At 61.7% G+C, this 51,189-nt stretch carries 46 protein-coding genes; 25 read left to right on the forward strand and 21 right to left on the reverse strand.

Going from position 1 to position 51,189, the window contains the following annotated elements; genetic code table 11:
* Positions 1–191: 191 nt before the first annotated feature.
* On the reverse strand, positions 192–1,055 hold the full coding sequence (locus B0W55_RS13970; RefSeq protein WP_077046563.1) for a universal stress protein: 864 nt from the start codon (positions 1,053–1,055) through the stop codon (positions 192–194).
* Between the two features lie 163 nt (positions 1,056–1,218).
* On the opposite strand from B0W55_RS13970, the gene B0W55_RS13975 reads away from it, so the two are divergent.
* Positions 1,219–1,827, forward strand: a complete 609-nt coding sequence (locus tag B0W55_RS13975; protein WP_077046564.1) for a tRNA-(ms[2]io[6]A)-hydroxylase — start codon at positions 1,219–1,221, stop codon at positions 1,825–1,827.
* Positions 1,828–1,929: 102 nt separating this feature from the next.
* Here the strand turns inward: B0W55_RS13975 and B0W55_RS13980 are convergent, their stop codons facing one another.
* The 4 genes from B0W55_RS13980 to B0W55_RS13995 form a co-directional block, all read right to left on the reverse strand.
* Positions 1,930–2,418: a GFA family protein gene (locus B0W55_RS13980; protein WP_077046565.1), complete on the reverse strand. Its 489-nt coding sequence runs from the start codon at positions 2,416–2,418 to the stop codon at positions 1,930–1,932.
* 259 nt (positions 2,419–2,677) lie between these two features.
* Positions 2,678–3,295 carry a DNA-3-methyladenine glycosylase gene (locus B0W55_RS13985; protein WP_077046566.1) on the reverse strand — a complete coding sequence of 206 codons (618 nt, stop codon included), beginning with the start codon at positions 3,293–3,295 and terminating at the stop codon, positions 2,678–2,680.
* Between the two features lie 18 nt (positions 3,296–3,313).
* Positions 3,314–4,396: a bifunctional transcriptional activator/DNA repair enzyme AdaA gene (locus tag B0W55_RS13990; protein ID WP_077046567.1), complete on the reverse strand. Its 1,083-nt coding sequence runs from the start codon at positions 4,394–4,396 to the stop codon at positions 3,314–3,316.
* A gap of 168 nt (positions 4,397–4,564) precedes the next feature.
* Positions 4,565–5,461 carry a DMT family transporter gene (locus B0W55_RS13995; RefSeq protein ID WP_077046568.1) on the reverse strand — a complete coding sequence of 299 codons (897 nt, stop codon included), beginning with the start codon at positions 5,459–5,461 and terminating at the stop codon, positions 4,565–4,567.
* An 89-nt stretch (positions 5,462–5,550) separates the two neighbouring features.
* Between B0W55_RS13995 and B0W55_RS14000 the strand changes: the two genes are divergently transcribed.
* Together B0W55_RS14000 and B0W55_RS14005 are read left to right on the forward strand one after the other, a co-directional pair.
* A complete protein-coding gene (locus B0W55_RS14000; RefSeq protein WP_077046569.1) occupies positions 5,551–6,882 on the forward strand; it encodes a PLP-dependent aminotransferase family protein in 1,332 nt (443 codons plus the stop codon).
* Positions 6,883–6,964: 82 nt separating this feature from the next.
* The gene (locus tag B0W55_RS14005) at positions 6,965–7,558 is read left to right on the forward strand and encodes a LysE family translocator (RefSeq protein ID WP_077046570.1); all 594 of its coding nucleotides are present in this window, start codon (positions 6,965–6,967) and stop codon (positions 7,556–7,558) included.
* A 169-nt stretch (positions 7,559–7,727) separates the two neighbouring features.
* Here B0W55_RS14005 and B0W55_RS14010 read toward each other — a convergent pair whose 3' ends face one another.
* Entirely contained in the window at positions 7,728–8,561 is an 834-nt protein-coding gene (locus B0W55_RS14010; RefSeq protein ID WP_077046571.1) for an AraC family transcriptional regulator, read from the reverse strand.
* A 33-nt stretch (positions 8,562–8,594) separates the two neighbouring features.
* Positions 8,595–9,098: a VOC family protein gene (locus tag B0W55_RS14015; RefSeq protein WP_077046572.1), complete on the reverse strand. Its 504-nt coding sequence runs from the start codon at positions 9,096–9,098 to the stop codon at positions 8,595–8,597.
* Between the two features lie 321 nt (positions 9,099–9,419).
* Here B0W55_RS14015 and B0W55_RS14020 point away from each other — a divergent pair, with 321 nt between their 5' ends.
* The 6 genes from B0W55_RS14020 to B0W55_RS14045 all read left to right on the forward strand — a co-directional run bounded on the left by B0W55_RS14020 (position 9,420) and on the right by B0W55_RS14045 (position 14,822).
* Positions 9,420–9,668 carry a transmembrane sensor/regulator PpyR gene (locus tag B0W55_RS14020; protein WP_077046573.1) on the forward strand — a complete coding sequence of 83 codons (249 nt, stop codon included), beginning with the start codon at positions 9,420–9,422 and terminating at the stop codon, positions 9,666–9,668.
* Positions 9,668–10,828, forward strand: a complete 1,161-nt coding sequence (locus tag B0W55_RS14025; RefSeq protein ID WP_077046574.1) for an NnrS family protein — start codon at positions 9,668–9,670, stop codon at positions 10,826–10,828. Before B0W55_RS14020 ends, B0W55_RS14025 begins: the two co-directional genes overlap by 1 nt.
* A gap of 134 nt (positions 10,829–10,962) precedes the next feature.
* Positions 10,963–11,418 (forward strand): (2Fe-2S)-binding protein, encoded by a 456-nt coding sequence (locus B0W55_RS14030; RefSeq protein WP_077046575.1) that lies wholly within the window; start codon positions 10,963–10,965, stop codon positions 11,416–11,418.
* A gap of 5 nt (positions 11,419–11,423) precedes the next feature.
* The gene (locus tag B0W55_RS14035; protein WP_077046608.1) at positions 11,424–13,592 is read left to right on the forward strand and encodes a xanthine dehydrogenase family protein molybdopterin-binding subunit; all 2,169 of its coding nucleotides are present in this window, start codon (positions 11,424–11,426) and stop codon (positions 13,590–13,592) included.
* A gap of 1 nt (position 13,593) precedes the next feature.
* Positions 13,594–14,175 (forward strand): hypothetical protein, encoded by a 582-nt coding sequence (locus B0W55_RS14040; RefSeq protein WP_077046576.1) that lies wholly within the window; start codon positions 13,594–13,596, stop codon positions 14,173–14,175.
* A gap of 74 nt (positions 14,176–14,249) precedes the next feature.
* The gene (locus tag B0W55_RS14045) at positions 14,250–14,822 is read left to right on the forward strand and encodes a GGDEF domain-containing protein (protein ID WP_077046577.1); all 573 of its coding nucleotides are present in this window, start codon (positions 14,250–14,252) and stop codon (positions 14,820–14,822) included.
* 130 nt (positions 14,823–14,952) lie between these two features.
* Here the strand turns inward: B0W55_RS14045 and B0W55_RS14050 are convergent, their stop codons facing one another.
* The 9 genes from B0W55_RS14050 to gloB all read right to left on the reverse strand — a co-directional run bounded on the left by B0W55_RS14050 (position 14,953) and on the right by gloB (position 26,323).
* On the reverse strand, positions 14,953–15,378 hold the full coding sequence (locus tag B0W55_RS14050; protein WP_077046578.1) for a VOC family protein: 426 nt from the start codon (positions 15,376–15,378) through the stop codon (positions 14,953–14,955).
* A gap of 130 nt (positions 15,379–15,508) precedes the next feature.
* On the reverse strand, positions 15,509–16,303 hold the full coding sequence (gene fabI, locus B0W55_RS14055) for an enoyl-ACP reductase FabI (protein WP_077046579.1): 795 nt from the start codon (positions 16,301–16,303) through the stop codon (positions 15,509–15,511).
* A 19-nt stretch (positions 16,304–16,322) separates the two neighbouring features.
* Complete coding sequence (locus tag B0W55_RS14060; RefSeq protein WP_077046580.1) at positions 16,323–17,933, reverse strand: ABC transporter ATP-binding protein; 1,611 nt, start codon at positions 17,931–17,933, stop codon at positions 16,323–16,325.
* Between the two features lies 1 nt (position 17,934).
* The gene (locus tag B0W55_RS14065; protein ID WP_077046581.1) at positions 17,935–18,954 is read right to left on the reverse strand and encodes an ABC transporter permease; all 1,020 of its coding nucleotides are present in this window, start codon (positions 18,952–18,954) and stop codon (positions 17,935–17,937) included.
* Between the two features lies 1 nt (position 18,955).
* Positions 18,956–20,029 carry a microcin C ABC transporter permease YejB gene (locus tag B0W55_RS14070; protein ID WP_077046582.1) on the reverse strand — a complete coding sequence of 358 codons (1,074 nt, stop codon included), beginning with the start codon at positions 20,027–20,029 and terminating at the stop codon, positions 18,956–18,958.
* Positions 20,030–20,033: 4 nt separating this feature from the next.
* A complete protein-coding gene (locus B0W55_RS14075; protein ID WP_077046583.1) occupies positions 20,034–21,875 on the reverse strand; it encodes an extracellular solute-binding protein in 1,842 nt (613 codons plus the stop codon).
* Complete coding sequence (locus B0W55_RS14080; RefSeq protein ID WP_371807269.1) at positions 21,872–23,680, reverse strand: extracellular solute-binding protein; 1,809 nt, start codon at positions 23,678–23,680, stop codon at positions 21,872–21,874. The genes B0W55_RS14075 and B0W55_RS14080 overlap by 4 nt, the downstream gene beginning before the upstream one ends.
* Positions 23,681–24,007: 327 nt before the next feature.
* On the reverse strand, positions 24,008–25,456 hold the full coding sequence (locus tag B0W55_RS14085) for a transglycosylase SLT domain-containing protein (RefSeq protein ID WP_077046585.1): 1,449 nt from the start codon (positions 25,454–25,456) through the stop codon (positions 24,008–24,010).
* Positions 25,457–25,555: 99 nt separating this feature from the next.
* Positions 25,556–26,323, reverse strand: coding sequence for a hydroxyacylglutathione hydrolase (gene gloB, locus B0W55_RS14090; protein ID WP_077046586.1), 768 nt, complete (start codon positions 26,321–26,323; stop codon positions 25,556–25,558).
* A 65-nt stretch (positions 26,324–26,388) separates the two neighbouring features.
* Between gloB and B0W55_RS14095 the strand changes: the two genes are divergently transcribed.
* The 5 genes from B0W55_RS14095 to B0W55_RS14115 all read left to right on the forward strand — a co-directional run bounded on the left by B0W55_RS14095 (position 26,389) and on the right by B0W55_RS14115 (position 31,702).
* Entirely contained in the window at positions 26,389–27,147 is a 759-nt protein-coding gene (locus B0W55_RS14095; RefSeq protein WP_077046587.1) for a methyltransferase domain-containing protein, read from the forward strand.
* Positions 27,148–27,239: 92 nt separating this feature from the next.
* A complete protein-coding gene (gene rnhA, locus B0W55_RS14100; protein WP_077046588.1) occupies positions 27,240–27,692 on the forward strand; it encodes a ribonuclease HI in 453 nt (150 codons plus the stop codon).
* Between the two features lie 65 nt (positions 27,693–27,757).
* Entirely contained in the window at positions 27,758–28,528 is a 771-nt protein-coding gene (dnaQ, locus tag B0W55_RS14105) for a DNA polymerase III subunit epsilon (RefSeq protein ID WP_077046589.1), read from the forward strand.
* Positions 28,529–28,817: 289 nt separating this feature from the next.
* Entirely contained in the window at positions 28,818–31,073 is a 2,256-nt protein-coding gene (locus tag B0W55_RS14110) for an Orn/Lys/Arg decarboxylase N-terminal domain-containing protein (RefSeq protein ID WP_077046590.1), read from the forward strand.
* Between the two features lie 14 nt (positions 31,074–31,087).
* The gene (locus B0W55_RS14115) at positions 31,088–31,702 is read left to right on the forward strand and encodes a GNAT family N-acetyltransferase (RefSeq protein WP_077046591.1); all 615 of its coding nucleotides are present in this window, start codon (positions 31,088–31,090) and stop codon (positions 31,700–31,702) included.
* On the opposite strand, the gene B0W55_RS14120 is transcribed toward B0W55_RS14115, so the two are convergent.
* Both B0W55_RS14120 and B0W55_RS14125 read right to left on the reverse strand, forming a co-directional pair.
* A complete protein-coding gene (locus tag B0W55_RS14120) occupies positions 31,668–32,561 on the reverse strand; it encodes a LysR substrate-binding domain-containing protein (RefSeq protein ID WP_077046592.1) in 894 nt (297 codons plus the stop codon). The two genes, B0W55_RS14115 and B0W55_RS14120, sit on opposite strands and share 35 nt — an antisense overlap.
* Positions 32,562–32,649: 88 nt before the next feature.
* Complete coding sequence (locus B0W55_RS14125) at positions 32,650–32,874, reverse strand: hypothetical protein (protein ID WP_077046593.1); 225 nt, start codon at positions 32,872–32,874, stop codon at positions 32,650–32,652.
* Between the two features lie 184 nt (positions 32,875–33,058).
* Here B0W55_RS14125 and B0W55_RS14130 point away from each other — a divergent pair, with 184 nt between their 5' ends.
* Positions 33,059–33,619, forward strand: coding sequence for an NADPH-dependent FMN reductase (locus tag B0W55_RS14130; protein WP_077046594.1), 561 nt, complete (start codon positions 33,059–33,061; stop codon positions 33,617–33,619).
* Between the two features lie 148 nt (positions 33,620–33,767).
* Positions 33,768–35,051 carry an arsenic transporter gene (locus tag B0W55_RS14135; RefSeq protein WP_077046595.1) on the forward strand — a complete coding sequence of 428 codons (1,284 nt, stop codon included), beginning with the start codon at positions 33,768–33,770 and terminating at the stop codon, positions 35,049–35,051.
* A 242-nt stretch (positions 35,052–35,293) separates the two neighbouring features.
* Here the strand turns inward: B0W55_RS14135 and B0W55_RS14140 are convergent, their stop codons facing one another.
* Positions 35,294–36,244, reverse strand: a complete 951-nt coding sequence (locus B0W55_RS14140) for a DUF1853 family protein (RefSeq protein WP_077046596.1) — start codon at positions 36,242–36,244, stop codon at positions 35,294–35,296.
* A 112-nt stretch (positions 36,245–36,356) separates the two neighbouring features.
* On the opposite strand from B0W55_RS14140, the gene B0W55_RS14145 reads away from it, so the two are divergent.
* From B0W55_RS14145 to B0W55_RS14180, 8 genes are all read left to right on the forward strand, one after another.
* Positions 36,357–37,247 (forward strand): NAD(+) kinase, encoded by an 891-nt coding sequence (locus tag B0W55_RS14145; protein ID WP_077046597.1) that lies wholly within the window; start codon positions 36,357–36,359, stop codon positions 37,245–37,247.
* Entirely contained in the window at positions 37,247–38,218 is a 972-nt protein-coding gene (locus tag B0W55_RS14150; RefSeq protein ID WP_077046598.1) for a metallophosphoesterase, read from the forward strand. The genes B0W55_RS14145 and B0W55_RS14150 overlap by 1 nt, the downstream gene beginning before the upstream one ends.
* Positions 38,215–39,084, forward strand: a complete 870-nt coding sequence (locus tag B0W55_RS14155; protein ID WP_077046599.1) for a rhomboid family intramembrane serine protease — start codon at positions 38,215–38,217, stop codon at positions 39,082–39,084. The genes B0W55_RS14150 and B0W55_RS14155 overlap by 4 nt, the downstream gene beginning before the upstream one ends.
* A 32-nt stretch (positions 39,085–39,116) precedes the next feature.
* Positions 39,117–39,377, forward strand: a complete 261-nt coding sequence (locus B0W55_RS14160; protein WP_077046600.1) for a YeaC family protein — start codon at positions 39,117–39,119, stop codon at positions 39,375–39,377.
* Positions 39,374–40,204, forward strand: coding sequence for a DUF2797 domain-containing protein (locus B0W55_RS14165; RefSeq protein WP_077046601.1), 831 nt, complete (start codon positions 39,374–39,376; stop codon positions 40,202–40,204). Before B0W55_RS14160 ends, B0W55_RS14165 begins: the two co-directional genes overlap by 4 nt.
* Before the next feature lie 10 nt (positions 40,205–40,214).
* The gene (gene pepN, locus B0W55_RS14170) at positions 40,215–42,872 is read left to right on the forward strand and encodes an aminopeptidase N (protein ID WP_077046602.1); all 2,658 of its coding nucleotides are present in this window, start codon (positions 40,215–40,217) and stop codon (positions 42,870–42,872) included.
* Between the two features lie 466 nt (positions 42,873–43,338).
* Positions 43,339–44,391: a YCF48-related protein gene (locus B0W55_RS14175; RefSeq protein ID WP_077046603.1), complete on the forward strand. Its 1,053-nt coding sequence runs from the start codon at positions 43,339–43,341 to the stop codon at positions 44,389–44,391.
* A 28-nt stretch (positions 44,392–44,419) separates the two neighbouring features.
* Complete coding sequence (locus B0W55_RS14180) at positions 44,420–46,804, forward strand: RND family transporter (protein WP_077046604.1); 2,385 nt, start codon at positions 44,420–44,422, stop codon at positions 46,802–46,804.
* A gap of 179 nt (positions 46,805–46,983) precedes the next feature.
* Here the strand turns inward: B0W55_RS14180 and B0W55_RS14185 are convergent, their stop codons facing one another.
* Entirely contained in the window at positions 46,984–47,703 is a 720-nt protein-coding gene (locus tag B0W55_RS14185; protein WP_175645507.1) for a FadR/GntR family transcriptional regulator, read from the reverse strand.
* Between the two features lie 182 nt (positions 47,704–47,885).
* A complete protein-coding gene (locus tag B0W55_RS14190; RefSeq protein WP_077046606.1) occupies positions 47,886–49,622 on the reverse strand; it encodes an IlvD/Edd family dehydratase in 1,737 nt (578 codons plus the stop codon).
* 193 nt (positions 49,623–49,815) lie between these two features.
* Here B0W55_RS14190 and B0W55_RS14195 point away from each other — a divergent pair, with 193 nt between their 5' ends.
* Complete coding sequence (locus B0W55_RS14195) at positions 49,816–51,138, forward strand: MFS transporter (protein ID WP_077046607.1); 1,323 nt, start codon at positions 49,816–49,818, stop codon at positions 51,136–51,138.
* Positions 51,139–51,189 lie beyond the last annotated feature (51 nt).

Here is a 51,189-nt window from a genome sequence, read left to right on the forward strand (position 1 = left end):
AGCTGCCTTGCCACAGCAAGCTGCCTTGCCACAGCAAGCTGCCTTGTCACAGCAAGCTGCCTTGTCACAGCAAGCTGTCTTGCCAAAACAAGCTGCCTTGCCACAGCAAGCTGCCTTGCCACAGCAAGCTGCCTTGCCACAGCAAGCTGCCTTGCCACAGCAAGCTCCCTCGCCACAAAGAGCAGGCCGGTTCAATGCTTGCCGGCAATCTCCTCCAGGTGATCCTCGATCTCCTGCGGCTTGAGCACCAGCACATCGCTCTCTACCGCATCGAGCACCACCTCCGCCGTATTGCCGATCAACGTCCCTGAAAACCCGCTGCGCGCCACGGTGCCGATCACCGTCACGGCCGCTTGCAGCTTGTGCACCATGAACGGGATCAACACATCCGCCGGGCCTTCTTCGATGTGCAGGTGCGCGTCGTCGATGTCGAACTCCGCCTGGAACGCCCTGCATTGCTCGCGATAGCGCGCCTCGATGGTTTCCTTGAGCTGGAAGGTCGGGTCCGCCGAGGACAGCATCGGCGAAGGGTGGGCGCTGATCACATGCAAATGCCCTTTGGCCAGGCTGGCGATGTCATAGCCGTGATCGATGATGGTGTTATGCAGGTGGCGGTGTTCAGGGTCGGTATTGCCGACATCGACGGCCGCCAGAATGACTTTGTCCTTCCAGGAGCCGGCGGTTTTCACCAGCAGGACCGGGGTAGGGCAGTGGCGCAGCAGCTTCCAGTCCGCCGGGGTCAGCAAGGCCTTCTTCAACGCGCTGTCGGGAAAGTGCTGCTTGACCACCAGGCCACAGCCTTCGGCCTGCTGCACATCGACGATGGTTTCGTGCAGGCTCTGATTCCACGCCTGTTCGGTGGTGACGCTGTAACCGTCCTCCAGCAAGGCGGCCTTGAGCACGCCCAGCATGGCGCTGTGATCATGCTTGGGGTCGCACACCAGCAGGTGCAGATGCGCCTGGGTCACCCGTGCAATCACCTTGGCCCGTTTCAGCGCCAGGCTTTCCGAGTGTTCGGGCTCGATGACCACCAGAATGCTGCGAATGGCTTGCATGATCGGGATCTCCTGAAAATGAAAAAAGCATGGCGTTGCACAACTATAGTTGCTGCCCGCCGGCAGGGGCGTTGATGCATATCAATGCACGGCGACTGGTGGTCTGCCGGCAGGCCGGTATAATCGGCGCCCTTCGTTTTGAACCTTTTATTCCGTGGGCCCCATGATCCTTCCCGAAATTCACGAATTCCTTGGCTGTCGCACCCCCGACGGCTGGGTCCAGGCCGCGCTGGCCGATCAGGAAACCCTGCTGATCGACCACAAGAACTGCGAATTCAAGGCCGCCAGCACCGCGCTGAGCCTGATTGCCAAATATCACGCCCACGTTGACCTGATCAACATGATGTCGCGCCTGGCCCGGGAAGAGCTGGTGCATCACGAACAGGTCATGCGCCTGATGAAAAAACGCAAGGTCGAACTGCGTCAGTTGTCCGCCGGACGCTACGCCTCGGGGTTGCGCAAAGTGGTGCGCAGTCACGAGCCAGTGAAACTGGTGGATACCCTGGTGGTCGGCGCGTTCATCGAGGCCCGCAGTTGCGAGCGTTTCGAGGCGCTGGTGCCGCATCTGGACGAGGAACTGGGCAAGTTCTACTTCGGCCTGCTCAAGAGCGAGGCCCGGCATTTCCAGGGTTATCTGAAACTGGCTTACCAGTACGGTGACGCCAAGGACATCGCCCAGGTGATCGACAAAGTCCGCGCCGCCGAGCAGGAACTGATCGAGTCGCCGGATGTTGAATTTCGCTTCCACAGCGGCGTTCCCGCCACCGCCTGACCACTTCTGTAGGAGCGAGCATGCTCGCGATGGTCGTCAACGATAACGCTGGCTGTCTGACACCCCGCAGTGTCCGTGAATGCCTCGCGAGCAAGCTCGCTCCTACAAGCTCAATCCCAGCCGCTCATGCCAATCGGCAATGGATTCCTCGGGATAGACATCGAACTGCTTGTCGCCCGGCTTGATCTCCACCTCTACCCACGGCGCCTTGGAATCGAGCAGCAAATGGGTGTGCTCCGGCGGCACCGGCAGCGGGGTGTCGATGGCCGAGGCGAACGGGTGGATCAGTTCCGGCCATTCCGGGCTGAACAACCACAAACCTGACCCACACACCGAACAGAAATGCCGCTCGGCACTGCTGCGATGAGCTCGCGCTTCACCGTCGCCCTTGAGCAGCGCATGGTAGATCGCGACGTTCTTGCGCCCGCGGACCCGCAGGCTGTCGGCATCCCCGGCAATATTGATCGAATAACCGCCCCCGCCCTGGGTCTTGCGGCAGATCGAGCAATAGCACCGTTGATACGGATAGGGATGCTCACTGGTGAGGCTGAACGAAACGGCGCCGCAATGGCAGGAGCCTTCGAGATGCATGGTGGTCTCCGTTGCAATCGGGATGATCCCATCAGCCTAGACCGGCACCAGAATCGCGTCGCCGGCGGCCACTGGTTTCAAAGTAACCTGTTTGCTGCAGCCTGGTGGGCAAGCGTGCGGAGATCTTCGGCGGCCCCTTCGCGAGCAAGCCCGCTCCCACATTTGGACTGCATTCCCTCTGCAGAAGCTGACGCGCTTCCAGATATGGAATGCATTCCCCTGTGGGAGCGGGCTTGCTCGCGAAGAACGATAACGCGGTCTACCGGGCCGGCACCCGCCACAAATACCACGCAGCCACCGTCCGATACGGGCTCCACGCCTGCCCAATCTCAATCATCTGTTTGCGCGTGGGCTGCACCGCCAATCCCTTCCAACGCCGATACCCCTCACGCACGCCAAAATCATCCGCGGGCAAGATATCCGGCCGCTCCAGGCTGTAGATCAACAGCATCTCCACCGTCCAGCGGCCCACGCCGCGCAGGGTGACCAGTCGTTCGATCAACGCTTCGTCGTCCATGGCCAAGGCGCTGGCGTAGTCCGGCACCACACCGTCCAGGGTCGCTTGAGCAATACCCTGGATAGTGGCGATCTTGCTCGCGGAAAAGCCGCAGCTGCGCAGTTGATCGAAGTCGCTGGCGACAATTTGTTCGGGCCTGGGGAACGTGACCTGCGGAAATAGCGCAAGCAGTCGTCCGACGATGGCATCACCGGCCCGGGCGTGCAGTTGCTGGTAGGCAATCGCCCGCACCAGCGACTCGTAGGGATCGCGGGCAGGGTGGGGTTGATGCAGGCAGGGGCCGATGGCGTCGATGTGCCGACGCCAGTCGTCATCCAGGGATGCCAGCCAGTGCATGGCGGGCAGGTAAGGGTCAGGCATGGAGCGTCCTGCTTGTGTTCAAAGGGCCAGTTGCTCGGTGAGCTGCACCGCGGCATTTTCCAGCCGCAACAGAAACGCCTTGCGTGGCTGGCCTCCAGCGTAGCCGGTCAGCGAGCCGTCGGCGCCGATCACGCGATGGCAGGGCACCACGATCGAAAGGCGGTTGTGACCGTTGGCCAGACCCACGGCGCGGCTGGCGCCGGGTTTGCCCAGCAGGCGTGCGATGGCGCCGTAGGTGGTGGTATGGCCGTAAGGAATGTTGGCCAGTTCGGCCCAGACCCGGCGCGAGAACTCGCTGCCAGGCATGTGCAGGGTAACGCTGAATTCACTGCGTTGGCCAGCAAAGTACTCGGCCAGTTGCTGTTCGATGTGCTGCAAATGCGCGTTATGCCCCGGTGCGACGGCGTAGCCGAAGCGGTGTTGCAGGGATTCGACTTGCCGGGTCAGGGATGGCTGGTCAAGAAATTCCAGCAGCACCAGGCCGCGCCGTTCGGCCATGGCGATCATCGGTCCCAGGGGCGTGGTCAGGCGAGTGAACAGCAAGGGTTCGCTGTTGGCGGCGCGGCCCGGGGTGATGTGGAAGGACTTCTGGAACGCGTCGCGAAAACCGCTCAGGGATTCGTAACCGGAGTCGAAGGCCGCGCTGTCGATGGAATCGCCTTGCTTGATGCCGCCCAACGCCATGCCCAGGCGCCGGGTGCGCAGCCAGGCATGGAAAGTCATGCCGAAATGCTGCTTGAACCAGCGACGCAATTTCAGCGGCTCGATGCCTTCGGCCTGCAACTGGGCGTCGCTCCAGCGCTGCTCGGGGTCGCCGTCCACCAGGGTCAGCAAGCGCTGTACCCATGGCGGCGCAATCGCCGCAGCGTCCATGGGTTTGCAGCGCAGGCACGCTCGATAGCCCGCCGCCAAGCACTCATCGGCGTGACCGAAGAACTCGACGTTCTCCGGTTTCGGGCTGCGCGCGGTGCAACCGGGGCGGCAGAAAATTCCGGTGGTCTTGACCGCGGTAAAGAACACCCCCTCATAGGAAGTGTCTCGTTCGAGCATGGCGCGAACCATCTCGGCGCGGGGTGGAAGGAGCGTGTTTTGTAAGTTCATGGGCGCAGCATAGAACGGGGCGACAGGCGCCTCCACCGGAAAATCGACAGGGAATTTCTTCAGCTACGCCGTGCCATCAGCAACACCGAGGCGGCCGCCGACAGCAGCCTTCACGCCACTCGGGTGAATCGCCCCATAGAGTCAGGTCGCCAGTTGCCGGAGCAGTGCCTAGCGAGCGAACTTCTTCGCCCCGGCCACACAGGCAATCACCGCGACAGTCACACCCAGCATGCCGATGCTTACGTGCTCATGCAGCAGGGTCGCCGCCAGTGCCAGGCCGAAAAACGGTTGCAGCAGTTGCAACTGCCCGACGGCGGCAATCCCGCCCTGGGCCAGGCCCCGATACCAGAACACGAAGCCGATCAGCATGCTGAACAGCGACACATACCCCAGGCTGAACCAGGCGGGTGTGCTGATGGTGCTGAACGACGCCGGCATGCGCCACCAGGTCAGGGCCGCCATGACCGGCAGCGCCAGCACCAAGGCCCAGCAGATCACCTGCCAGCCGCCCAAGGTGCGGGACAATTTCGCGCCTTCGGCATACCCCAGGCCACAGGCCAGGATCGCCAGCAGCATCAGGATGTCGCCCTGAGGCGAGGCGCTCAGGCCCTGGGCGAGGGCAAAGCCGACCACCAGCAGGCTGCCCAGTATCGAAAAGAACCAGAACACCGGCCGAGGCCGTTCACCACCGCGTACTACCCCAAATACCGCAGTGGCCAGAGGCAGCAGGCCGACGAAGACGATGGAGTGCGCGGACGTCACGTACTGCAGTGCCAGGGCGGTCAGCAGCGGAAAGCCGAGCACCACGCCCAATGCCACGATGGCCAACGGCAGCAGTTGCTGACGCGCCGGGCGCTTTTCCCGGAACAACAGCAGCAGGCCGACCGCCAGAAGCGCCGCAATGGTCGCGCGGGCGACCGTAAGAAACACCGGGTCGAATTCTGCCACCGCCACCCGCGTCGCGGGCAATGAGCCGCTGAAGATCACCACGCCGATCAAGCCATTGATCCAGCCGCTGACGCCGTTTTCCAGTACCCGGTTTTGCAAGTTCGAAGTCCGTTCCATGTCGCTCACACTCATTGATGGGTTGCATGAAACCCATGCTATGGCTGAGTATCGATACAATCAAAAAATTGTCATGGATACATCTCGACATGCCACGCTCGCGCTATAAATCCCTGGTCGATGCCTTTGCCGCTGACATCCGTTCAGGCCAATTGCCCCCCGGCACACGGCTGCCCACCCATCGGCAATTGGCGTTGGAGCATGGTCTGGCGCTGGTCACGGCGAGCCGGGTCTACGCGGAACTGGAGGGCATGGGCCTGATCAGCGGCGAAACCGGACGCGGGACCTTTGTCCGGGAGACGTCGCTGCCGCCCGGTCAGGGGATCTCGCAGTCGGTGGTGGCGGCGGGGATGATCGACCTCAACTTTAACTATCCGTCGCTGCCCGGCCAGGCGGATTTGTTGCGCACGGCGCTGCGTCAGCTTGCGTTGTCCGGCGACCTGGAAGCGCTGCTGCGTTATCAGCCCCACGCCGGCCGCCTGCACGAACGCGCCTCGGTAGCGCGGCATCTGGTCGAGCGCGGCCTCAAGGTGTCGGCCGAACAGGTGCTGATCGTCAGCGGCGCCCAGCATGGCCTGGCGGTGGTGATGATGACGCTGCTCAAGCCCGGCGATGTGATCGTCGCCGATGCCTTGACCTATCCAGGGTTCAAGACCCTGGCCGAAACCCTGCACCTCGAAGTACTGCCCATTCCCGTCACCGACCTGGGGCCGGATCTGCCGGCCCTGGAAAAGCTCTGTCGCAATCGCCCGGTACGGGCCATCTACTCGATGCCGACCCTGCAAAATCCACTGGGATGGGTGCTGAGCGCCGATCAGCGCGAACGGTTGGTGGCGATTGCGCGCCAGCATGACCTGACGATCATCGAGGATGCCGCCTACGCGTTCCTGGCCGAGAATCCGCCGCCACCCCTGGTGGAAATGGCGCCGGAGCGCACGGTGTATGTCAGCGGTTTATCGAAAAACATCGCCACCGGTTTGCGCGTCGGCTTTATCGCCGCGCCCGCGCGCTGGATCGCGGGATTCGAACGCACGATCATGGCCACCACCTGGAACACGCCTGGCGTAATGACGGCCATCGCCACTGCCTGGCTGGACGATGGCACCGTGGTCAAGTTGGAGGCGCAAAAGCGTGCAGACGCACGGGCCCGCCAAGCAATGGCCCGTGAGCAGTTGGCGGGGCTGCGGATCATCAGTCACCCGTCCTCGTACTTCATCTGGCTGCCGTTGACCGAGGATGCCCGCGCCGACCGGATCGCCATGGCCTTGATGCGGGAACAGGTATCGGTTTCGCCGGCCGAACCCTTCGCGATCACCAGCCATGTGCCCCACGCCATTCGCCTGGCTTTAGGGTCGGTGGACGTGGAGTCGCTGCGTCAGGCGCTGGTGAAAGTGAAGCGGGTGGTGGGCTATTACCAGTAGCGCAGGGCAGTTTTGTTCAATACGCGCCGTGTCGCGCTCTTTACCTTGAGGCCTGGTTCAACTGACAGGAAGAAGGTGTGCGATGAGTCTGATGATGTCCATGGCGGCGTTTGCGCTGGCCGCTTCGATCACCCCGGGGCCGGTGAATATCGTGGCCTTGAGTTCCGGCGCCCGTTTCGGCTTTCGCGCCAGCCAGCGGCACGTGGCCGGGGCGACCCTGGGGTTCGTGTTACTGCTGGTGCTGATGGGCCTGGGGTTGCATGAGTTGTTGCGGCTCTGGCCGGCCCTGACCCAGGTGGTGCAGTGGGCCGGGGTGGCATTTTTGTTGTACATGGCATTCAAGCTGGCGGCGGACAACGGCCAGCTTGAAGCCAAAGACGCAAGTCGCGCGCCGTCGATGCTGTACGGCGCGGTGATGCAATGGCTCAACCCGAAAGCCTGGCTGGCCTGCGTGGCCGGCATGGGAGCGTTCGTCGCCGATGGTGAAGCGCGGTTGGTGTGGCAGTTTGCGGCGGTGTACCTGGTGATCTGTTATCTGTCGGTGGGCTGCTGGGCTTATGCCGGGACGTTTTTGCGCGGGTACTTGAACAATCCGGCGGGGATGCGGTTGTTCAATCGGCTGATGGCGATGATGTTGGCGGTGAGTGCGGTTTACCTGGTACTGCCCGGCAGCTGACCTGATGCTGCCCGGCAGTTGACCTGTGGCGAGGGAGCTTGCTCCCGTCCGGCGGCGAAGCCGTCGCGAAACCTGAATGCATGGTGTGCCTGAAGAATCGCCGGGGGCCGCTTCGCAGCCCAGCGGGAGCATGCTCCCTCGCCACAATGAATATGCCGAGGGCTGATGCTCACCCCCGATACTGCCCCGGCGTCGCCGCCAGGTGCTGCTTGAACGCCCGCTGGAAATGCGCCTGATCGGCAAACCCCGCTTCCAGCGCGACATCGGCAATCAACCGGCCATTGCGCAGTTGATCCCGGGCGAACTGGATGCGCTGGTTGACCACGAAGGCGTGGGGCGTCATGCCGTAGTGTTGCCTGAAGGCGCGGATCAGGTAAGAGGGCGACAATTGCGCCGCTTCGCAAATGTCTTCGAGCTTGAGCATCTGCGTGCAGTGTTCGCGGATGAAGTCGGCGGCGCGTTCCAGTTTGAAATTGGGTTCGCGCAGCACCTGTTCGATCGGGTTCAGCCGCAGTTGCACCTCGGTAAAAAACTCCACCGCCGCGCTATGCTTGCCCAGCACGTCCTGCTGCGGATCCAACAGCACCTCATACAGCGTCTTCAGCCCGGCGAACAACCCGGCGTCCGTCGTGTGGGTGACCGCAAAGCGCCTGAACGCCAGGTCGTCGCTGAACCCCAGTTGATGCTGCAGGTCGGTCAGCCACGGGGTGTCGACATACAGCATCAGGTAGGACCAGGGCTGATCATCGATGGGGTTGCAGGCATGGACGTCAGCGGGGTTCATTAGCACCACGGTGCCGGCGCTGACCTCGAACCGGGATTGTTCGTGGACATAGGTGCTGCGCCCGGCCGTGATCGCGCCGATGGAAAAGTGTTCGTGGGCATGCCGCGTGTAGCACACCTCGCGCCCGTCGGCGATGGCCCGCGCCTCGATGAAGGGCAGGGCGTCGTCGCGCCAGAAACGCGGGGCCTTGTCAGTGTCCTTGAGTGTCGAGCGCTTCATGTTCAGTCCTTGGCCGGTCAGCCTCGGAGTGTATTAGCTCTCGCCATTGAAGGCTCGTTGCAGTGCGGCGATATCGAGTTTTTTCATCTGCATCATCGCCGCCATCGCGCGCTGGGATTTGTGGGTGTCGGGGTCTTTGAGCATGTCCATCATCGCCACCGGCACGATCTGCCACGACACACCGAACTTGTCCTTGAGCCATCCGCACTGCTGCGCCTCCACGGGCCCGCCGGCGGACAGCCGGCCCCAGAAGTGATCGACTTCTTCCTGGGTCTGGCAATTGACCTGAAACGAAATCGCCTCGCTGAAGGTGAAATTCGGACCGCCGTTAAGGCCGGTGAATGTCTGGCCGTCCAGTTCGAAGCTGACCGTCAGCACCGAGCCTTCCGGATGCCCGTGGACCTCCTGGCCGGCCTTGCCGTAGTGCGTGATGGCAGTGATTTTTGAATGATCGAAGATCGCGCAATAGAACTTGGCAGCCTCTTCGGCCTGGCCGTCGAACCACAGGCAAGGCGTGAGTTTTTGAACATGGAGCATGGTGGGTCTCCCTGGCAGTTTTTGCAGGCTGGACTATCAGCGTAGTCAGCGTGGGGGAGTCTTGTGGGGCCGTAGATCGCCAAGCCATGAAATTGCGGGTTGTCTGGTTTCCAGCGTTATCGTTCGCGTCCATCGCGAGCGAGCTCGCTCCTACAGGGGTGGGTGTGGTCATTATGACTTTGAGGTGTGTCAAGTTGACTCGGTTTCGATGGAGTCTTTTTGACATGGATGGGATCAAGTTGTTGATTTTTATGGGGTAAATTTCTGACACGAGACTTGATATAGCCAACGTACAACTGAACTGCTACAGGAGTACGGAAAATGTTCCATTTCTTCAGCAATCCTCAGAACGTTCTGCACCTTTCCAGCCGTGTCCTCGGCCTTGGCCTGGCGATGTTGCTGGCCGGCATCTACGGCGCTTACCTCTACGACGGTCACCTGTCGATCGTGGCCCTGGTGGCGATGCACGCGATGACCATTGTCGGGCCGACGCTGTTGAAAATCGGCTACGTCATGCGTCTGCTGTCCCAGCACCGCCTGAGCAACCCCCTGGCCGTGGCGCTGGCCTGATGCGCAAGCGGTTGGCGGCACCCGTGTGGAGCATCGGTTTTCGCCCGTTCTTTCTGGCCGGTGCCGCGTTTGCCGTGTCGGCGGTGGCGATTTGGGCGCTGTGGTTGTACGGCCGCTTGCCCGGGGCACACCCAGTGGGCGGCATGCTCGCCTGGCATCGGCACGAAATGCCATTCGGTTTCACAGTGGCGATCATCGCCGGGTTTCTACTGACGGCAGTGCCCAACTGGACCGGGCGGCCAGCACTCAAGGGCTGGCCGTTGGTCGGCCTGTTACTGGTCTGGCTGCTGGCGCGACTGGCCTGGCTGGTGCCAATTCCTCCTGCGCTGCTGCTGATACTGCAACTGCCTTTTCTGCCGCTGCTGGCTGTCGTCCTCGGTCTTGATCTGATAGCGGCCGGCAAGCGTGACCACTATCCGATCCTGTTGATGGTGTTGCTGTTGGCCGGCTGTCAGGCCATGACCCTCTGGGGCTTTTTTACCGATGATGTCGGGGTGCAACGCCGCGGGATGCTGACGGCGTTGTGGCTGGTGGGCGCGCTGATGAGTGTGATCGGCGGGCGCGTGATCCCTTTCTTCATTCAGCGCGGATTGAATCGCAAGGCCATGCCGGCGGCCAACCCTTTGCCGACGCGGGTTCTGATGGTGTGCGGTTTTCTGGTCGCCCTGACCTTCGCCGCCGGCATGAACGAGGCGCCAAGGCTGTGGCTGGCAGTGCTGTTTGTGCTGATGGGGCTGCTGCATCTTCAGCGCCTGTGGCGCTGGCACGATCGCGGTATGTGGCGTGTGCCGTTGCTGTGGTCGCTGTACCTGTCCTACGTCTGGCTGGTGGCGGCGGTGTGTGCCATGGCGTTGTGGCATGCCGGGTGGATGCCGCAGCAGAGCCTGGCCACTCATTCCCTGGCGGTGGGTGGGGCAGGTGGCTTGATATTGGCGATGATCGCCCGGGTCAGCCTGGGTCATACCGGGCGCCCCTTGCTGGCGTCGAAGGCGATTGTCCTGGGGTTTGTCCTGGTGCTGGTGGCCGGTTTGACGCGGGTGGTGCTGGTGCCGTTTTCCGCATGGGGGTTGGCGGTGACGGCGTTGCTCTGGTGTACGGCGTTCGGGCTGTTCTTGTGGCGTTACACCGGTATTTTGCTCAAGCCCAGACACGCCGATTGACGACCGGTGGTCGATACACATCGGTCTGGCGGGCAAATTGCGCTTAGCTGAAGGGATAACCCCAGGCGTGCGCAGGTGCTTGATTGCCACAGCGGCGCGCGCTTCAGAACACCGTGAGTCTGAGGACCTTCGCAATGCTGACCCTCAATATCAATGGCCAGGACCAGGAACTGGACGTCCCCGCGGACATGCCGCTGTTGTGGGTCCTGCGCGATGTCGCGCACCTGACCGGGACCAAGTTCGGTTGCGGCATGGCCCAGTGCGGCGCCTGTACGGTCCACGTCGACGGCGCACCGCTGCGCTCATGCATCACGCCTGCCACCGCCGTGGCCCATGGCCAGAAAATCCTCACCATCGAAGGCCTGTCCCTGGACGGTTCGCACCCGGTGCAGCAGGCCTGGGCCGAGCTCGATGTGGTGCAGTGCGGTTATTGTCAGTCGGGGCAGATCATGTCGGCGGCGGCGCTGCTGGCGAAGATCCCGCAGCCGACCGACAGTGATATCGACCAGGCGCTGTCGGGCAACATTTGCCGTTGCGGCACCTATCCAAGAATCCGCGCGGCGGTCAAGCGCGCGGCGCAATTGGGTTGATGGCCATGAACAGCCTCAATCCGCTGTCACGCCGTGGTTTTCTCAAGGGCAGTGCCGTGCTGGGTGGCGGGCTGGTGGTGGCGTTTGTCATCCCAGGCAGCCATCGCTTTGCCGTGGGCGCCGAGAACCAGGGCAATGTGTTCGCACCCAACGCCTTCCTGCGCATCGGCAATGACAACAGTGTCACGGTATTGCTGGGCCACGCGGAAATGGGTCAGGGCATCTGGACCGGCCTGACCATGCTGATTGCTGAAGAGTTGGACGCCGACTGGTCGAAAATCCGCGTCGAACATTCCCCGGCCTCTGCCAAGGATTACGGCATGGCCGGTTTTGGCGGCATGCAGATCACCGGCGGCTCGACCTCGACCTGGATGGAGTTCGACCGCTATCGCCAGGCCGGAGCGGCGGCGCGGTTGATGCTGATCGAAGCGGCGGCCAAGCGTTTCAAGGTGGCGCCGTCGGCCATTCGTACCCAGTCGGGCGTGGTGATTGCCGGCGATCAGCAGGCCACCTACGGTGAACTGGCCGACGACGCCGGCCAGCTGCCGGTGCCGGACCCGGCATCGCTCAAGCTCAAGGAGGCGAAGGACTGGACGATCATCGGCAAGCCCACCCAGCGCCTGGACACACCGGAGAAAATCACCGGCCGCGCCAAATTCGGCATGGACGTGCAGTTCGACGGCCTGATGACGGCGATGGTCGCCCGTTCGCCGGTGTTCGGCGGCAGCGTCAAATCCTTTGAAGGCGCTCAAGCGCTGGCCATTCCCGGCGTGCATAAAGTGGTGCAGGTGCCGACCGGCGTGGCGGTGATCGCCGATCATTACTGGGCAGCGAAGCTGGGCCGCGATGCCCTGAAAGTTGAGTGGAATCTGGGCCCGCACAGCGGTCTGGACAGCCAGAAACTGCTGGAGACTTTTCGTAAACTCGCCGCCACACCGGGCCTGCCGGCCAGTCAGGCCGGCGACGCCAAGGCCGCGCTGGCCAAGGCGAGCAAGACCCTCGACGTCGAATACAACGTGCCCTACCTGGCCCACGCGCCAATGGAGCCGCTCAATTGCACGGTCAAGATCAGCAAGGACAAATGCGAGATTTGGACCGGCACGCAGTTCCAGACCCTGGACCAGATGATTGCCGGGAAAATCACCGGGCTGAAACCCGAGCAGGTCGAAATTCACACGGAGTTCCTCGGCGGCGGCTTCGGCCGGCGGGCCAATCCGACCTCGGACTTCGTCGCCGAAGCGGTGGAAGTGGCCAAAGCGGCGGGTGAACCGGTGAAGACCGTGTGGGCCCGGGAAGATGACATCCGTGGCGGCTATTACCGTTCGGCATTCCTGCATCAGGCGCGGGTAGGGCTGGGGCCCGATGGCCTGCCGATGGCGTGGAAGCATGTGCTGGTCGGGCAGTCGATCATGGCCGACACCTTGCTCGAGGCGGCCATGGTCAAGAACGGCATCGACAAGACCTCGGTGGAAGGCGTGGCGGACAGTCCCTATATCGAAGGTCTGGCCGACCATCAGGTCGAGCTGCACTCACCGAAAACCGGGATCAACGTGCTGTGGCTGCGCTCGGTGGGGCATACCCACACCGGTTTCGTCATGGAGTCACTGATCGATGAACTCGCCGCGGCGGCGGGCAAGGATCCGGTGGAATACCGACGCACCTTGCTCAAGGATCATCCGCGGCATCTGGGCGTGCTGAACCTGGCGGTGGAAAAGGCCAACTGGAAGGCGCCGCTGCCCGATGGCCATGCCTTGGGCGTGGCGGTGCATGAGTCCTTCGGCAGTTTCGTGGCTCAAGTGGCCGAGGTGTCCCAGGACAACCTGGCCATTCGCGTGCATCGGGTGGTGTGTGCGGTGGACTGCGGCATCGCGGTCAACCCCAGGAGCATCGAGGCGCAGATGCAATCCTGTATCGCCTTCGGCCTGGGGTTCACCCTGCACAGCAAACTGACAATCAAGGACGGCAGCGTGGTGCAGTCCAATTACCACGATTACCAAGTGCTGCGACTGCATGAAATGCCGGTGGTCGAGGTGCATATCGTGCCCAGCAGCGAGAAGCCCGGCGGCATCGGCGAGGCCGGTGTGCCGCCCACGGCGCCAGCCGTGGCCAACGCGGTGTTCGCCCTGACCGGGCAGCGCTTGCGGGAATTGCCGCTGCAGTTGTCGGGGGTGTGAGATGAAACGACATCATTGGGTACTGGGCTCGGTCATGCTGGTGTGCCTGTTTATCTATGCGACCGAGTTGTTTGCCGACGACCAGGCGGCGCTCAAGGCGTTCGACACCGTGCAGAAGGTGTTCCAGAGCCCTCGCTGCCAGAACTGCCATATCCCGGGGGATTCGCCGTTGCAGTTCGACGCGGGAATTCCCCATGCGATGAACGTGGTGCGCGGCATGGACGGTAAAGGTGCGGCGGGATTGCCCTGCGCCACGTGCCATGCCGAAGCCAATCCTCCGGCCAGTTATGGCCCCAAGGCGCCGCCGGGTGCGCCGCACTGGAGCCTGCCGCCGGCGGCACACAAAATGGCCTGGATCGGCCTGCCGCCGGACAAGCTGTGCAGCATGATCAAGGACCGTTCGAGCAACGGCGACCGGGATTTTGCGGCACTGATCAAGCATGTCAGCGAGGACAAACTGGTGCTCTGGGGCTGGAATCCGGGCGGCAATCGCGCCCCGGTGCCGGTGCCCCACGATATTTTCGTCACCCAATTCAAACTCTGGGCCGATGCCGGTGGGCCATGCCCGGTCGTGGGCAGCTGACCAACGGGCCGTAAACAGGGAGTCAAACCCGATATCGAAGACTCTAAAGAACATACCCACCACTGGAGTATGTGATGCTGATTTCAGGCAAACCGCACAAATCAGGTGGACGTGCAGGGACGCCACAGCAAGCGCGTGAATGGCTGCGCGATCTGGCCCGCCAGGCTGAGCAAGAGCTGATCGGCGTGCAAATGGCGAGCATGGATGAGCTGACGCTGCTGCCCAATCGCCACGGCTTCATTGCCCTGGCCGACATGGGGCTGCAAGCCTGCGCTCAACTGGGTCGGCCGGCCACGCTGCTGTTCTTCAACCTCGATGAATTCAAGCGCATCAACTACCTGTTTGGCCGTGCCGAGGGCGACCATGCGCTGAAAACCTTTGCCGATGTGCTGCGCATCGGTTTTCGGGAAAGCGATGTGATAGGGCGGCTGGAGGGCGCCACTTTTGTCGCTTTGCTCACGGGCTCGGGCGCGGTGGAGATCGCTGCGATCAAGGCGCGGCTTGAGGAGATGCTCGATGAGCGCTATGCCATGGCTCATCGGGGGTATGAAATTCGATTCAGCATTGGGCAGATCGAGCATGACACGGCTTTTCATGGCTCGGTTGAGGAGCTGTTGGAAGAGGTCGATAGGGTGATGGGGCGGTAGTTTTGTGGGGTTTTGGCGGGCCTCTTCGCGAGCAAGCCCGCTCCCACATCTTGACCGCATTTCATCTGAAGGCACTCGGTCAAAAATGTGGGAGCGGGCTTGCTCGCGAAGGCGTCCTCACAGTCGCCACCTACTTGGCAAACAACTGCCCGATATCCTTGAACGCCTTGAACTCCAGTGCATTGCCACAGGGATCGAACAAGAACATCGTCGCCTGTTCCCCAACCAGCCCCTGGAAGCGAATCCCCGGTTCGATCACGAACGGCGTCTCCAGCGCCGTCAGCCGTTCGGCCAGCGCCTCCCATTCAGCCATCCCCAACACCACGCCAAAGTGCGGCACCGGCACGTCATGACCGTCGACCGCGTTGGTGTGGGCGGCTTCCTGGGAGGCGTTCTTCGGCGCCAGGTGGATCACCAGTTGATGACCGAAAAAGTTGAAATCGACCCAGTGATCACTGGAGCGACCTTCTTCCAGGCCGAACACGCTGCCGTAGAAGTGCCGCGCGGCGGCCAGGTCATACACCGGTATGGCGAGGTGAAAGGGGGAGAGCTGCATCGGGCGAGCCTCGATTGTTGGGAGATGAAACCCAGTTTAGCCACGCTCGCGCAGAGATCGCATCAATCCAGGAATCGCAGGCATAAAAAAACCCGCCAGACGAGGCGGGTTTTTTGTGGCTAACCGAAAATCACTCTTCGATGTTGCCCATGGCCGTGGTGTTGAAGCCACCGTCCACGTACATGATTTCGCCGCTGATGCCCGACGCCAGGTCCGAGCACAGGAAGGCGCCGGCGTTGCCGACTTCTTCGATGGTGACGTTGCGACGCAGCGGGGTTTGCGCTTCGTTGGCGGCCAGCATCTTGCGGAAGTTCTTGATGCCGGAAGCGGCGAGGGTGCGGATCGGGCCGGCCGATACGCAGTTGACGCGTGTACCGTCCGGGCCCAGGGAGCCGGCCAGGTAACGAACGCCCGCTTCCAGGGAGGCCTTGGCCATGCCCATCACGTTATAGTTGGGCATGGTGCGCTCGGCGCCCAGGTACGACAGGGTCAGCAGGCTGCCGTTGCGGCCTTTCATCATTTCGCGACCAGCCTTGGCCAGGGCCACGAAGCTGTAGGCGCTGATGTCGTGAGCGATGCGGAAACCTTCACGGGTGGTGGCTTCGGTGAAGTCGCCGTCCAGTTGGTCGCCCGGGGCGAAGCCGACGGAGTGCACGATGCAGTCCAGGCCTTCCCACTTCTTGCTCAGTTGTTCGAAGACCTTGGCGATTTCGGCATCGCTGGCCACGTCGCACGGGAAGCACAGCTCAGGGCTCGAGCCCCAGCCTTGTGCGAATTCTTCGACACGACCCTTGAGTTTGTCGTTCTGATAAGTGAAGGCAAGCTCAGCGCCCTCGCGATGCATGGCGGCGGCGATGCCGGATGCGATGGACAGCTTGCTGGCGACACCGACGATCAGTACGCGCTTACCGGCGAGAAAACCCATGTGTTGCTCCTCTTTCAGGTTATTGCGCAGTGTCTGGAACCAGGAAGGCGGCTTCCAGCAACTGCTGTGTATACGGATGTTGGGGAGCGGCAAAGATACTTTGCGCGTCTCCCTGTTCGACCACTTGACCATGCTTGACCACCATCAGCTGGTGGCTCAGCGCTTTGACGACAGCCAGGTCATGGCTGATGAACAGATACGTCAGGTTGTACTTTTTTTGCAGTGAACGCAGCAGCTCCACCACCTGGCGTTGAACGGTGCGGTCCAGGGCCGACGTCGGCTCGTCCAGCAGAATCAACGCCGGTTTTAACACCAATGCCCGGGCAATGGCGATTCTCTGCCGTTGCCCGCCGGAAAATTCGTGGGGGTAGCGGTTCCGGGTTTCCGGGTCCAGGCCTACCTCCCTCAGTGCTTCAATGATCGCTTGTTCCTGCTCCGCCTCGGTGCCGATCTTGTGGATGCGCAGGCCTTCACCGACGATCTGGCTCACGCACATCCGTGGGCTCAGGCTGCCGAACGGGTCCTGAAACACCACCTGCATCTCCCGCCGCAGCGGCCTGACCTGTTGTTGCGTCAGGCAGTCTAGCTGCTTGCCTTCAAAACGGATGGCACCCTGGCTGCCGATCAACCGCAAAATCGCCAGGCCCAGGGTCGACTTGCCGGAACCGCTCTCGCCCACGATGCCCAGGGTCTGGCCCTGGGGCAGGCTGAAATTGATACCGTCCACCGCCTTGACGTAATCCACCGTGCGTTTGAGCAGCCCTTTTTTGATCGGAAACCAGACCTTCAAGTCATCGACCGTCAACAACGGCGGGCCGATTTCATTGGTCGCCGGGGTCCCGCTAGGCTCCGCTGCCAGCAGGATCCGAGTGTACGGATGCTGCGGCGCACGAAACAATTCCTCACAAGATGCCTGTTCGACGATGCAACCGCGCTGCATGACACATACGCGGTGCGCAATTCTTTTCACCAGGTTCAAATCGTGGCTGATCAACAGCAAAGCCATGCCCAGGCGCGCCTGCAGTTCCTTGAGCAATTCGAGGATTTTCAGCTGAACGGTCACGTCCAGCGCGGTGGTGGGTTCATCGGCGATCAGCAGTTCCGGCTCGTTCGCCAGGGCCATGGCGATCATCACCCGTTGACGCTGACCGCCAGACAATTCATGGGGCAGGGCCTTTAGACGTTTGTGCGGCTCAGGAATGCCGACCATCTCCAGCAGCTCAAGGGTGCGCTTGGTCGCCACTTTGCCGACCAGGCCCTTGTGGATGCCCAGCACCTCGTTGATCTGCTTCTCGATCGAGTGCAGCGGATTGAGCGAGGTCATCGGCTCCTGGAAGATCATCGCGATGCGGTTGCCGCGGATGTGGCGAATGGTCTTCTCTTTCAGTTCCAGCAGGTTCTGCCCGGCGTACTCGATCGTCCCCGAGGGGTGCCGGGCCAGCGGGTAGGGCAGCAGCCGCAGGATCGAGTGGGCGGTCACCGATTTGCCGGAACCGCTTTCACCCACCAGCGCCAGGGTTTCGCCACGCTTGATATCGAAACTGACACCTTCGACCACGCGCTGGCTGTGCTCGCCCACGACGAACTCGACGGCGAGGTCGCGCACTTCGATCAGATTGTCCTGATTCATTTCACTTCCTCGGGTCGAAGGCATCGCGAGCGGACTCGCCGATGAACACCAGCAGGCTCAGCATCAGTGCAAGCACCGCAAACGCGCTCATGCCCAGCCACGGCGCCTGCAGGTTGGATTTGCCCTGGGCTACCAGTTCACCTAGCGACGGGCTGCCCGCCGGCAGGCCGAAGCCGAGGAAATCCAGGGCGGTCAGCGTACCGATGGCGCCGGTCAGGATGAACGGCATGAAGGTCATGGTCGAGACCATGGCGTTGGGCAGGATGTGGCGGAACATGATCGCGCCATTCTGCATGCCCAGCGCCCGGGCCGCACGCACGTATTCCAGGTTGCGCCCGCGCAGGAACTCGGCGCGCACCACGTCCACCAGGCTCATCCAGGAAAACAGCAGCATGATTCCCAGCAGCCACCAGAAGTTGGGCTGCACGAAACTGGCCAGGATGATCAGCAGGTACAGCACCGGCAACCCGGACCAGATCTCCAGGAACCGCTGGCCCGCCAGGTCGACCCAGCCGCCGTAGAAGCCCTGCAAGGCGCCGGCAATCACACCGACGATCGAACTGAGAATGGTCAAGGTCAGGGCGAACAGTACCGACACGCGAAAGCCGTAGATCACCCGGGCCAGCACGTCGCGGCCCTGGTCGTCGGTGCCCAGCAGGTTGTCCGCCGACGGCGGTGCGGGGGCCGGGACCCGCAGGTCGTAGTTGATGCTCTGGTAGCTGAACGGAATCGGCGCCCACAGCACCCAGGCGTCCTTGGCCTTGAGCAGTTCGCGGATGTACGGGCTCTTGTAGTTGGCTTCCAGCGGGAACTCGCCGCCGAAGGTGGTTTCCGGGTAGCGCTTGAGCGCCGGGAAATACCAGCCGTTGTCGTAGTGCACCACCAACGGTTTGTCGTTGGCGATCAATTCGGCGCCGAGGCTGGCGCCGAACAGGATCAGAAACAGCCACAGCGACCACCAGCCGCGCTTGTTGGCCTTGAACAGTTCGAAGCGGCGGCGATTGAGAGGGGACAGGTTCATCTCAATGCTCCCGGCTTTCGAAGTCGATGCGCGGATCGACAAAGGTGTAGGTCAGGTCACCGATCAGTTTCACCACCAGCCCCAACAGGGTGAAGATGAACAACGTGCCGAACACTACCGGGTAATCGCGGTTGATCGCTGCTTCAAAACTCATCAGACCCAGGCCGTCGAGGGAAAAGATCACCTCCACCAGCAGCGAGCCGGTGAAGAAAATCCCAATGAACGCCGACGGGAAACCGGCGATCACCAGCAGCATGGCATTGCGGAACACGTGGCCGTAGAGCACGCGATGGTTGGTCAGGCCCTTGGCCTTGGCGGTCACCACGTATTGCTTGTTGATTTCATCGAGGAAGCTGTTTTTGGTCAGCAGGGTCATGGTCGCGAAGTTGCCGATCACCAGGGCGGTCACCGGCAGCGCGAGGTGCCAGAAGTAGTCGAGGATCTTGCCGCCCATGCTCAATTCGTCAAAGTTGTTGGAGGTCAGGCCCCGCAGCGGAAACCAGTCCAGGTAACTGCCGCCGGCAAACACCACGATCAACAGGATGGCGAACAGGAACGCCGGGATCGCATAGCCGACGATGATCAGGGAACTGGTCCAGACGTCGAAGTGGCTGCCATGCCGTGTAGCCTTGGCAATCCCCAGGGGGATCGACACCAGGTACATGATCAGGGTGCTCCACAGTCCCAGGGAGATCGACACCGGCATCTTTTCCTTGATCAGGTCGATGACCTTGGCATCGCGGAAAAAACTGTCGCCGAAATCCAGGGCCGCATAGTTCTTGACCATGATCCACAGGCGTTCCGGCGCCGACTTGTCGAAGCCGTACATGTGTTCGATTTCCTTGATCAGCGCCGGGTCCAGGCCCTGGGCGCCGCGATAGGCGGAACCGGCCACCGACACTTCGGCACCGCCGCCGGCAATGCGGCTGGTGGCACCTTCGAAGCCTTCGAGCTTGGCGATCATCTGTTCCACCGGCCCGCCGGGCGCGGCCTGGATGATCACGAAGTTGATCAGCAGGATGCCGAACAGGGTCGGGATGATCAGCAGCAGTCGCCGAAAAATATACGCCAGCATCTGATTACTCCGTGCCCGCAGGGTCGGCTTGCAATTTGGTTTCGATCTCTATGGCCGGCTTGGCGTCGGGCTTGACCCACCAGGTTGCCGTGCCAATGTCATATTTAGGCGAGACCTTGGGGTGGCCGATGTGGTTCCAGTACGCCACGCGCCAGGTCTTGATGTGCCAGTTGGGGATCACGTAATAGCCCCATTGCAGCACACGGTCCAGTGCCCGGGCATGGGCCACCAGGCTTTTGCGCGAATCGGCATTGATAAGCTGTTCGACCAACTGGTCCACCACCGGGTCCTTGAGGCCCATGGAATTGCGGCTGCCAGGCTTGTCGGCGGCCGCCGTCATCCAGAATTCGCGCTGTTCGTTGCCCGGCGAATTGGACTGCGGGAAGCTGCCGACGATCATGTCGAAGTCCCGGGAGCGCACGCGGTTGACGTACTGTGAGACGTCGACCCGGCGGATCACCAGGTCGATGCCCAGGTCGCTCAGGTTACGCTTGAACGGCAGCAACACACGCTCGAACTCGGTCTGGGCCAGCAGGAATTCGATGGTCACCGGTTTGCCGGTGGCATCGACCATCTTGTCGTCGACAATGCGCCAGCCGGCCTCTTGCAGCAACTGATAGGCCTTGCGCTGCTGGGTGCGGATCATGCCGCTGCCATCGGTGACCGGGTTCTGGAAGGCTTCAGTGAACACCTGCTCGGGAATCTTGCCGCGAAACGGCTCGAGGATCGCCAGTTGATCGGCATCCGGCAGGCCGGTGGCGGCCATTTCCGAGTTCTCGAAATAACTGCGGGTGCGCGCATAGGCGCTGTTGAACAGTTGCTTGTTGGTCCATTCGAAGTCCAGCAACAGGGTCAGGGCCTGGCGCACGCGCACATCCTGGAACACCGGACGGCGCAGGTTGAACACGAAGCCCTGCATGCCGGTGGGGTTACCGTTGGGGATCTGTTCCTTGATCAGCCGGCCTTCGGTGACGGCCGGAATGTTGTAGGCATTGGCCCAGTTCTTCGCGGTCATCTCCAGCCAGTAGTCGAACTGCCCGGCCTTGAGGCCTTCGAGCGCCACGGTGTTGTCGCGGTAGTAATCGGTGGTCATCACATCGAAGTTGTAGAAGCCGCGGTTGACCGGCAGGTCCTTGCCCCAATAGTCCTTGACCCGCTCATAGCGCACGGAGCGACCGGCCTTGACCTCGGTGACCTTGTACGGCCCGCTGCCCAGCGGCATTTCGAGGTTGCCCTTGTTGAAGTCGCGGTTCGCCCACCAGTGTTTGGGCAGCACCGGCAACTGGCCGAGGATCAACGGCAGTTCGCGGTTGTTGCTGTGCTTGAACTTGAACAGCACGGTCAGCGGATCTTCGGCGACCACGTCCTCGACGTCGTTGTAGTAGCCGCGGTACATCGGTGCGCCGTCCTTGATCAGGGTCTGGAAGCTGAACACCACGTCTTCGGCGCGCACCGGGTGGCCGTCATGGAACCGGGCCTCGGGCCGCAGGTAGAAGCGCACCCAATCGTTGTTCGGGGCTTTTTCGATCTTGCTGGCGATCAGGCCGTATTCGGTGAAGGGCTCATCCAGGCCCTGCTTGGCCAGGGTGTCGTAGATCAGGTCGACGTCGTTGGCCGACACGCCCTTGCTGATGAACGGGTTTAGGCTGTCGAAACCACCGAAGCCGGCCTGACGGAAGATCCCGCCCTTGGGCGCGTCCGGGTTGACGTAGTCGAAGTGCTTGAAGTCGGCCGGGTATTTGGGCGGCTCGTTGTACAGGGTCAGGGCGTGTTGCGGGGCGGCACAGGCCAGCCCGGCGAACAATAGGGCGCTGGCCTGCAACAGCAGGGCGCTGATGGGTTTCATCGATCTTTCTCCGAAGATTTCAACCACCACGCGCTCAAGCCCAGGGTGTAGGGCGGCGTGGTGACGAAGGCGAACCGGTTGCGGTACGCCAGGCGGTGATAATTGAGGTACCAGTTGGGAATGATGTAGTGCTGCCACAGCAGCACCCGGTCCAGGGCCTTGCCGGCGGCGACCTGGTCGTCCCGGGTCTTGGCCGCGAGCAATTGGTCGAGCAATTGGTCGACCACCGGGTTGGCGATGCCGGCGTAGTTCTTGCTGCCTTTGACCGTGGCCTGGCTGGAGTGAAAGTACTGCCACTGTTCCAGGCCCGGGCTGAGGGTCTGGTTGAGGGTCATCAGGATCATGTCGAAGTCGAACTGATCGAGGCGCTGTTTGTACTGGGCGCGATCCACCGTGCGCAGTCGGGCGTCGATGCCGATGCTGGTGAGGTTCTCGACGTAGGGCTGAAGAATACGCTCCAGGTTCGGGTTGACCAGCAGGATCTCGAGCCGCAGAGGCTGCCCGGCAGCATTCTGCAGGCGCTGGCCGTTGAGCTTCCAGCCGGCTTCGGCGAGCAGCGCCAGGGCCTGGCGCAGGGTGTCCCGGGGGATGCCCTGGCCTTGGGTCTGGGGCAGGCTGAACGGCTCGGTGAACAGTTTGGCGGGGAGCTGGTCGCGATAGGGCTTGAGCAGCAGCCATTCATGACCGACCGGCAGGCCGGTGGCGGAGAATTCACTGTTGGGGTAGTAACTCATGGCGCGTTTATAGGCGCCGCTGAACAGGGTGCGGTTGGTCCACTCGAAGTCGAACATCAGGCCCAGCGCCTCACGGACCTTGGTGTCGGCCAGCGTTGGGCGGCGGCTGTTCATGAACAGGCCCTGGGTCTGGGTCGGGATCTGGTGCGGGATCTGCGCCTTGATCACGTCGCCGCGACGGATCGCCGGGAAGTTGTAGCCGGTGTCCCAGTTCTTCGCCTGATGCTCGATATAGATGTCGAATTCACCGGCCTTGAACGCCTCGAACCCCACATCGCTGTCGCGGTAGAACTCGACTTCCATGCGATCGACATTGTATTTGCCGCGATTGACCGGCAGGTCCTTGCCCCAATAGTCCTTGACCCGTTCGAAGACGATCTGCCGTCCCGGCGTGACCGAGGTGATGCGATACGGTCCGCTGCCCAACGGCGGCTCGAAGGTGGTGGCCTTGAAGTCGCGGCCTTTCCAGTAATGCTGTGGCAGCACCGGCAACTCGCCCAGACGCAGGATCAGCAAGGGATTGCCGGCGCGCTTGAACACGAAGCGAATGCGTTGCGGATTGAGGATGTCGACCCGCAAGACTTCCTGCAGGCTGGTGCGGTACTGCGGATGGCCTTCCTTGAGCAGCAGGCGGTAAGAGAACGCCACGTCGTACGCGGTGATCGGCGTGCCGTCGTGGAAGCGCGCCTCGGGGCGCAGGTTGAACACCACCCAGCTGCGATCCTCGCTGTACTCGACCGACTGGGCGATCAGGCCATAGCTGGACGTCGGTTCATCGCCGGACGGCGCGTACTGGCCGGTGCCCACCATCAGCGGCTCGTTGAGCTCGTTGATGCCGTATTGCAGGAAGTTGGGCGTGGTGACGGGGCTGGTGCCCTTGAAGGTATAGGGGTTGAGCGTATCGAAGGTGCCAAACGCCATCACCCGCAACGTACCGCCCTTGGGCGCTTGCGGGTTGACCCAGTCGAAGTGGGTAAATCTGGCCGGGTACTTGAGCGTGCCGAACTGCGCATAACCATGGCTTTCGCTGATCGTCGCGCTTGCGGTGGAGCTCAAGGCCAGGCTGATCAGGAGCGAGAGGAGGGCACGCTTCAAGTAAGGAATCCGATCCAGGCGGCTTGGGCTTTGTGGCCCGTACAGTAACAGCTTGTATGGACAGGAAAAAGACGGGGAATTAATGCGTGGTCAATTGCCAATGAGAAAGGCCTGTCAAACCCATTCCGTGGCGAGGGAGCTTGCTCCCGTTGGGCTGCGCAGCGGCCCCTGCGTCTTCCAATCAAAGGGCATCCACCGGATTTACGACTGCAGTGCAGCCGAGCGGGAGCAAGCTCCCTCGCCACAGGAGCCATACCGGTTCTCAGCTTGCATTAAAAAGCCCCTCGATCGAGGGGCTCATTGTTAATGCGGGTTGGAGACGGTCAACATCTGTCCCGGCTTCAGCGCCTGGCCCACTCGGGGGTTCCAGCGCTTGAGGTGTTGCATTTCAACGTTGAAACGCTTGGCCACGATGTACAGCGAGTCGCCTTGCTGAACCTTGTATTTGGACTGCGGCTTTTTGGCGTCACCCTTGGTCCTGGCGTTGGCCGCCACCACGGTGTTGATGCGCCCGGAGCTACGCTTGCTGGTGTCCTGCATGACCAGTGTCTGGCCCGGCTTGAGGTTCTTGCCGCTGAGCTTGTTCCAGCGTTGCAGATCCTTGATATCGACGTTGTTGGCCTTGGCGATGGTGCCCAGGCTGTCACCGCGCTTGACCTTGTAGTTGCGCTTGACGCTCGCCACCTGAGTGTCGTCGGCGCCGTCGAATACCGGTTTGAGCGGCTTTTTGCTGATCAGCTCTTCCGGCCGCATGGTCTGCAGGCTGGTCGTCAGCAGTTGTGCCTTGGACGTCGGCACCAGCAGATGCTGTGGGCCGTCGATGGTGGTGCGCTGTTTGAACGCCGGGTTGAGCTGGAACAGTTCGTCTTCGTCGATGTTGGCCACCGCGGCAACCTTGGACAGGTCCATGCGCTGGTTGATTTCGACGACCTGGAAATACGGCTCGTTGGCGATCGGGTTGAGGTTCACGCCGTAGGCTTCCGGCGCCATGACCACTTGCGACAGTGCCAGCAACTTTGGCACGTAGGCCTGGGTTTCGGCGGGCAGCGGCAGGTTCCAGTAGTCGGTCGGCAGGCCGAGCTTTTCGTTGCGCTCGATGGCCCGGCTGACCGTGCCTTCGCCGGCGTTGTAGGCCGCCAGGGCCAGCAGCCAGTCGCCGTTGAACATGTCGTGCAGGCGGGTCAGGTAGTCCATCGCGGCGGTGGTGGAAGCGGTGATGTCGCGACGGCCATCATAAAAGCGGGTTTGACGCAGGTTGAAGTAGCGCCCGGTGGAGGGAATGAATTGCCAAAGGCCAACCGCATCGGCCCGGGAATAGGCCATGGGGTTGTAGGCGCTTTCAATCACTGGCAACAGCGCCAGTTCCAGCGGCATGTTGCGTTCTTCAAGGCGTTCGACGATGTAATGAATGTAGAGGCTGCCGCGTTCGCCGGCGTTTTCAAGGAAAGAGGGATTGCTGGCGAACCACAGGCGCTGCTGCTCGATGCGTGGGTTGACGCCCAGGCCGTCCTGCAACTGGAAGCCCTGGCGCATTCGCTCCCAGACGTCCTGCGGAATCTGCGGGCTCGGCTTTTCGCTGAGCCAGACGGGCTTCTGCTTGGCACGCGCGGCAATATTCGGAGTGTGCGTCGCTTCGGTTTGCGGCACATGGCTTGAGCAGCCCGCCAATGTCGCGGACACAGCCACCGCTATGGCTTGCGCCAGGCGGGTTAACGCGTCCGAACTGATGGCATTTCGAATGGATGACGACATTGGCTGGAAGTAAGTTCCGGGCAAAAATGTCGGGCGATTCTAGAAAGCGTACCCCCCGCGGTCAACCATTCATGGATTTCGCACCATCGTGCCAGTCCTTCAGAGCTTGTCTTTCCAGCCCCTGAGCGCCGCAAAAACCATATCGGGCGCAGAGTTATCGGTGCCGGTCCGTTCGTCCGCTTTTTCTTTAACGGATGTTTCGGCGGTGCGCAGGAATGGGTTCGTACGCTTCTCCAGGGCGATGGTGGAGGGCAACGTGATGACCCCGGCCTCGCGCTGGTCGATCACGTTGGCCAGGCGTTCGAGGGTGTCCTGATTGCCGGGCTCCACCGCCGCAGCGAAGCGCAGATTGCTCAGGGTGTATTCGTGGGTGCAGTACACCAAAGTGTCTTCGGGCAGCGCCGCGAGACGGGACAGCGAGCTATACATTTGTTGCGGCGTGCCTTCGAACAGGCGACCGCAGCCGGCGGCGAACAGGGTGTCTCCGCAGAACAGCAGGCCGTGGTGATAATAGGCAATATGCCCCAGGGTATGGCCGGGTACGGCGATGATTTCGAAGTCATGGCCCAGCACCTGGATACGGTCGTTATCCTTGAGCGCGATGTCCCTCCCCGGGATGGTTTCGCTGGCCGGTCCGTAGACCTTCGCGTCCGTCGCTTTCTTGAGCTGTTCGACGCCGCCGACATGGTCATGGTGGTGATGAGTGATCAGAATATCGCTCAATACCCAACCGGGATTCGCTTCGAGCCAGTCCTGGACCGGCGCGGCATCACCCGGGTCAACGACCGCGCAGCGGCGAGTGTTGGGGTCTTGCAACAACCAGATGTAGTTGTCGGTAAAGGCAGGCAGGGCACTGATCTGTATCATCGTCGGATTCGCCAAGCGGGAAACAATGGCGCATCTTAGAACTTCCTGGCGCGTTGGAGAATGCAATGACCGATAAAGCGTTCGCTCAAGCCGACCCTGACTGGCTCGCGTTGATCAGCGCGGCCCGTGAGTGGCTGTCCGGCCCACTGGGGCAGTTTTTGCTCGATGAAGAGCGGCGCATGCTCGAAGAGGAGCTTGGCCGCTTCTTCGGCGGCTATCTGGTGCATTACGGTCCGTCGGCCCAGACGCCGCCTTCGGCGCCGCAGGTGCAGCGCAATGTGCGCCTGGGGGCGCCGTTGCCGGGGGTCGAGATCGTGTGTGAGGAACAGGCCTGGCCCTTGAGCGAACATGCGGCCGATGTGGTGGTGTTGCAGCACGGCCTGGATTTCTGCCTGTCGCCCCACGGCTTGCTGCGCGAAGCGGCCAGCAGTGTGCGCCCGGGCGGGCATCTGCTGATCATCGGGATTAACCCCTGGAGCAGTTGGGGCTTGCGTCACGTATTTGCCCATGACGCCTTGCGCCAGGCGCGCTGCATTTCGCCGTCGCGGGTGGCCGACTGGCTCAACCTGCTGGGCTTCGCGCTGGAGAAACGCCGCTTCGGGTGCTATCGTCCGCCGCTGGCTTCCCCGGCCTGGCAAACCCGTCTGGCAGGTTGGGAGCGCATGGCCGGCCACTGGCAGTTGTCCGGCGGTGGCTTCTATTTATTGGTCGCGCGCAAGATCGTGGTCGGGCTGCGGCCAGTCCGCCAGGAGCGCCGCGAACCGATGGGCAAGCTGATTCCCTTGCCGATGGCCAAGGTCAATCGCCGCCGCATCGAACCGTAAACCTTCTTTTATATTTGCGGCCGGGGTTACCCCGGTCTCGGGCGTTGTCGATCCATGATCGACGAGCCAACGAATTTTCTGGATAGATTGGCATGAGCGATAGCGTAGAACTGTTCACCGATGGCGCCTGCAAAGGCAACCCCGGCCCTGGCGGCTGGGGCGCGTTGCTGGTCTGCAAGGGCGTCGAGAAGGAACTGTGGGGCGGCGAAGCCAACACCACCAATAACCGCATGGAGCTGCTCGGCGCCATCCGCGGCCTGGAAGAACTCAAGCGCCCCTGCGACGTACTGCTGGTCACCGACTCCCAGTACGTGATGAAAGGCATCAATGAGTGGATGGACAACTGGAAAAAACGCGGCTGGAAAACTGCCTCCAAGGAGCCGGTGAAAAATGCCGACCTGTGGAAACTGCTCGACGAGCAAGTCAATCGCCATAACGTCACGTGGAAGTGGGTCCGCGGGCACATTGGCCACCACGGCAACGAACGCGCCGACCAACTGGCCAACCGCGGGGTGGATGAAGTGCGCGGGTACAAGCAGGCCTGAAACACACAGTACCCGTGTTAATATCGCCGCTTTTTCAAGAATGACCCGTTGAGAGCTGAGCACTGATGGCCACCAGATCCGTTGTACTCGATACCGAAACCACCGGCATGCCGGTGACCGACGGCCACCGGATTATCGAAATCGGTTGTGTCGAGCTGATCGGTCGGCGCCTGACCGGCCGCCATTTTCACGTTTACCTGCAACCGGACCGTGAAAGTGATGAAGGCGCCATCGGCGTCCACGGCATCACCAACGAATTCCTGGTGGGCAAGCCGCGTTTCGCCGAGGTGGCCGAAGAGTTCTTCGAGTTCATCAAGGGCGCGCAGCTGATCATCCATAACGCGGCGTTCGACGTTGGCTTCATCAACAACGAATTCGCCCTGATGGGCCAGCACGATCGTGCGGACATCACGCAACACTGCACCATCCTCGACACCCTGATGATGGCCCGGGAACGTCACCCGGGGCAGCGCAACAGCCTCGACGCTCTGTGCAAACGCTACGGCGTCGACAACTCCGGCCGTGAACTGCACGGCGCCTTGCTCGACTCCGAGATCCTTGCCGACGTCTACCTGACCATGACCGGCGGCCAGACCAGCCTGTCCCTGGCCGGCAACGCCTCCGATGGCAACGGTTCGGGCGAGGGTGCAGACAACTCGGCAACGGAAATCCGTCGCCTGCCCGCCGATCGCAAACCGACCCGTATCATCTACGCCAGCGAAGACGACATGGCCCGACACGCGGCACGCCTGGAGATCATCAGCAAGTCCGCAGGGGCACCGGCGTTGTGGTTGCAATTGGCCGAGGCTGAAGCCGAGGCGCAAGCGCAGGCCTGAAGCGCAGTTCAAGAAGATTTTCTGTGGCGAGGGAGCTTGCTCCCGTCAGGTCGCGAAGCGGCCTCCGCGTTTGTTTCTGCAACACCGCATCTGCAGGTTGGTGACTGCTGTGCAGCCGAACGGGAGCAAGCTCCCTCGCCACAAGGATGGGCGCCGAATGAACTTTTTTGCATCAGCTTGGTGCATGCACCGGCCCGCTTCAGGGCATCACACTCGCCACATTCGCTCCAACCCTCTACCCTGAGGTGATTGGCAGGCTCTGGCTTGCCGCCTCAGGACACTGAGCCTCATGTATAAAGATCTGAAATTCCCGGTCCTGATCGTCCATCGCGACATCAAGGCCGACACTGTTGCCGGCGACCGCGTGCGGGGCATTGCCCGGGAGCTGGAACAGGAGGGCTTCAGCATCGTCTCGGCGATGGACTACACCGAAGGGCGCCTGGTTGCGTCGACTCACCACGGCTTGTCGTGCATGTTGATTGCCGCGGAAGACGCCAGCGCCCATTCTCATTTGCTGCAAAACATGGCCGAACTGATCGGTCTGGCGCGAGTGCGCGCACCCGACCTGCCGATCTTCGCCCTGGGTGAGCAAGTGACCCTGGAAAACGCCCCCGCCGATGCCATGGCCGAGCTCAACCAGCTGCGCGGCATCCTCTATCTGTTCGAAGACACCGTGCCATTCCTTGCTCGGCAAGTGGCGCGGGCCGCGCGCAAATACCTGGACGGCTTGTTGCCGCCATTTTTCAAGGCGCTGGTCCAGCACACCGCCGATTCCAACTATTCCTGGCACACCCCCGGTCACGGCGGCGGTGTGGCCTATCACAAAAGCCCGGTAGGCCAGGCCTTCCATCAGTTCTTCGGCGAAAACACCCTGCGTTCGGATCTGTCGGTCTCGGTGCCGGAACTGGGTTCGCTGCTCGACCACACCGGCCCTCTGGCGGAGGCCGAGGCCAGGGCGGCGCGCAATTTTGGCGCCGATCACACCTTCTTCGTCATCAACGGCACCTCGACCGCCAACAAGATCGTCTGGCACTCCATGGTGGCCCGCGACGACCTGGTGCTGGTGGACCGCAACTGTCACAAGTCGGTGTTGCACTCGATCATCATGACCGGCGCCATCCCCTTGTACCTGTGCCCGGAGCGCAACGAACTGGGGATCATCGGGCCGATCCCGCTGAGCGAATTCAGTCCGCAGTCGATCCAGGCCAAGATCGACGCCAGCCCGCTGACCAAGGGCAGGGCGCCCAGGGTCAAGCTGGCGGTAGTGACCAACTCGACCTATGACGGCCTGTGCTACAACGCCGAACTGATCAAACAGCAACTGGGCAACAGCGTCGAAGTGCTGCACTTCGACGAGGCCTGGTACGCCTACGCGGCGTTCCACGAGTTTTTTGCCGGCCGTTACGGCATGGGCACGTCCCGCACCGAGGACAGCCCGCTGGTGTTCACCACCCATTCCACTCACAAGCTGCTGGCGGCCTTCAGTCAGGCGTCGATGATCCACGTGCAGGACGGCGGCGCCCGACAGCTCGACCGTGATCGCTTCAACGAAGCGTTCATGATGCACATCTCCACGTCGCCGCAGTACGGCATCATCGCCTCGCTGGACGTGGCCTCGGCGATGATGGAAGGCGGGGCCGGGCGTTCGCTGTTGCAGGAAATGTTCGACGAAGCCTTGAGCTTTCGACGGGCGCTGGCAAACCTGCGGCAACACATTGCAGCGGATGACTGGTGGTTTTCCATCTGGCAGCCACCGTCGGCGGAGGGCATCGACCGGGTGGTGACGCAGGACTGGCTGCTGCAACCGCAACATGACTGGCACGGCTTTGGCGAAGTGGCCGACGATTATGTCTTGCTTGATCCGATCAAAGTCACCTTGGTCATGCCGGGCCTGACTGCCGGTGGCGCCCTGAGCGAACGCGGTATTCCCGCGGCCGTGGTCAGCAAGTTCCTCTGGGAGCGCGGGCTGGTGGTGGAGAAGACCGGGCTGTATTCGTTCCTGGTGCTGTTCTCCATGGGCATCACCAAAGGCAAATGGAGCACGCTGCTCACCGAGTTGCTGGAATTCAAGCGCAGTTACGACGCCAACGTCAGCCTGGCGGCCTGCCTGCCGTGCGTGGCGCAACAGAATGTCACACGTTATCAGGGCATGGGCCTGAGGGATCTGTGCGATCAATTGCACGCCTGCTATCGCAGCAATGCCACGGCCAAACACCTCAAGCGCATGTACACCGTGCTGCCGGAGATCGCCATGAAGCCCGCCGATGCCTACGATCAACTGGTGCGCGGCGATGTTGAAGCGGTGTCGATCGATGCCCTGCAAGGGCGAATCGCCGCCGTGATGCTGGTACCGTATCCACCGGGCATTCCATTGATCATGCCGGGCGAGCGCTTTACCGAGTCGACCCGCTCGATCATCGATTACCTGGCGTTTGCGCGGACCTTCGATAGCAGTTTTCCAGGATTTGTGGCCGATGTGCACGGCTTGCAACACGAAGATGAGGGCAATGGGCGGCACTACACCGTCGATTGCATCAAGGAATGAGGACCTTTCCCAGCATGCAACCCGTCATGAATCCGAATCACCCGGGGTTGTCGGTGCGCGTTGCCGACGAAGGCTTTGCCCCCTACATCTGGGGCAGCGATTTCAGTTTTGAGGTGGCGGCCTACGGCACACCGGAAATCGGCCGGTCGGTGGAGCAGTGGCGGGTGACTCCGATCACGCCTTACCGCAAATGCTACGGCATCGATCCGGAAGAATTCAGCAGTTTTCGCGACGCGCCCGACAGTGCGATTTTCATGGCCTACCTGGACGACGAGCCGGTGGGCCACCTGGTGATCAGCACCAACTGGAACGGTTTTGCCCATATCGACGAGCTGGCGGTGCATGCCCCGGCACGCCGTCACGGGGTGGCCAAGGCGTTGCTGGATGTGGCTCAGTTCTGGAGTCGCAAGAAGAAACTTCCCGGCATCATGCTCGAGACCCAGAACAACAACCTCGGCGCGTGCCGTCTGTATGAGCGCTGCGGTTATGTGATCGGCGGCATTGACCACATGCGCTATCGCGGCATCGACCCCAATACCGCCGAGGTGGCGCTGTTCTGGTACCGCGTGTTCGATAATCCGCTGGAAAACCCGATCAGCTCGCCATCATCGCCGCGGCTCGTTCCGTGATGATGTCCAGCAGGGTGTTGACGCCGGGCGAAGACTCGGCGTTTTTCAGCGTCAGGGCGTAGACGCTGATCGGCACGGCGGGGGACAGCGGGCACGCGTCAAGCCCGGCCGCTTTGGCGCCCAGGGCGGTGAACGGATCGACGATCGCCAGGCCTTCGCCGGCCTCGACCATGCTGCGCATCATCTGATGAGTCTGCACCCGTGTCTGGATCACCGGCGCCGGGCGCAGCGCGTGCAGTTTGTGCTCAAGGGCCGGGCTCAGGGGGTCATGACCTTCAAGTCCGACCATCGCTTGCCCCGCCAGGTCCTGCAGCGAGATGTACTTCTGTTTCGGTTGAAGCCAGCCATGGGGCGCCAGCAGTTGCAGCTTGCCCTGGGCAATGACCTGGCAGTGGATCTCGGGACGATCCGGATCGTGCAGGCTCAGCCCCAGGTCACTTTCGCGCAGCAACAGGCTCTTGACGATCTCGCGGGTGGGTTGGCTCAGGAGGGTGCAGGGCGCGTCCGGCAGGCGGCGACGCAGGGCGGCGATGCTGTGCGGCAGCAACTGCTGGGCAAGGGGCGGGGTACAAATGATGCGCAAAGGCGGCGCCAGATATTGCCGCAGACTGCTGGCCAGGCGTTGCACCGGCTCTAACGCGTCGTAGACGGGGGTGATGGCAACTTGCAGTTCCCGCGCTTCACGCGTGGCCTGCAAACGACCGCGCACGCTGGAGAACAGCATGAAACCCAACTGATCCTCGGCCTCGCGCAATATCCGTTCGACCTCGGTCACGGGCAACTGCAACCATTCGGCGGCGGTGCCCAGGTGACCGGTCTGCAAGAGCGCCTGGATCACTTCGATATGGCGTAAACGCATGCGTGAAGTCCATGTTCAGCAGGTGAAGGAGTCAGTGCCTGAATCCTAACCCAAGTCTGCGCATATGACTTCTGCTCATAACGGCGAGTTATGAAGCGACAAGCGATTCCGGTTCGCGGGTGAGGGTAACGCCCGACTGGACCAACTGAAACTCGTTGTCCGCCAGCTTGTTGACGCGGTCGCCAATGGCCAGTTTATAGGTGGTGACCGTGGTGCCGTCCGCCGATGGCGTGGAATCCTGGAACTCATGCACCGAATAAATGCGGCCTTCTGCGTCTCTTGCATGAAACTGACCGACGAGTACTGCTGCCATCTGCTTAGAACCTCTGGAGATAAAACGCTGGGGTGTGCGGTTTTTGTAGACCGCTGCCCGGCACGGTAAGTTTTCCTACAAATAAAAAATAATCAGCACGCGGATATACCTACGTTCACTGGCTCAATCGTCGTCTGATCATCTATAACTACAGGCTCCCCCTACAGACAATCGAGAGTCTTCCATGAGCAATGTCTATAACGTCGCCGTAGTGGTCGGCAGCCTGCGCAAAGCATCGATCAACCGCAAGGTTGCCCTGGCGCTGGCGGATCTGGCGCCGGCCAACCTCAAGCTGACGATCGTCGAAATCGCAGACCTGCCGCTGTACAACGAAGACATCGATGGTGCTTCACCGCCGGCAGCCTACAGCACTTTCCGCCAACAAGTGAGCTCATCCGACGCAGTGCTGTTCGTAACCCCGGAATACAACCGTTCGATCCCGGCCCCGCTAAAAAACGCCATTGACGTCGGCTCGAGGCCCTATGGCCAGAGCGCGTGGAGCGGCAAGCCAGGCGCTGTGATCAGTGTGTCTCCGGGAGCCGTCGGCGGGTTCGGCGCCAACCACCACCTGCGCCAGTGCACGGTGTTTCTCGATATCCCGATGATGCAGCAACCGGAAGCCTACCTGGGCGGCGCGGGTTCGGCGTTCGACGAGGCCGGTCAGTTGTCCGAGTCGGTGCGGCCGTTTTTGCAGAAATTCATCGATGCCTACGGGAAGTGGGTCGAGCAACATAAAAAAGTCTGAAAAAATCCTGTAGGAGCACGGCCTGCTCGCGATAACGTTGTCTGATTCAACATAAATGTTGAATGGGGCACTGCCATCGCGAGCAAGCAGTGCTCCTACAGTCATTTTCAGCCGTTGCTACGCGATTTGATTCCCTCTAAGGATACCCATGCTGTTAGCGTCACTGATTTTCCTGCTGACCATCACCCTTGTGATCTGGCAACCCAAAGGCCTCGGCGTTGGCTGGAGCGCTGTGTTCGGCGCGGCGCTGGCGCTTGTTTTCGGCGTGGTACACCTGACCGACATTCCCCTGGTGTGGCAGATCATCTGGAACGCCACCGGTACCTTTATCGCCCTGATCATCATCAGCCTGCTGCTCGACGAAGCCGGGCTGTTTGCCTGGGCCGCGCTGCATGTGGCGCGGTGGGGGCGAGGTAATGGGCGCAAGTTGTTCGCTTATATGGTGCTGCTCGGCGCACTGGTTTCGGCGCTGTTCGCCAACGACGGTGCGGCGTTGATCCTCACGCCAATCGTGATCTCCATGCTGCTGGCGTTGCGTTTTTCCAAGACGACGACCCTGGCGTTCGTCATGGGGGCCGGGTTTATCGCTGACACCGCGAGCCTGCCGCTGGTGGTGTCGAACCTGGTGAACATCGTCTCCGCAGATTTTTTCCACATTGGTTTCAATCGCTACGCCGCGGTGATGATCCCGGTCAACCTGGTGAGCGTGGCGGCGACCCTGGCGGTGCTGATGTGGTTTTTCCGTCGCGACATTCCCAAGGCTTACGACCCTGAACAACTGGAACATCCGCAAACCGCCATCCACGACAAGGCGACGTTTTATGCCGGCTGGGCGGTGCTGGTGATTCTGCTGTTGGGTTGTTTTGCGCTGGAGCCACTGGGCATCCCGATCAGCGCGATTTCCGCGGTGTGCGCGGCCTTGCTGCTGGCCATCGCTGGCCGTGGCCACAAAATCTCCACGCGCAAAGTGATGAGGGGCGCACCGTGGCACATCGTGATCTTTTCCCTGGGGATGTACCTGGTGGTCTACGGCCTGCGTAACGCCGGGCTCACCGGGTATCTGGCCGGCTGGCTCAACGGCTTCGCCGACTATGGCGTGTGGGGCGCTGCCATGGGCACCGGGGTGCTGACGGCGCTCTTGTCATCGATCATGAACAATTTGCCAACGGTGCTGATCGGCCTGTTGTCGATCGATGCCAGCCAGGCGACGGGTGTGGTGAAGGAGACCATGATCTATGCCAACGTCATCGGCAGCGACCTGGGGCCGAAAATCACCCCGATCGGCAGCCTGGCGACGCTGTTGTGGCTGCACGTGCTGGAGCGCAAGAGCATTCATATCGGCTGGGGGTATTACTTCAAGGTCGGGATCGTGTTGACGGTGCCGGTGTTGTTGGTGACGTTGGCGGCGTTGGCGTTGCGGTTATCCATCTAGACCGAGTTGGCCCCTTCGCGAGCAAGCCCGCTCCCACAGTAGTTTTGTGTTGGTCATGGTTTTTTTGGTGGACCCAAAACCATTGTGGGAGCTGGCCTGCCAGCGATGGCGGTGACGAATGGCAGGGGGGAAGACAGTGGCTCCCACAGCCTTTTTGAGTTGGCCATGGATTTTGTGAACGACCCAAAACCCCTGTGGGAGCGGGCTTGCTCGCGAAAGGGCCTGACCAGCCACCCCAAGACTCAACCCTGCCCCGGCACATCCGGCCACAGATCCGCCACCAGAAACAACCGCTCCGCCTCTTCCCAATCACCCTCGGCATTTTCCGTCAGGCGCACCAGCAACTGCGCGGGCGCCAAAGGCGACAACTCAGTCAGCCAAGCCTCCAACTGCCCGGCACTCCAGGCCTGATCAGCCGGATAGTGCGCCGGTGCCAGCCAGGCGTGGCGGGGCAGGGGTTGCCAGCGCCCCGCTGGACTCCGTTCGACAAACTCAAGCCAATCCTTTTGATGCAGCCAGCGCCCACGCAAGTGCTGCGGGTGTGCGCCCGCCGGCGATGCCGCTTGCCCGGGCCAGGGGTAGAGCAGATAACCACCGAGCCACAGATGCGCGCTCAAATGCTGGATATCCAGCGCCGCCAGCACCTCGCGGCTTTCGGGGCGGGCGGAAATCGGCAGTTGATGCTGGCTCAGGTGCGCCAACTTGCGGTCCAGTCGATCGTGGCAACCCGGGCCCAGCCACTGCGCGGCGTCGCACCCGTCGCCGCTTTGCGGGCCGAGATACAGCTTGATCGCCAGTTCCAGGTGATGCACACCGTCGCGGTCCCGCAGCAGCATGTCCAGCTCGCCCAAGGTGTGGCCTTCGCGGCGGATCGGCATGTTGGCGGCGATCAACTCCACGCCTGGGGCATGTTCGACGGCAAATTGCCACAGCCGCTCGTAGTACAGGCCCAGGCGCCGGGTTCTGGCCTGGGACAGCCAGTGCAGCAGGCCGTAGCTGTCCTGGTCCAGCCGGCGCAGCCACTGCTCCAGACGCTCCGGGGCCTGCACCCAGTCGCTGCCGGCCAGCGGATGGCGTTGCGGCCAAGGGGTGTCGACAAGCATCGGCGGTGCCAGGATGACCCACGCCAGGTCGCGCACTTCGGGGTGGCGCAACTGGTGGGGTAACTGCGATAAATCTGGAAATAGGATCATCTTGCGAGCATAGCCTCAAACAGGAGTACATCCCTGGCGCTGAAAGGATTTTGTCTATCCCCCGGTTTCGCCCATAATCGTGCCTTTCGCCGTCGCAGAGTTTAGGGACCCCATGGAGCAATTTCGTAATATCGGCATCATCGGACGCCTGGGCAGCTCCCAGGTGCTGGATACCGTCCGCCGACTGAAACGGTTTCTGCTCGATCGTCACCTGCATGTGATCCTCGAAGACACCATCGCCGAAGTCCTGCCGGGCCACGGCCTGCAAACCTCGTCGCGCAAGATGCTCGGCGAAGTGTGTGACATGGTGATTGTGGTCGGCGGTGACGGCAGCCTGCTCGGCGCGGCCAGGGCGCTGGCCAGGCACAATATTCCGGTGCTCGGCATCAACCGGGGCAGCCTGGGGTTTCTCACCGACATCCGCCCCGATGAGCTGGAGCTCAAGGTCGCCGAGGTGCTCGACGGCCACTATCTGGTGGAAAACCGCTTCCTGCTGCAGGCCGAAGTCCGGCGCCACGCCGAAGCCATCGGCCAGGGCGATGCGCTCAACGACGTGGTCCTGCACCCCGGTAAATCCACGCGGATGATCGAGTTCGAGCTGTACATCGACGGCCAGTTCGTCTGCAGCCAGAAGGCCGACGGCCTGATCGTCGCCACGCCGACCGGTTCCACGGCCTACGCGCTGTCCGCCGGTGGCCCGATCATGCATCCCAAGCTCGACGCCATTGTAATTGTGCCGATGTACCCCCATACGTTGTCGGGTAGACCGATTGTGGTCGATGGCAACAGTGAGCTGAAAATCGTCGTGTCCAAGGATATGCAGATTTACCCGCAAGTCTCGTGTGACGGCCAGAACCACTTTACCTGTGCGCCCGGCGACACCATCACCGTCAGCAAGAAGGCCCAGAAGTTGCGGCTGATCCATCCGCTGGACCACAACTACTATGAAGTCTGCCGGACCAAGCTCGGCTGGGGCAGCAAGCTGGGCGGTGGAGGCGACTGATGCTCGATCCCGCGCGTAGCTACGACCTGATCGGTGACGTGCACGGTTGCGCTCTGACCCTTGAGCATCTGCTCGACCGGCTCGGTTATCACAAACACGGCGGCGTCTGGCGTCATGCCTCGCGCATGGCGGTGTTCGTTGGCGACATCATCGACCGCGGCCCGCGGATTCGCGAGGCGCTGCACATTGTCCATGACATGGTCGAGGCCGGTCAGGCGCTGTGCATCATGGGCAACCATGAGTTCAACGCACTGGGCTGGGCCACGCCGGCGCTGCCGGGCAGCGGCAAGCAATTCGTGCGCGAACACACCCCGCGCCATGCCCGTCTGCTGCATGAAACCCTGACCCAATTCGAAAACCATCCAGGTGATTGGCACGACTTCCAGCAATGGTTCTATGAACTGCCGCTGTTCGTCGACGCCGGGCGTTTCCGGGTGGTGCATGCCTGTTGGGACGCCGGCCTGATCGAACCGCTGCGGGCGTTGTTCCCCAATGGTTGTGTCGATGAGCATTTCCTCCAGGAATCGGCCATGCCCGGCAGTTTTGCCTCCACGGTGTTCGATCGCCTGCTGCGTGGCACCGACATGCGCCTGCCCCATGGCCTGACCATGACCAGCGGCGACGGTCTGACCCGTTCGTTCTTCCGTACCAAATTCTGGGAAGATGACCCGCAAACCTACGGCGACATCGTGTTCCAGCCCGACGCGCTGCCCGATCCGGTGGCGCAGACGCCGCTGTCGTCCAGCGAGAAAAACAACCTGCTGCGTTATGGCATCGACGAACCCTTGCTGTTTGTCGGCCATTACTGGCGCAGCGGCAAACCGGCGCCGATTCGCCCCAACCTGGCCTGCCTGGACTACAGCGCCGTGCTCTACGGCAAACTGGTTGCCTATCGACTGGACCAGGAAACGCGGCTCGATCCGCATAAATTCGTCTGGGTCGATGTCGAGCGGCCAGAGGTGTTGCAATGAGTACGGTGGCGGTATTGCGCCTGCCCTTGGCGGTGGACCTGAGCGGCTTCGTGCAATTGCTGCGGCGCATGCAGGTGCCGCACCGGGTCAGCGAAGAGGCGGGCGAGCAGGTGCTGTGGGTGCCGGACAACATCAGCGAAGACGTGCGCGCGTTGTACGAGCGCTTCCCGGCGGGCGATCCGGATCAGCAACTGGATATCCCGGCGGCGCAAACCGTCAAGCGGCCAGGCTTCCTCCAGCAGGTGCGCTATGCCAGGGCAACGGCCGCGGTTTTGTTGCTCAGTGCGCTGGTCGGCGCCTTGACCATGCTGGGCGATAATTTCAGCACGATGCACTGGTTTACCTTTCTCGATTTTCGCGTTGTCGGCGAGTACCTTCATTTCCGGCCCCTGGGTGACAGCATGGCGGCGGGGCAGTGGTGGCGATTGGTCACACCGATGCTGATTCACTTCGGCATCCTGCACCTGGCGATGAACGGCATGTGGTACTGGGAGCTGGGCCGGCGCATCGAATCGCGCCAGGGCAGCATCAACCTCATCGGCCTGACCCTGCTGTTCAGCCTGGTTTCCAACTACACCCAATACCTTTTCAGTGGCCCGAGCCTGTTTGGTGGCCTGTCCGGCGTGCTCTACGGGCTGCTCGGGCATTGCTGGATTTTCCAGCTGTTGGCGCCGAACGCCGCCTATCGCCTGCCCAAAGGGGTGCTGGTGATGATGCTGGTGTGGTTGCTGCTGTGCCTGTCCGGGCTGGTCTCGATGATCGGCTTCGGGCAAATCGCCAACGCGGCCCACGTCAGCGGGTTGCTCGTCGGATGCTTGACCGGCCTGTTGGGTGGTTTGTACAACCGCCGTAAACTGGCCGCCTGAACCCGTTATGTATTAAAGGATGCGCAGAACCCATGTCCACTTTTAACGAAATGATCAAGAACATCACCCCGGATATCTACCAGAGCCTGAAACTGGCGGTGGAAATCGGTAAATGGTCCGACGGTGGCAAGCTCACCGCCGAGCAGCGTGAATTGTCGTTGCAGGCGATGATCGCCTGGGAAATCCAGAACCTGCCCGAAGAAGAGCGCACCGGTTACATGGGGCCTCAGGAGTGCGCGTCGAAGTCGATCCAGGTACCGAATATCCTGTTCAAGTCGGATGCCATCCATTGATCGAGATTGGCCGCGGTGCAATCAGCAAAATGTCGGCACGCCTGGACGGGCCGAACGTGCAATACGCATTTCGTCTGGGCGATGCCGAGGTTCCGGTCAATCCGTTGATCGGCACCACGGTGCGCCTGGAGTACCTGGGGGCGATCCACTGCACCCATTGCGGACGCAAGACCAAAACCAGTTTCAGCCAGGGTTACTGCTACCCCTGCATGACCAAGCTGGCCCAGTGTGACCTGTGCATCATGAGCCCGGAACGCTGCCATTACGACGCCGGCACCTGCCGCGAGCCGGAGTGGGGCGAGAAGTTCTGCATGACCGATCACGTCGTCTACCTGTCCAACTCTTCCGGGGTGAAGGTCGGGATAACCCGCGCCACCCAGTTGCCGACCCGCTGGATCGATCAGGGCGCCAGTCAGGCGTTGCCGATCATGCGCGTCGCCACCCGTCAGCAATCGGGCTTCGTCGAAGACCTGTTCCGCAGCCAGGTCGCCGACAAGACCAACTGGCGTGCCTTGCTCAAGGGCGATGCGGTTTCGGTGGATCTGCCCGCCATTCGTGACCAGTTGTTCGAGAACTGTGCCGAAGGCCTGCAAGGGTTGCAGGAGCGATTCGGCCTGCAGGCGATCCAGACGATTGCCGATGTCGAGCCCTTGGAAATCCGCTACCCGATCGAGCAATACCCGGCCAAGATCGTCAGCTTCAACCTGGACAAGCAACCGATTGCCGAAGGCACGTTGATGGGGGTCAAGGGGCAGTACCTGATCTTCGATACCGGCGTGATCAACATTCGTAAATACACGGCCTACCAACTCGCCGTGCATCGTTAAGGATTCCAGCATGCGCACCGAACAACCGAAGATGATTTACCTCAAGGACTATCAGGCACCCGAGTACCTGATCGACGAAACGCACCTGACCTTCGAGTTGTTCGAGGACCACAGCCTGGTCCATGCGCAACTGGTGATGCGCCGCAACCCCGAGCGTGGCCCGGGGCTGCCGCCGCTGGTGCTGGACGGCCAGCAACTGGACCTGCTGTCGGTGACCCTGGCTGATCGCGAGCTTGGTGAATCCGACTACCAGTTGACCGAGAACCACCTGACGCTGCACCCGACCAGCGCCACCTTCACGGTCGACACCAGCGTGCGCATCCATCCGGAAACCAACACGGCGCTGGAGGGCCTGTACAAGTCCGGCACCATGTTCTGCACCCAGTGCGAGGCCGAAGGCTTCCGCAAGATCACCTATTACCTCGACCGCCCGGACGTGATGAGCAAGTTCACCACCACCGTGGTGGCTGAACAGCACAGCTATCCGGTGCTGCTGTCCAACGGTAACCCGATCGCCAGTGGTCCCGGCGAAGACGGCCGGCACTGGGCCACCTGGGAAGACCCGTTCAAGAAGCCGGCGTACCTGTTCGCGCTGGTGGCCGGTGACCTGTGGTGCGTCGAAGACACGTTCACCACCATGACCGAGCGCACCGTGGCGCTGCGCATCTACGTCGAGCCGGAAAACATCGACAAGTGCCAGCACGCCATGGACAGCCTGAAGAAGTCCATGCGCTGGGATGAAGAGGTGTACGGCCGCGAGTACGATCTGGACATCTTCATGATCGTCGCCGTGAACGACTTCAACATGGGCGCCATGGAGAACAAGGGCCTCAATATCTTCAACTCCAGCGCCGTGCTGGCCAAGGCCGACACCGCCACCGACGCCGCGCACCAACGGGTCGAGGCCATCGTCGCCCACGAATACTTCCACAACTGGTCGGGTAACCGCGTGACTTGCCGCGACTGGTTCCAGTTGTCGCTCAAGGAAGGCTTCACGGTATTCCGCGATTCGGGCTTTTCCGCCGACATGAACTCGGCCACGGTCAAGCGCATCCAGGACGTCGCCTACCTGCGCACCCACCAGTTCGCCGAAGACGCCGGTCCCATGGCCCACGCCGTCCGGCCGGACAGCTTCATCGAGATCTCCAACTTCTACACCCTGACCGTGTACGAGAAGGGCTCGGAAGTGGTCGGCATGATCCACACCCTGCTCGGCGCCGATGGCTTCCGTAAAGGCAGCGACCTGTACTTCGAACGCCATGACGGCCAGGCCGTGACCTGCGATGACTTCATCAAGGCCATGGAAGACGCCAACGGTGTCGACCTGACCCAGTTCAAGCGCTGGTACAGCCAGGCCGGCACACCGCGTCTGGCGGTGAGCGAGTCCTTTGACGCGGCGGCGAAAACCTACAGCCTGACCTTCCGCCAGAGCTGCCCGCAAACCCCGGACAAGGTGGAAAAACTGCCGTTCGTGATCCCGGTCGCACTCGGCCTGCTCGACAGCAAGGGTGGTGAAATTGCCCTGCGTCTGGCCGGTGAAGCGTCGGCACAAGGCACTTCTCGGGTGATTTCGGTGACCGAGGCCGAGCAGACCTTCACCTTCGTCGACATTGCCGAACAACCGCTCCCTTCGTTGCTGCGTGGCTTCTCGGCGCCGGTGAAACTGAGCTTCCCGTACAACCGCGACCAGTTGATGTTCCTGATGCAGCACGACAGCGACGGCTTCAACCGCTGGGATGCCGGCCAGCAACTCTCGGTGCAGGTGCTGCAGGAGCTGATTGCCCAGCAGCAGAAGGGCGAGACACTGGTGCTCGACCAGCGTCTGGTGTCGGCTCTGCGCACGGTGTTGTCGGATGAATCGCTGGATCAGGCAATGGTCGCCGAAATGCTCTCGCTGCCAAGCGAAGCCTACCTGACCGAAATCAGCGAAGTGGCCGATGTCGACGCCATTCACATCGCCCGCGAGTTTGCCCGCAAGCAACTGGCCGATGCGTTGTTCGAAGGCCTGTGGCTGCGTTACCAGGCCAACCGCGACCTGTCGAAGAAAACCCCGTACGTGGCCGAAGCGGAACATTTCGCCCGTCGTGCGCTGCAGAACATCGCGCTGTCGTACCTGATGCTCAGCGGCAAGCCCGAAGTGCTGGCGGCGACCCTGGAACAGTTCGACGCCTGCGACAACATGACCGAGCGTTTGACCGCGCTGGCGGTGCTGGTCAATTCGCCGTTCGAGGAGCAGAAAGCCAAGGCCCTGGCCGGTTTCGCCGCACACTTCAGCGACAACCCGCTGGTCATGGATCAGTGGTTCAGCGTTCAGGCGGGCAGCACCTTGCCGGGCGGCCTGGAACGGGTTCGCCAGTTGATGCAGCATCCTGCGTTCAACCTCAAGAACCCGAACAAGGTCCGCGCGTTGATTGGCGCGTTTGCCGGGCAGAACCTGATCAACTTCCATGCGGCGGATGGCTCCGGGTATCGCTTCCTGGCGGATCTGGTGATCGAGTTGAACGGCTTCAATCCGCAGATTGCTTCTCGGCAGTTGGCACCGCTGACGCGCTGGCGCAAGTACGACACTGCGCGCCAGGCGTTGATGAAAGGCGAGCTGGAGCGGATTCGGGCTTCGGGGCAGTTGTCGAGCGATGTGTTCGAGGTGGTAAGCAAAAGCCTGGCCTGAGTTGAAAGGCTCCTGCAGGGTTCACCGCGAACCCTGCAGGAGCGAGCTTGCTCGCGATGGACGCGGGCACACCGCGGGGTATCAGGTTTCCCGCGTCATCGTTGACGACCATCGCGAGCGCGCTCGCTCCTACAGTGGATTGGGTGCAATCGCAGCATCCTGGGCGGCCGGCAGGCTGCCTCGCCGACGTCACCGAAAAACCGGATACGCACACCAACCCCCGAAACCCAAATCACCCCACCAAATATCTCATCATTCAGCCCAACCACATCCCCCCACGGTTAACAAAAGATAACGTGCCGTCGATTGTCAGCCCTTCAAAAACACCGATAGGATAAGCCAGCTTCCGAAGGGGCTCTGGATTGCGGGTTTCAGGACTATGCTCTGAAACAGGTGGTCCGGACGAGCACCCTGTCGGCGCCCTGAAAAGGTTGAAGGACCTGACAATAATAATGGGGGAAGATCTATGAGTGAGCCTGTCATGGGTGTGGGTACTTGCCGCCCGCCGGCACTGCGCAAGTTCGCGTTGCTGGCTACAGCGCTCTCGCTGTTGGGCTCTGCCGTGTGGTCGGCATCCGTGCTGGCGGCTGATGCGCCGGCAGCCGACGTCGTTTATTCCGTTGAATCGCCCAAGGCCAGCAAAAGCCTGGTCCTCGATGTCGTCCACGCGGGCAAGCGCCTGGTGGCGGTCGGGGATCGCGGGCACATTCTGTATTCCGATGACCAGGGCACGACCTGGACCCAGGCCAAGGTGCCAACCCGGCAACTGCTGACCTCGGTGTTCTTCGTCGATGACAAGCACGGCTGGGCCGTCGGCCATGATGCGCAAATCCTCGCCAGCGAGGACGGCGGCGTCACCTGGACCAAGCAATTCGAAGACCTCAAACGCGAATCGCCGCTGCTCGACGTCTGGTTTCAGGACGCGAGCAACGGCTTTGCCGTGGGCGCCTACGGTGCGTTGCTGACCACCACCGATGGTGGCAAGCACTGGGAAGACGTCAGCGATCGGCTGGACAACGAAGACCAGTACCACCTCAACGCCATCACTGCGGTCAAGGACGCCGGCCTCTTCATCGTCGGTGAGCAGGGCAGCATGTTCCGCTCCGCTGATTGGGGGCAGACCTGGGAAAAACTCGAAGGCCCGTACGAAGGTTCGCTGTTCGGTGTGATCGGCACCGCACAACCCAACACTCTGTTGGCCTATGGCCTGCGCGGCAATCTGTTCCGCTCCACGGATTTCGGCAGCACCTGGGAACCCGTCGAGCTCAAGGCCGAACGCGGTGCCCTGGAATTCGGCCTGTCCGGCGGTACGTTGCTTGAAGACGGTTCGATCGTGATCGTCGGCAACGGCGGTTCGGTGATCAGCAGCAGCGACAACGGCGAGACGTTCACCGTCTTCAACCGTCGCGACCGGATTTCCATTTCCTCGGTGGTCGGTGCCGGCAACGGCAATCTGATCCTGGGTGGACAGGGCGGCGTTCGCGCCACTTCGCCAAACGGCGCCGAGCTGGGCAAATGAGCCAGGTTAATAATAAGAAGGCGGGGCTATGACTTCCTTGAGCACTCATCATCAGGACAAGGCGACGTTTCTTGAGCGCCTGATCTTCAACAACCGCCCGGCAGTGATCACCATCTGCCTGCTGGTCAGCATCTTCCTGTTCTGGCAGGCGACGCTGATCCGGCCATCCACCAGCTTCGAGAAGATGATCCCGCTGGAGCATCCCTTCATTCAAAAGATGATGGAGCACCGCAACGATTTGGCGAACCTGGGCAACACCGTGCGCATCTCGGTGGAAGCCACCGACGGCGACATCTTCTCCAAGGACTACATGGAGACCCTGCGCCAGATCAACGACGAGGTGTTCTACATTTCCGGCGTCGACCGTTCCGGCCTGAAGTCGCTGTGGAGTCCGAGCGTACGCTGGACCGAAGTGACGGAGGAGGGTTTCGCCGGGGGTGAAGTGATCCCGCAGAGCTACAATGGCTCGCAGCAAAGCCTCGACATGTTGCGCAACAACGTACTCAAGTCCGGGCAGGTCGGGCGGCTGGTGGCCAACGACTTCAAGTCGAGCATCGTCGATATTCCGTTGCTGGAGTCCTACCCGGACCCGCAGGACCAGGGCAAGCTGCTGGCGCTGGACTATCGCAAGTTCTCCCACGAGCTTGAAGACAAGATCCGCAACAAGTTCGAAGCCCAGAACCCCAACGTGAAGATCCACATCGTCGGCTTCGCCAAGAAGGTCGGCGATCTGATCGACGGCCTGGTGATGGTGGTGATGTTCTTCGGGGTTGCCTTCGTCATCACCCTGATCCTGCTCTACTGGTTCACCAACTGCATGCGCAGCACCGTGGCGGTATTGATCACGACGCTGGTGGCGGTGGTCTGGCAACTGGGGCTGATGCACTTCTTCGGCTTCGGGCTCGATCCGTATTCGATGCTGGTGCCGTTCCTGATCTTTGCCATCGGTATTTCCCATGGCGTGCAGAAGATCAACGGTATCGCCCTGCAATCGAGTGACGCCGACAACGCCCTGACCGCTGCCCGGCGCACTTTCCGCCAACTGTTCCTGCCGGGGATGATCGCAATCCTCGCCGACGCCGTGGGCTTCATCACCCTCTTGATCATTGATATCGGTGTGATCCGCGAGCTGGCCATCGGCGCATCCATCGGCGTGGCGGTGATCGTGTTCACCAACCTGATCCTGCTGCCGGTGGCGATTTCCTACGTCGGCATCAGCAAGCGCGCCATCGAACGCAGCAAGAAAAACGCCCATCGCGAACACCCGTTCTGGCGCCTGCTGGCAAACTTTGCCAGCCCGAAAGTCGCTCCGGTCTCGATCCTGCTGGCGTTGATCGCCTTCGGTGGCGGTCTCTGGTACAGCCAGAACCTGAAGATCGGCGACCTCGACCAGGGTGCGCCGGAACTGCGTCCGGATTCGCGCTACAACAAGGACAACAACTTCATCATCAGCAACTACTCCACCAGCTCCGATGTGTTGGTGGTGATGGTCAAGACCAAGGCCGAAGGTTGCTCGCGCTATGAAGCCATGGCGCCGATCGACGAGCTGATGTGGAAGATGCAGAACACCGAAGGCGTACAGTCGGCGATTTCCCTGGTGACCGTGTCCAAGCAGATGATCAAGGGCATGAACGAGGGCAACCTGAAATGGGAAACCCTGTCGCGCAACCCGGACGTGTTGAACAACTCCATCGCCCGTGCCGACGGCCTGTACAACAACAATTGCTCCCTGGCGCCGGTGCTGGTGTTCCTCAACGATCACAAGGCCGAGACCCTGGATCGCGCGGTGCATGCGGTGCAGGACTTCGCCAAGGAAAACAACAAGGAAGGCCTGGAGTTCATCCTGGCCGCCGGTAACGCCGGGATCGAGGCCGCCACCAACGAGGTGATCAAGAAGTCCGAACTGACCATCCTGATCCTGGTGTACATCTGCGTGGCGGTGATGTGCATGATCACCTTCCGCTCGTGGGCTGCGACCCTGTGCATCGTGTTGCCGCTGGTACTGACTTCGGTACTGGGTAACGCCCTGATGGCCTTCATGGGGATCGGCGTGAAGGTGGCGACCTTGCCGGTGGTGGCACTGGGCGTGGGGATCGGTGTGGACTACGGCATCTACATCTACAGTCGCCTGGAAAGCTTCCTGCGTGCCGGTCTGCCGCTGCAAGAGGCGTATTACCAGACACTGAAGTCCACCGGTAAGGCCGTGCTGTTCACCGGCCTGTGCCTGGCGATCGGCGTGTGCACCTGGATCTTCTCGGCGATCAAGTTCCAGGCCGACATGGGCCTGATGCTGACCTTCATGCTGCTGTGGAACATGTTCGGTGCGCTGTGGCTGCTGCCGGCACTGGCACGGTTCCTGATCAAGCCGGAAAAGCTGGCGGGCCAGAAGGGCAATTCGCTGTTCGCTCACTGATCCACTGCTCAGAAACACAAAAGCCGCAACCTCAGGGTTGCGGCTTTTTTATTCCTCGAATTCGCAAAGAACCCTGTGGGAGCGGGCTTGCTCGCGAAGGCGGTCTGTCAGTCAAACAATGTGCCGACTGACCCACTGCATTCGCGAGCAAGCCCGCTCCCACAAGAGATCTGTGGTGTTCAGGAAGGATCGCTGCCCAACACGACATTCAACGCACTGCGCGCATCATCCAACTGCACCAGCGTCGCGTGCCGCGCGCCCAAGGCATCCCGATTCTCGATCGCCGTGAGAATCGCCTTGTGCCGTGGCAGCGCCAGTTCATGCAGATTCGGCCGTTGGTTGGAATGCTTCAACGCCTCGGCAATCGCCACCGACAACATGTTGCAAAGATTGGCCAACAAGTCGTTGTGGGTCGCATCGGCGATGCGGCTATGGAAGTCCAGGTCCGGTTGCAGCAGGGCTTCCGGGGTCGGCGCCGCTTCCATGCGTTGGTAGGCTTCGCCGATGGAGGCGATGTCCGCGTCGGTGGCGTACTGCGCGGCGAGGGCGGCGGCGGCCGGTTCGATGATGCTGCGCACGCTGGTCAGCAGGTCGAAGAACTCATTCTGCGGACTGCTTTGCATCAGCCAGTGCAGCACATCGGGATCGAGCATGTGCCAATCCTTGCGCGGCTTGACCACGGTGCCGACCCGCGGGCGAGAGTAGACCAGGCCCTTGGCCACCAACACGCGCGTGGCTTCACGCAACACCGGCCGGCTGACGGCGTATTCCTCACACAACAGGGCTTCGGCGGGCAGTTTGTCGTCCGGCAGGAAACGTCCGGAGACGATCTGCATGCCCAGTTCCTGAACAATGCGCGAATGCATGCTTTTGCGGTCGGAGGGTTTGCGGTAATCCATGGGAAACGGCGCGGTCCTGTGCGTGGGGATGCCGGGCATGATAACAGGCACGGCGCAAACTTGAGGCAGGTGCACAACCAAATGTGGGAGCGGGCTTGCTCGCGAAGGCGGTGTGCCAGCCAGCATAAATGCTGAATGTACTACCGTTTTCGCGAGCAAGCCCGCTCCCACAGTGGGTGGTGTCAGTGCGAGTGTCGAGGCACTTCAGCGCCGCGGCAGCCGACCAGGAAGTCGAAGTCGCAACCCTGATCCGCTTGCAACACATGGTCGATGTACAGCTGACGATAGCCGCCCACGATCAGATTCTGTGGCGGTTGCAGATCAGCCATGCGCGCCGCCAGTTCGGCGTCCGGGATGTCCAGGTGCAGGCGGCCGTTGGCGCAGTCCAGTTCGATCCAGTCGCCTTCCTTCACCGTCGCCAAAGGCCCGCCGGCCGCCGCTTCCGGTGCCACGTGCAGCACCACGGTGCCGTACGCGGTGCCGCTCATGCGCGCATCGGAAATCCGCACCATGTCGGTCACGCCCTGGGCCAGCAGTTTGGCCGGCAGGCCCATGTTGCCGACTTCGGCCATGCCCGGGTAACCCTTGGGCCCGCAGTTTTTCATCACCAGGATCGAGTTGGCGTCGACGTCCAGTTCCGGGTCGTTGATCCGGGCCTTGTACATGTCGAAGTTCTCGAACACCACCGCGCGACCACGGTGCTGCATCAATTCTGGCGTCGCGGCGGATGGCTTGAGCACCGCACCCAACGGCGCCAGGTTGCCCCGCAGCACGCAGATGCCGCCGTCGGCACGGATCGGGTTGTCCAGAGTACGAATCACCTCGTCTTCGCCATAGATCGGCGCGTCCTTGGTGTTTTCGCCGATCGACTTGCCGTTGACGGTCAAGGCGTTCGGGTTGGGGATCAGGTTGGCTTCGCCGAGGCGACGCAACACCGCAGGCAAGCCACCGGCGTAGTAGAACTCTTCCATCAGGAAGCGCCCGGACGGTTGCAGGTCAACGATGGTCGGCATGCCACGGCCCATGCGGGTCCAGTCGTCCAGGTCCAGCTCCACGCCAATGCGGCCGGCGATGGCCTTGAGGTGGATCACCGCGTTGGTCGAACCGCCGATGGCAGCGTTGACACGGATGGCGTTTTCGAACGCTTCCTTGGTCAGGATCTTCGACAGTTTCAAATCTTCGCGAACCATCTCGACCGCGCGCATGCCGGACATGTGCGCCAACACGTAGCGACGGGCATCCACCGCTGGGATCGCCGCGTTGTGGGGCAGGGAAGTGCCCAGCGCTTCGGCCATGCAGGCCATGGTCGAGGCCGTGCCCATGGTGTTGCAGGTACCGGCCGAACGGGACATGCCGCCCTCGGCCGCGAGGAAATCGTCAATGGTGATGGTGCCGGCCTTGACCTGCTCGCTGAGCTGCCAGACCACGGTGCCCGAACCGATATCCTTGCCCTTGTGCTTGCCATTGAGCATCGGCCCGCCGGTGACCACGATGGCCGGCACGTCGCAACTGGCGGCGCCCATCAAAAGGGCCGGGGTGGTTTTGTCACAACCGGTCAGCAGTACCACGCCGTCGATCGGGTTGCCGCGAATCGCTTCTTCAACGTCCATGCTCGCCAGGTTGCGGGTCAGCATGGCGGTAGGGCGCAGGTTGGATTCGCCGTTGGAGAACACTGGGAATTCCACCGGGAAGCCCCCGGCCTCGATCACCCCGCGTTTGACGTGCTCGGCAATCTGGCGGAAATGCGCGTTGCACGGGGTCAGTTCCGACCAGGTGTTGCAGATGCCGATGATCGGCTTGCCATGGAACTGGTGGTCGGCGATGCCCTGATTCTTCATCCAGCTGCGGTACATGAAGCCGTTCTTGTCGGCCGTGCCAAACCATTGGGCGGAGCGCAGGTTGGGTTTCTTATCAGACATGATCGATTCTCTTATTGTATGACTAATATGTTCGAGCTGTGGCTTAACATAAGCGCAAAACGCGCCATTTGGAAGTGTTGTTGGGTAATTAGTATTACTATATAGTCATTTTCAGCGGAGGGATGGCCCTGGCGATTTATCGCCGGAGGCGTCTCCCGAGGTTCTATAAAAACAACAATCGGAGACCGATCTCATGAGCCAGGAACTGCGGCTTATTCGCCGCATCACGCTGAAACTGATTCCCTTCCTGATCCTGCTGTACCTGATCGCCTATGTGGATCGCTCCGCGGTGGGGTTCGCCAAATTGCACATGGGCGCCGACATCGGCCTGGGTGATGCCGCCTACGGCCTGGGCGCAGGGCTGTTCTTCATTGGTTACTTCCTGCTGGAAATCCCCAGCAACCTGATGCTCGATCGTTTCGGCGCACGACGCTGGTTCGCGCGGATCATGATCACTTGGGGCGCCATTACCATCGGCATGGCGTTTGTCCAGGGCCCCAACAGCTTCTATGTGATGCGTTTTCTGCTCGGCGCCGCGGAAGCCGGGTTCTTCCCGGGCGTGCTGTACTACATCACCCAATGGTTCCCGGTTCGCCATCGCGGCAAGATCCTCGGACTGTTCATCCTCTCGCAACCGATCGCCATGATGATCACCGGCCCCGTGTCCGGCGGTTTGCTGGGCATGGACGGCGTACTGGGTCTGCATGGCTGGCAGTGGCTGTTCATCGTCATCGGCACCCCGGCGATCCTGCTGACCTGGCCGGTGCTGCGCTGGCTGCCGGACGGCCCGCAACAGGTGAAATGGATGGACCAGGCGGAGAAGGACTGGCTCAGCGGTGAGCTGAAAAAGGACCTGCAAGCGTATGGCCAGACCCGCCACGGCAACCCGCTGCACGCCCTCAAGGACAAGCGCGTCCTGTTGTTGGCGCTGTTCTACCTGCCGGTGACCCTGAGCATCTACGGTCTCGGTTTGTGGCTGCCGACCCTGATCAAGCAGTTCGGCGGCAGCGATCTGGTGACCGGGTTCGTCTCGGCGGTGCCGTACATCTTCGGGATCATCGGTTTGCTGATCATCCCGCGCAGCTCCGACCGCCTGAACGATCGCTACGGCCACCTGGCGGTGCTTTACGTGCTGGGTGCCATCGGCCTGTTCCTCAGTGCCTGGCTGACATTGCCGGTGCTGCAATTGATGGCGCTGTGCCTGGTGGCGTTCGCGCTGTTTTCCTGCACGGCGGTGTTCTGGACCTTGCCCGGCCGCTTCTTTGCCGGCGCCAGCGCAGCGGCCGGGATTGCCCTGATCAACTCGGTGGGCAACCTGGGCGGCTATATCGGCCCGTTCGTGATCGGTGCGCTCAAGGAATACACCGGCAACCTTGGTTCGGGGCTGTATTTCCTGTCGGGTGTGATGGTGTTTGGGCTGGTGCTCACCGGCGTGGTGTATCGCTTGCTGGAGCGCAAGCACGTGCTGCCGGCCGATGAGTTTGCGGCCAGTGCCCGTGGCGCGACCCGTACCTGAGGCCAACGCGATTCAAATGTGGGAGCGGGCTTGCTCGCGAAGACGGTGTGT

The sequence above is a fragment of the Pseudomonas sp. KK4 genome, from assembly GCF_001984065.1.
Lineage (GTDB): Bacteria > Pseudomonadota > Gammaproteobacteria > Pseudomonadales > Pseudomonadaceae > Aquipseudomonas.

What these genes read in the sequence shown, in the direction of transcription:
- B0W55_RS13970 (WP_077046563.1), bottom strand. Translation starts at nt 1,055, where the DNA reads ATGCAAGCCATTCGCAGCATTCTGGTGGTCATCGAGCCCGAACACTCG.
- B0W55_RS13975 (WP_077046564.1), top strand. Translation starts at nt 1,219, where the DNA reads ATGATCCTTCCCGAAATTCACGAATTCCTTGGCTGTCGCACCCCCGAC.
- B0W55_RS13980 (WP_077046565.1), bottom strand. Translation starts at nt 2,418, where the DNA reads ATGCATCTCGAAGGCTCCTGCCATTGCGGCGCCGTTTCGTTCAGCCTC.
- B0W55_RS13985 (WP_077046566.1), bottom strand. Translation starts at nt 3,295, where the DNA reads ATGCCTGACCCTTACCTGCCCGCCATGCACTGGCTGGCATCCCTGGAT.
- B0W55_RS13990 (WP_077046567.1), bottom strand. Translation starts at nt 4,396, where the DNA reads ATGAACTTACAAAACACGCTCCTTCCACCCCGCGCCGAGATGGTTCGC.
- B0W55_RS13995 (WP_077046568.1), bottom strand. Translation starts at nt 5,461, where the DNA reads ATGGAACGGACTTCGAACTTGCAAAACCGGGTACTGGAAAACGGCGTC.
- B0W55_RS14000 (WP_077046569.1), top strand. Translation starts at nt 5,551, where the DNA reads ATGCCACGCTCGCGCTATAAATCCCTGGTCGATGCCTTTGCCGCTGAC.
- B0W55_RS14005 (WP_077046570.1), top strand. Translation starts at nt 6,965, where the DNA reads ATGAGTCTGATGATGTCCATGGCGGCGTTTGCGCTGGCCGCTTCGATC.
- B0W55_RS14010 (WP_077046571.1), bottom strand. Translation starts at nt 8,561, where the DNA reads ATGAAGCGCTCGACACTCAAGGACACTGACAAGGCCCCGCGTTTCTGG.
- B0W55_RS14015 (WP_077046572.1), bottom strand. Translation starts at nt 9,098, where the DNA reads ATGCTCCATGTTCAAAAACTCACGCCTTGCCTGTGGTTCGACGGCCAG.
- B0W55_RS14020 (WP_077046573.1), top strand. Translation starts at nt 9,420, where the DNA reads ATGTTCCATTTCTTCAGCAATCCTCAGAACGTTCTGCACCTTTCCAGC.
- B0W55_RS14025 (WP_077046574.1), top strand. Translation starts at nt 9,668, where the DNA reads ATGCGCAAGCGGTTGGCGGCACCCGTGTGGAGCATCGGTTTTCGCCCG.
- B0W55_RS14030 (WP_077046575.1), top strand. Translation starts at nt 10,963, where the DNA reads ATGCTGACCCTCAATATCAATGGCCAGGACCAGGAACTGGACGTCCCC.
- B0W55_RS14035 (WP_077046608.1), top strand. Translation starts at nt 11,424, where the DNA reads ATGAACAGCCTCAATCCGCTGTCACGCCGTGGTTTTCTCAAGGGCAGT.
- B0W55_RS14040 (WP_077046576.1), top strand. Translation starts at nt 13,594, where the DNA reads ATGAAACGACATCATTGGGTACTGGGCTCGGTCATGCTGGTGTGCCTG.
- B0W55_RS14045 (WP_077046577.1), top strand. Translation starts at nt 14,250, where the DNA reads ATGCTGATTTCAGGCAAACCGCACAAATCAGGTGGACGTGCAGGGACG.
- B0W55_RS14050 (WP_077046578.1), bottom strand. Translation starts at nt 15,378, where the DNA reads ATGCAGCTCTCCCCCTTTCACCTCGCCATACCGGTGTATGACCTGGCC.
- fabI (WP_077046579.1), bottom strand. Translation starts at nt 16,303, where the DNA reads ATGGGTTTTCTCGCCGGTAAGCGCGTACTGATCGTCGGTGTCGCCAGC.
- B0W55_RS14060 (WP_077046580.1), bottom strand. Translation starts at nt 17,933, where the DNA reads ATGAATCAGGACAATCTGATCGAAGTGCGCGACCTCGCCGTCGAGTTC.
- B0W55_RS14065 (WP_077046581.1), bottom strand. Translation starts at nt 18,954, where the DNA reads ATGAACCTGTCCCCTCTCAATCGCCGCCGCTTCGAACTGTTCAAGGCC.
- B0W55_RS14070 (WP_077046582.1), bottom strand. Translation starts at nt 20,029, where the DNA reads ATGCTGGCGTATATTTTTCGGCGACTGCTGCTGATCATCCCGACCCTG.
- B0W55_RS14075 (WP_077046583.1), bottom strand. Translation starts at nt 21,875, where the DNA reads ATGAAACCCATCAGCGCCCTGCTGTTGCAGGCCAGCGCCCTATTGTTC.
- B0W55_RS14085 (WP_077046585.1), bottom strand. Translation starts at nt 25,456, where the DNA reads ATGTCGTCATCCATTCGAAATGCCATCAGTTCGGACGCGTTAACCCGC.
- gloB (WP_077046586.1), bottom strand. Translation starts at nt 26,323, where the DNA reads ATGATACAGATCAGTGCCCTGCCTGCCTTTACCGACAACTACATCTGG.
- B0W55_RS14095 (WP_077046587.1), top strand. Translation starts at nt 26,389, where the DNA reads ATGACCGATAAAGCGTTCGCTCAAGCCGACCCTGACTGGCTCGCGTTG.
- rnhA (WP_077046588.1), top strand. Translation starts at nt 27,240, where the DNA reads ATGAGCGATAGCGTAGAACTGTTCACCGATGGCGCCTGCAAAGGCAAC.
- dnaQ (WP_077046589.1), top strand. Translation starts at nt 27,758, where the DNA reads ATGGCCACCAGATCCGTTGTACTCGATACCGAAACCACCGGCATGCCG.
- B0W55_RS14110 (WP_077046590.1), top strand. Translation starts at nt 28,818, where the DNA reads ATGTATAAAGATCTGAAATTCCCGGTCCTGATCGTCCATCGCGACATC.
- B0W55_RS14115 (WP_077046591.1), top strand. Translation starts at nt 31,088, where the DNA reads ATGCAACCCGTCATGAATCCGAATCACCCGGGGTTGTCGGTGCGCGTT.
- B0W55_RS14120 (WP_077046592.1), bottom strand. Translation starts at nt 32,561, where the DNA reads ATGCGTTTACGCCATATCGAAGTGATCCAGGCGCTCTTGCAGACCGGT.
- B0W55_RS14125 (WP_077046593.1), bottom strand. Translation starts at nt 32,874, where the DNA reads ATGGCAGCAGTACTCGTCGGTCAGTTTCATGCAAGAGACGCAGAAGGC.
- B0W55_RS14130 (WP_077046594.1), top strand. Translation starts at nt 33,059, where the DNA reads ATGAGCAATGTCTATAACGTCGCCGTAGTGGTCGGCAGCCTGCGCAAA.
- B0W55_RS14135 (WP_077046595.1), top strand. Translation starts at nt 33,768, where the DNA reads ATGCTGTTAGCGTCACTGATTTTCCTGCTGACCATCACCCTTGTGATC.
- B0W55_RS14140 (WP_077046596.1), bottom strand. Translation starts at nt 36,244, where the DNA reads ATGATCCTATTTCCAGATTTATCGCAGTTACCCCACCAGTTGCGCCAC.
- B0W55_RS14145 (WP_077046597.1), top strand. Translation starts at nt 36,357, where the DNA reads ATGGAGCAATTTCGTAATATCGGCATCATCGGACGCCTGGGCAGCTCC.
- B0W55_RS14150 (WP_077046598.1), top strand. Translation starts at nt 37,247, where the DNA reads ATGCTCGATCCCGCGCGTAGCTACGACCTGATCGGTGACGTGCACGGT.
- B0W55_RS14155 (WP_077046599.1), top strand. Translation starts at nt 38,215, where the DNA reads ATGAGTACGGTGGCGGTATTGCGCCTGCCCTTGGCGGTGGACCTGAGC.
- B0W55_RS14160 (WP_077046600.1), top strand. Translation starts at nt 39,117, where the DNA reads ATGTCCACTTTTAACGAAATGATCAAGAACATCACCCCGGATATCTAC.
- pepN (WP_077046602.1), top strand. Translation starts at nt 40,215, where the DNA reads ATGCGCACCGAACAACCGAAGATGATTTACCTCAAGGACTATCAGGCA.
- B0W55_RS14175 (WP_077046603.1), top strand. Translation starts at nt 43,339, where the DNA reads ATGAGTGAGCCTGTCATGGGTGTGGGTACTTGCCGCCCGCCGGCACTG.
- B0W55_RS14180 (WP_077046604.1), top strand. Translation starts at nt 44,420, where the DNA reads ATGACTTCCTTGAGCACTCATCATCAGGACAAGGCGACGTTTCTTGAG.
- B0W55_RS14185 (WP_175645507.1), bottom strand. Translation starts at nt 47,703, where the DNA reads ATGGATTACCGCAAACCCTCCGACCGCAAAAGCATGCATTCGCGCATT.
- B0W55_RS14190 (WP_077046606.1), bottom strand. Translation starts at nt 49,622, where the DNA reads ATGTCTGATAAGAAACCCAACCTGCGCTCCGCCCAATGGTTTGGCACG.
- B0W55_RS14195 (WP_077046607.1), top strand. Translation starts at nt 49,816, where the DNA reads ATGAGCCAGGAACTGCGGCTTATTCGCCGCATCACGCTGAAACTGATT.